General features: G+C 68.2%; 46 protein-coding genes (2 of these 46 cut by a window edge). 18 read left to right on the top strand and 28 right to left on the bottom strand.

Annotation, left to right across the window (positions count from 1 at the left end; all coding sequences use genetic code 11):
- Positions 1–930: the start of a sigma 54-interacting transcriptional regulator gene (locus tag K244_RS0107735; RefSeq protein ID WP_020185683.1), read on the bottom strand. 933 nt of this gene lie to the left of the window's left edge; 930 of the gene's 1,863 nt are visible here — the first part of the coding sequence; its start codon is at positions 928–930; its stop codon lies off the left edge, out of view.
- A gap of 161 nt (positions 931–1,091) precedes the next feature.
- Between K244_RS0107735 and K244_RS0107730 the strand changes: the two genes are divergently transcribed.
- From K244_RS0107730 to K244_RS0107705, 5 genes are all read left to right on the top strand, one after another.
- Positions 1,092–2,450, top strand: coding sequence for a CmpA/NrtA family ABC transporter substrate-binding protein (locus K244_RS0107730; protein ID WP_020185682.1), 1,359 nt, complete (start codon positions 1,092–1,094; stop codon positions 2,448–2,450).
- Positions 2,451–2,631: 181 nt separating this feature from the next.
- Entirely contained in the window at positions 2,632–3,480 is an 849-nt protein-coding gene (gene ntrB, locus K244_RS0107720) for a nitrate ABC transporter permease (protein WP_020185680.1), read from the top strand.
- A gap of 5 nt (positions 3,481–3,485) precedes the next feature.
- Complete coding sequence (locus tag K244_RS0107715) at positions 3,486–4,376, top strand: ABC transporter ATP-binding protein (RefSeq protein WP_020185679.1); 891 nt, start codon at positions 3,486–3,488, stop codon at positions 4,374–4,376.
- Positions 4,377–4,422: 46 nt separating this feature from the next.
- A complete protein-coding gene (cynS, locus tag K244_RS0107710) occupies positions 4,423–4,872 on the top strand; it encodes a cyanase (RefSeq protein WP_020185678.1) in 450 nt (149 codons plus the stop codon).
- Positions 4,873–5,007: 135 nt separating this feature from the next.
- Positions 5,008–5,793: a GGDEF domain-containing protein gene (locus tag K244_RS0107705; protein ID WP_081761447.1), complete on the top strand. Its 786-nt coding sequence runs from the start codon at positions 5,008–5,010 to the stop codon at positions 5,791–5,793.
- A 59-nt stretch (positions 5,794–5,852) separates the two neighbouring features.
- Here K244_RS0107705 and K244_RS0107700 read toward each other — a convergent pair whose 3' ends face one another.
- The 7 genes from K244_RS0107700 to K244_RS0107670 all read right to left on the bottom strand — a co-directional run bounded on the left by K244_RS0107700 (position 5,853) and on the right by K244_RS0107670 (position 14,557).
- Complete coding sequence (locus K244_RS0107700; protein ID WP_020185676.1) at positions 5,853–7,442, bottom strand: gamma-glutamyltransferase family protein; 1,590 nt, start codon at positions 7,440–7,442, stop codon at positions 5,853–5,855.
- 85 nt (positions 7,443–7,527) lie between these two features.
- Positions 7,528–8,523, bottom strand: a complete 996-nt coding sequence (locus tag K244_RS0107695) for an ABC transporter ATP-binding protein (RefSeq protein WP_020185675.1) — start codon at positions 8,521–8,523, stop codon at positions 7,528–7,530.
- Positions 8,520–9,530, bottom strand: a complete 1,011-nt coding sequence (locus K244_RS0107690) for an ABC transporter ATP-binding protein (protein WP_020185674.1) — start codon at positions 9,528–9,530, stop codon at positions 8,520–8,522. Before K244_RS0107690 ends, K244_RS0107695 begins: the two co-directional genes overlap by 4 nt.
- Before the next feature lie 2 nt (positions 9,531–9,532).
- Positions 9,533–10,420 carry an ABC transporter permease gene (locus K244_RS0107685; RefSeq protein WP_020185673.1) on the bottom strand — a complete coding sequence of 296 codons (888 nt, stop codon included), beginning with the start codon at positions 10,418–10,420 and terminating at the stop codon, positions 9,533–9,535.
- Positions 10,420–11,367, bottom strand: coding sequence for an ABC transporter permease (locus tag K244_RS0107680; protein WP_020185672.1), 948 nt, complete (start codon positions 11,365–11,367; stop codon positions 10,420–10,422). The genes K244_RS0107685 and K244_RS0107680 overlap by 1 nt, the downstream gene beginning before the upstream one ends.
- Positions 11,368–11,516: 149 nt before the next feature.
- The gene (locus K244_RS0107675; protein WP_020185671.1) at positions 11,517–13,112 is read right to left on the bottom strand and encodes an ABC transporter substrate-binding protein; all 1,596 of its coding nucleotides are present in this window, start codon (positions 13,110–13,112) and stop codon (positions 11,517–11,519) included.
- Positions 13,113–13,333: 221 nt separating this feature from the next.
- Positions 13,334–14,557, bottom strand: coding sequence for an allantoate amidohydrolase (locus tag K244_RS0107670; protein WP_024816379.1), 1,224 nt, complete (start codon positions 14,555–14,557; stop codon positions 13,334–13,336).
- A gap of 43 nt (positions 14,558–14,600) precedes the next feature.
- Between K244_RS0107670 and K244_RS21610 the strand changes: the two genes are divergently transcribed.
- Positions 14,601–15,290, top strand: coding sequence for an aspartate/glutamate racemase family protein (locus tag K244_RS21610; protein ID WP_197027152.1), 690 nt, complete (start codon positions 14,601–14,603; stop codon positions 15,288–15,290).
- A gap of 17 nt (positions 15,291–15,307) precedes the next feature.
- Here the strand turns inward: K244_RS21610 and K244_RS0107660 are convergent, their stop codons facing one another.
- From K244_RS0107660 to K244_RS0107640, 5 genes are all read right to left on the bottom strand, one after another.
- Positions 15,308–16,309 carry an ABC transporter ATP-binding protein gene (locus K244_RS0107660; protein WP_020185668.1) on the bottom strand — a complete coding sequence of 334 codons (1,002 nt, stop codon included), beginning with the start codon at positions 16,307–16,309 and terminating at the stop codon, positions 15,308–15,310.
- A complete protein-coding gene (locus tag K244_RS0107655; RefSeq protein ID WP_036306384.1) occupies positions 16,306–17,355 on the bottom strand; it encodes an oligopeptide/dipeptide ABC transporter ATP-binding protein in 1,050 nt (349 codons plus the stop codon). The genes K244_RS0107660 and K244_RS0107655 overlap by 4 nt, the downstream gene beginning before the upstream one ends.
- Before the next feature lie 2 nt (positions 17,356–17,357).
- On the bottom strand, positions 17,358–18,248 hold the full coding sequence (locus K244_RS0107650) for an ABC transporter permease (protein WP_020185666.1): 891 nt from the start codon (positions 18,246–18,248) through the stop codon (positions 17,358–17,360).
- A 4-nt stretch (positions 18,249–18,252) separates the two neighbouring features.
- A complete protein-coding gene (locus tag K244_RS0107645) occupies positions 18,253–19,206 on the bottom strand; it encodes an ABC transporter permease (protein ID WP_020185665.1) in 954 nt (317 codons plus the stop codon).
- A gap of 100 nt (positions 19,207–19,306) precedes the next feature.
- Positions 19,307–20,917 (bottom strand): ABC transporter substrate-binding protein, encoded by a 1,611-nt coding sequence (locus tag K244_RS0107640; RefSeq protein WP_245259747.1) that lies wholly within the window; start codon positions 20,915–20,917, stop codon positions 19,307–19,309.
- A gap of 126 nt (positions 20,918–21,043) precedes the next feature.
- On the opposite strand from K244_RS0107640, the gene K244_RS0107635 reads away from it, so the two are divergent.
- From K244_RS0107635 to htpG, 3 genes are all read left to right on the top strand, one after another.
- Positions 21,044–21,577, top strand: a complete 534-nt coding sequence (locus tag K244_RS0107635) for an ureidoglycolate lyase (protein ID WP_081761445.1) — start codon at positions 21,044–21,046, stop codon at positions 21,575–21,577.
- A 165-nt stretch (positions 21,578–21,742) separates the two neighbouring features.
- The gene (locus tag K244_RS0107625) at positions 21,743–22,954 is read left to right on the top strand and encodes a DegT/DnrJ/EryC1/StrS family aminotransferase (protein ID WP_020185661.1); all 1,212 of its coding nucleotides are present in this window, start codon (positions 21,743–21,745) and stop codon (positions 22,952–22,954) included.
- A gap of 94 nt (positions 22,955–23,048) precedes the next feature.
- A complete protein-coding gene (gene htpG, locus K244_RS0107620; protein WP_020185660.1) occupies positions 23,049–24,950 on the top strand; it encodes a molecular chaperone HtpG in 1,902 nt (633 codons plus the stop codon).
- Between the two features lie 72 nt (positions 24,951–25,022).
- Here htpG and K244_RS0107615 read toward each other — a convergent pair whose 3' ends face one another.
- Positions 25,023–26,108 (bottom strand): polysaccharide pyruvyl transferase family protein, encoded by a 1,086-nt coding sequence (locus tag K244_RS0107615; protein WP_020185659.1) that lies wholly within the window; start codon positions 26,106–26,108, stop codon positions 25,023–25,025.
- Between the two features lie 773 nt (positions 26,109–26,881).
- On the opposite strand from K244_RS0107615, the gene K244_RS0107610 reads away from it, so the two are divergent.
- Positions 26,882–27,859 carry a polysaccharide biosynthesis/export family protein gene (locus K244_RS0107610; RefSeq protein WP_197027151.1) on the top strand — a complete coding sequence of 326 codons (978 nt, stop codon included), beginning with the start codon at positions 26,882–26,884 and terminating at the stop codon, positions 27,857–27,859.
- A gap of 219 nt (positions 27,860–28,078) precedes the next feature.
- Here the strand turns inward: K244_RS0107610 and K244_RS0107605 are convergent, their stop codons facing one another.
- From K244_RS0107605 to K244_RS0107570, 8 genes are all read right to left on the bottom strand, one after another.
- Positions 28,079–29,299 carry a DUF1501 domain-containing protein gene (locus tag K244_RS0107605; protein ID WP_020185657.1) on the bottom strand — a complete coding sequence of 407 codons (1,221 nt, stop codon included), beginning with the start codon at positions 29,297–29,299 and terminating at the stop codon, positions 28,079–28,081.
- A gap of 3 nt (positions 29,300–29,302) precedes the next feature.
- Positions 29,303–30,823: a DUF1800 family protein gene (locus K244_RS0107600; RefSeq protein WP_020185656.1), complete on the bottom strand. Its 1,521-nt coding sequence runs from the start codon at positions 30,821–30,823 to the stop codon at positions 29,303–29,305.
- A 142-nt stretch (positions 30,824–30,965) separates the two neighbouring features.
- The gene (locus tag K244_RS22595; RefSeq protein ID WP_197027150.1) at positions 30,966–32,327 is read right to left on the bottom strand and encodes a glycosyltransferase 61 family protein; all 1,362 of its coding nucleotides are present in this window, start codon (positions 32,325–32,327) and stop codon (positions 30,966–30,968) included.
- A 280-nt stretch (positions 32,328–32,607) separates the two neighbouring features.
- Positions 32,608–33,945: a hypothetical protein gene (locus K244_RS0107590; RefSeq protein ID WP_020185654.1), complete on the bottom strand. Its 1,338-nt coding sequence runs from the start codon at positions 33,943–33,945 to the stop codon at positions 32,608–32,610.
- Between the two features lie 13 nt (positions 33,946–33,958).
- On the bottom strand, positions 33,959–34,738 hold the full coding sequence (locus tag K244_RS0107585; protein ID WP_020185653.1) for an ATP-binding cassette domain-containing protein: 780 nt from the start codon (positions 34,736–34,738) through the stop codon (positions 33,959–33,961).
- Entirely contained in the window at positions 34,735–35,592 is an 858-nt protein-coding gene (locus K244_RS0107580) for an ABC transporter permease (RefSeq protein ID WP_020185652.1), read from the bottom strand. Before K244_RS0107580 ends, K244_RS0107585 begins: the two co-directional genes overlap by 4 nt.
- A complete protein-coding gene (locus K244_RS0107575) occupies positions 35,589–36,695 on the bottom strand; it encodes a polysaccharide pyruvyl transferase family protein (protein WP_020185651.1) in 1,107 nt (368 codons plus the stop codon). The genes K244_RS0107580 and K244_RS0107575 overlap by 4 nt, the downstream gene beginning before the upstream one ends.
- A gap of 176 nt (positions 36,696–36,871) precedes the next feature.
- Positions 36,872–37,852 carry a polysaccharide pyruvyl transferase family protein gene (locus tag K244_RS0107570; RefSeq protein ID WP_020185650.1) on the bottom strand — a complete coding sequence of 327 codons (981 nt, stop codon included), beginning with the start codon at positions 37,850–37,852 and terminating at the stop codon, positions 36,872–36,874.
- A gap of 357 nt (positions 37,853–38,209) precedes the next feature.
- On the opposite strand from K244_RS0107570, the gene K244_RS0107565 reads away from it, so the two are divergent.
- The gene (locus K244_RS0107565; RefSeq protein ID WP_020185649.1) at positions 38,210–39,544 is read left to right on the top strand and encodes a glycosyltransferase family 1 protein; all 1,335 of its coding nucleotides are present in this window, start codon (positions 38,210–38,212) and stop codon (positions 39,542–39,544) included.
- Positions 39,545–39,678: 134 nt separating this feature from the next.
- On the opposite strand, the gene K244_RS0107560 is transcribed toward K244_RS0107565, so the two are convergent.
- The 3 genes from K244_RS0107560 to K244_RS0107550 all read right to left on the bottom strand — a co-directional run bounded on the left by K244_RS0107560 (position 39,679) and on the right by K244_RS0107550 (position 44,522).
- The gene (locus K244_RS0107560) at positions 39,679–41,097 is read right to left on the bottom strand and encodes a glycosyltransferase family 1 protein (protein ID WP_020185648.1); all 1,419 of its coding nucleotides are present in this window, start codon (positions 41,095–41,097) and stop codon (positions 39,679–39,681) included.
- A 228-nt stretch (positions 41,098–41,325) separates the two neighbouring features.
- Complete coding sequence (locus tag K244_RS0107555; protein WP_051460009.1) at positions 41,326–42,801, bottom strand: mannose-1-phosphate guanylyltransferase/mannose-6-phosphate isomerase; 1,476 nt, start codon at positions 42,799–42,801, stop codon at positions 41,326–41,328.
- Positions 42,802–43,022: 221 nt separating this feature from the next.
- The gene (locus K244_RS0107550; RefSeq protein ID WP_024816376.1) at positions 43,023–44,522 is read right to left on the bottom strand and encodes a phosphomannomutase/phosphoglucomutase; all 1,500 of its coding nucleotides are present in this window, start codon (positions 44,520–44,522) and stop codon (positions 43,023–43,025) included.
- 408 nt (positions 44,523–44,930) lie between these two features.
- On the opposite strand from K244_RS0107550, the gene K244_RS0107545 reads away from it, so the two are divergent.
- Together K244_RS0107545 and eutC are read left to right on the top strand one after the other, a co-directional pair.
- On the top strand, positions 44,931–46,328 hold the full coding sequence (locus tag K244_RS0107545; RefSeq protein ID WP_020185645.1) for an ethanolamine ammonia-lyase subunit EutB: 1,398 nt from the start codon (positions 44,931–44,933) through the stop codon (positions 46,326–46,328).
- A gap of 26 nt (positions 46,329–46,354) precedes the next feature.
- Positions 46,355–47,125, top strand: coding sequence for an ethanolamine ammonia-lyase subunit EutC (eutC, locus tag K244_RS0107540; protein WP_020185644.1), 771 nt, complete (start codon positions 46,355–46,357; stop codon positions 47,123–47,125).
- Positions 47,126–47,250: 125 nt separating this feature from the next.
- Here the strand turns inward: eutC and K244_RS0107535 are convergent, their stop codons facing one another.
- A complete protein-coding gene (locus K244_RS0107535) occupies positions 47,251–49,749 on the bottom strand; it encodes a TonB-dependent receptor (protein WP_036305590.1) in 2,499 nt (832 codons plus the stop codon).
- Between the two features lie 178 nt (positions 49,750–49,927).
- Complete coding sequence (locus K244_RS0107530) at positions 49,928–50,653, bottom strand: adenosylcobinamide amidohydrolase (RefSeq protein ID WP_020185642.1); 726 nt, start codon at positions 50,651–50,653, stop codon at positions 49,928–49,930.
- A gap of 148 nt (positions 50,654–50,801) precedes the next feature.
- Here K244_RS0107530 and K244_RS0107525 point away from each other — a divergent pair, with 148 nt between their 5' ends.
- The 5 genes from K244_RS0107525 (at position 50,802) to murJ (ending at position 56,414) form a co-directional block, all read left to right on the top strand.
- A complete protein-coding gene (locus K244_RS0107525) occupies positions 50,802–51,824 on the top strand; it encodes a sulfate ABC transporter substrate-binding protein (RefSeq protein ID WP_020185641.1) in 1,023 nt (340 codons plus the stop codon).
- Positions 51,825–52,004: 180 nt separating this feature from the next.
- A complete protein-coding gene (cysT, locus tag K244_RS0107520) occupies positions 52,005–52,838 on the top strand; it encodes a sulfate ABC transporter permease subunit CysT (RefSeq protein WP_036305587.1) in 834 nt (277 codons plus the stop codon).
- Positions 52,828–53,715: a sulfate ABC transporter permease subunit CysW gene (cysW, locus tag K244_RS0107515; protein WP_020185639.1), complete on the top strand. Its 888-nt coding sequence runs from the start codon at positions 52,828–52,830 to the stop codon at positions 53,713–53,715. Before cysT ends, cysW begins: the two co-directional genes overlap by 11 nt.
- Before the next feature lie 19 nt (positions 53,716–53,734).
- Complete coding sequence (locus K244_RS0107510; RefSeq protein WP_020185638.1) at positions 53,735–54,802, top strand: sulfate ABC transporter ATP-binding protein; 1,068 nt, start codon at positions 53,735–53,737, stop codon at positions 54,800–54,802.
- 76 nt (positions 54,803–54,878) lie between these two features.
- Positions 54,879–56,414, top strand: a complete 1,536-nt coding sequence (murJ, locus tag K244_RS0107505) for a murein biosynthesis integral membrane protein MurJ (RefSeq protein WP_020185637.1) — start codon at positions 54,879–54,881, stop codon at positions 56,412–56,414.
- A gap of 173 nt (positions 56,415–56,587) precedes the next feature.
- Here murJ and K244_RS0107500 read toward each other — a convergent pair whose 3' ends face one another.
- Positions 56,588–57,413 carry the 3' end of a nitrate reductase gene (locus tag K244_RS0107500; protein ID WP_036306369.1) on the bottom strand. The gene runs 1,844 nt beyond the window's last position, so the window shows 826 of its 2,670 coding nt (coding positions 1,845–2,670); its start codon lies off the right edge, out of view — the gene reads right to left on this strand; its stop codon occupies positions 56,588–56,590.

Below are 57,413 nucleotides of genomic sequence, written 5' to 3'. Positions count from 1 at the left end.
GGCGCTTGTGCCGATGATGCCGTGGTGGCGGCCTTCGAGACGAATCTCCTCCTGCAGATAGGCGTTCTCCAGCTCCAGCCGCTCGCGCAGGCTCTCGACCTCGGCGAGGGCCGCCTTGAGCTTGGCCTCGGCCTCCCGGCGCTGGCCGATGTCACGGAACACCACGACCGCGCCGACCACGGCGCCCCGGTCGCGGATCGGCGTCGAGGTGTACTCGACCCAGAGCGGGGCGCCGTCCTTCCGCCAGAACACCTCATCCGCCACCTGATGCACCGCGCCGTCGCGGAAGGCGGCGTAGATCGGGCAGTCGTGGTGCGGGTAATGCGCGCCGTCGGGATGCTTGTGGTGCACGGTCGCGTGCATGTTGCGCCCGACCAGCTCCTCCGCCGTCCACCCCAGCATCCGTTCGGCCGCCGGGTTGAGGAAGGTGGTGATCCCGTCGGCGTTGACCCCGTAGACGCCTTCGCCGGCCGCGCGGAGGATGAGCTGGTTCTCCCGCTCCACGTCCTGGAAGAAGCGCTCCACCCGGCGCCATTCGGCGATGCCGTCGCGAATGTAGCGGTCGGCCTCGGCGTTCGCGTCGCGACGGCGGCGTTCGTCGAGATCCGAGAGGGTGACGAGGATCTGGTCGCCCTCGGGAAGCCGGACGCCGACGTATTCGACGTCGCGAGGTCCGTCCGACGCGAGCCGCGGCTTGAGCGAGCGCGTCCAGTGTCGGCCGAGCGTGAGCACGGCCTGGGTGAAGACGACGAGGGCGGGGCGCTGCCCGGGATGAAGCGCCGCGAAGGACTGGCCCTCCAGTGACCCGCCATCCCCGGCGAACAGTCGGCGCGCCACGGCGTTCGCGGCGATGATCGCGTCCTGGTGCGGGTCTACGATCAGAGCGGCGTCGGGGGTCGTCTCGAAGGCGAGCGCGCCAGGTGAAGTCACGAGATCTCGTCCTTCTCGCACGAAAAGTCGCGACTGACGATATTTCGTGAATCCACGGACGGTGCAAGTTCGTTCGGATCTCAGGCCCTTGTGCGTGACGACGCGCTTGGCACGGCGCCTGCTATGGATCCGGCACGACCGTTCACCCGGAGCCCGCGCCGATGACCACCTTCAAAGACCCGTTCGACGCCCGCTATCGCCTCAACAGCCGCGGCTGCTCGTGCGGCCAGCACGGCAGCGAGACCGAGCACGCCGAGGCGCAGGCCTCCGACGACGCGCGGACGGGCCGCGTCGTTGAGGGCGCGGTGATGCGCGCGCTGTTTCCGCACGACGCCACCCGACGCGCCTTCCTGAGCGCGGTCGGCGCCGGGACGGCCTTCGCGGCGGTGAACGCGCTGTTCCCGCTGGCCTCCGCCACCGAGGTCTTCGCCCAAGGGGCGAAGCCCGAGAAGACCGACCTCAAGGTCGGCTTCATCCCCATCACCTGCGCGACGCCGATCATTATGGCGAAGCCGATGGGCTTCTATGAGAAGCAGGGTCTGAACGTCGAGGTTGTGAAGACCGCGGGCTGGGCGGTGATCCGCGACAAGGCGATCAACAAGGAATACGACGCCGCGCACATGCTCTCCCCGATGCCGCTGGCGATCTCCATGGGCGTCGGCTCGAACCCGATCCCCTGGACCATGCCGGCGGTCGAGAACGTCAACGGCCAGGCGATCACGCTCGCGGTCAAGCACAAGGACAAGCGCGACCCGAAGGAATGGAAGGGCATGAAGTTCGCCGTGCCCTTCGACTACTCCATGCACAACTACCTGCTGCGCTACTACCTCGCGGAAGCCGGGATCGACCCCGACCGCGACGTGCAGATCCGCGCCGTGCCGCCGCCCGAGATGGTCGCGAACCTGCGGGCCGACAACATCGACGGCTTTCTGGCGCCGGACCCCGTGAACCAGCGCGCGGTCTACGACGGCGTCGGCTTCATCCATATGCTGTCGAAGGAGATCTGGGACGGCCACCCCTGCTGCGCCTTCTCGGCCTCGAAGCAGTTCGTGACCGAGATGCCGGGAACCTACCAGGCGCTGCTGAAGGCGATCATCGAAGCCACGGCCTTCGCGCAGAAGGCGCAGAACCGCAAGGAGATCGCGGCTGCGATTGCGCCGACGAACTACCTCAACCAGCCGCAGACGGTGGTGGAGCAGGTGCTCACCGGGACCTACGCGGACGGCCTCGGCGGCGTGAAGAAGGACCCGAACCGCATCGCCTTCGATCCCTTCCCGTGGGAGAGCTTCGCGGTCTGGATCCTCACCCAGATGAAGCGCTGGGGCCAGATCAAGGGCGACGTCGACTACGCCAAGGTTGCGAACGACGTGTTCCTCGCGACGGACGCCAAGAAGTTGATGGCGGAGGCCGGCCTCACGCCGCCCGAGACGACCACCAAGACCTTCTCTGTCATGGGCAAGCCGTTCGACCCTACAAAGCCGGACGAGTACGTCGCCTCCTTTGCGATCAAGCGGGGCTGAGGACGATGGACCGCAGCCGTCATCCCGAACGCGGCGACGCCGCGAGCCGGGATCGCCACCCGATCGAGGCGCTGATCTTTGCTTTTTCCTCGGAGAAGAGAGGCGAGGGCGCGCGCCGTACTCCGGTGACGATCCCGGCTCTCCGCTTCGCTTCGGCCGGGATGACGACACGGGGCTCGCGATGACCTCGTCGCTCACCCTGCGCGCGGGGCTGCTGTCGCTGCTGATCTTCGCGGCGTTCATAGGGGCCTGGCAGTGGGCGACGCTGCCCGGCGCGGGCCCGGGCGGCGGCGCCGTCGACCCGGAGTACGCGGCGCTCGTCTCGGGGGCTGCGGCGCAAGGGGCGAAGAGCGCGTTCCCGACCCCCGCGGACGTCGCCGCGACGCTCTGGGGGCACCTGAAGGACCCGTTCTACGTCCGCGGCGCCAACGATCAGGGCGTCGGGATCCAGCTCGCCTATTCGCTCGGCCGGGTTCTGATCGGCTATCTGCTCGCGGCCGCCGTCGCGATCCCGCTGGGCTTCCTGATCGGCATGTCGCCGCTGACCTACCGCGCGCTCGACCCGTTCATCCAGATCCTGAAGCCGATCTCGCCTTTGGCCTGGATGCCGCTCGCGCTCTACACGATCAAGGACAGCGGGATCTCCGCGATCTTCGTGATCTTCATCTGCTCGCTCTGGCCAATGCTGATCAACACCGCCTTCGGCGTCGCGAGCGTCCGCAAGGAGTGGCTGAACGTCGCCGCCACGCTCGAGGTGGGCGCCTTCCGAAAGGCGTTCCTCGTGATCCTGCCGGCCGCGGCCCCCACCATCATGACGGGCATGCGGATCTCGATCGGTATCGCCTGGCTCGTCATCGTGGCGGCCGAGATGCTCGTGGGCGGCACCGGCATCGGCTACTTCGTCTGGAACGAGTGGAACAACCTCTCGATCGGCAACATCATCACCGCGATCCTGCTGATCGGCCTCGTCGGCATGGCGCTCGACCTCGCGCTCGCCCGCGCCGCGCGCCTCGTGGCCTACCGGGAGTGAGCGGGATGACGGACAAGCCCCTCATCTCCATCGAAGCGCTGGCCCGCCGCTATCCCAAGCGCGGCGGCGGCGAGACCACGGTGTTCGAGGACCTGTGGCTGCCGATCCAGAAGGGCGAGTTCGTCTGCCTGATCGGCCATTCCGGCTGCGGCAAGACCACCATCCTCAACGTGCTCGCGGGTCTCGACCAGCCCTCCTCGGGCTCCGTCATCGTCGACGGCCGCGAGATCTCCGGTCCCAGCCTCGACCGCGCAGTGATCTTCCAGGGTCATTCGCTGCTGCCCTGGATGACGGTGTTGGGCAACATCGCCTTCGCGGTGTCGTCCCGACGCCCGGAGTGGTCGCGCGAGACGATCCGGGCGCACTGCCAGCGCTACGTCGACCTCGTCCACCTCTCGGGCTCGGAGCACAAGAAGCCCTCGGAGCTGTCCGGCGGCATGAAGCAGCGCGTGGGCATCGCCCGGGCGCTCGCGATCGAGCCCAAGATGCTGCTGATGGACGAGCCGTTCTCGGCGCTGGACGCGCTGACCCGCGGCTCGCTGCAGGAGGAGGCGCGTCGCATCTGCCGCGAGACCGGGCAGACCGTGTTCATGATCACCCACGACATCGACGAGGCCATGCTGTTGGCCGACCGGATCGTGCTCATGACCAACGGGCCGCAGGCGAAGATCGCCGAGATTGTCGAGAACCCGCTGCCGCGCGACCGGCTGGCGGCCTCGATGCACCGGCACGCCGACTACTACCCGCTGCGGAACCACCTGCTGGAGTTTTTGGTGACCCGCTCGAAGAGCTTCGCGAGCGAGATCGAGGGCCGACCCTACGATCCACGCAAGCCGACTGTGGTGCGTCCGCGCGCCGCGGCCGAAGACCCGCTGCCGGCTGCCGCCTCCGTCTGAGGCGGCAGCGCTCGACCCCAACGCCATCCCTGAAGGAGGAAGCGCCATGACCCGCGCCGAAGTGACCGAACTTGTGCTGTCCGCCAAGCGGATGAAGGGCCTGACCTGGAAGCAGATCCACGAGAAGGTGTCGATCTCGACCTCGCAGATCGTGATCACCGCCGCAATGCTCGGGCAGATGCGGCTGGAGCCGAACGAGGCCGCCAAGGCCGCCGAACTGCTCGATTTGCCCAAGGAGGCCGAGATCCTGCTGACCGAGATCCCGTATCGCGGATCGTTGCCCGAAGTGCCGCCGACGGATCCGGTGATCTACCGGTTCTATGAGCTCATCCAGGTCTATGGCACGACGTGGAAGGAGCTGATCCACGAGGAGTTCGGCGACGGCATCATGTCGGCGATCGACTTCGACATGACGCTGGAGCGCCAGCCCGACCAGAAGGGCGACCGCGTCAAGATCGGCATGTCCGGCAAGTTCCTGAGCTACAAGCGGTATTGATCGGTTGGGGGAGCGGCGTCGCGCACGGGCCTCATGCCGCGGCGTCGCGGGCGCTCCGCCGCTCCACAACCGTGACCTAACGCGCTAAGGGATCGCTGACCGCCGGGGCGCCGTCGGGATGGGGCGGGGGATACCATGGCAGCGATGCGGCGGGTGCTGTTGCGGTCGACCGGCGTCGCCATCCTCTCGGTCGCGCTCTCGCTCGGCCTCGCGGTGACCCTCGTTCCGGCCCTCGGCGGCGTCGTCGACGGCAACGCCTGGCTGATGTGCGTTCTGTGCCCCCTCCTGATCGCCTGGCCCGCCAGCGCGTGGCAGTTCTGGCAGCATGAGCAACTGCGCGCCGCGCGCGCCGCGCTCGTGGCGGCGCATGAGGAGCTTCAGCGGGCGCATGACGCGCTGGCCGAGACCGCGCGCCGCGACGGCCTTACCGGTTTGCTCAACCGCGAGAGCCTGCTGGCCGTCGTGGAGCAGGCGCGCTCGTCGCCTGAGGCGGCGTGGCTGCTCGTCGCGGACCTCGACCACTTCAAGGCGATCAACGACCGCTACGGCCATGCGGCCGGCGACGACGTGCTGACGCAGGTGGCGTCCCGGTTGTCGTCTGGACTTGGCGAGGGCGACGCAGTTGGTCGGCTCGGCGGCGAAGAGTTTGCAGTGGTCCTGGCGTCCGCGGACGAAGACCATGCGGCGGACGCGGCGGAGCGTCTGCGCGCGGCGGTCGCCCAGACGCCGATCCTGGTCGAGGGCGACGTCAGATTGAACGTCACGATCAGCGTCGGCGGCGCGGCGATCGATCCGGCGCTGCCGGTCCGCGACGCCTACACCTCCGCCGACGCGCGGCTCTACGAGGCGAAGAGGGCGGGGCGCAACCGCGTCGTTCTGGCCGCCGCCGAGAAGGTCGACGCGCTCGCGGCGTCGTCCTGAACGCGCTCCCGACGTCACGCCGGACTGCGCCAGCGTAACGTCGAAGATCACGATCGCCTTCAAAACCCGAGCGCGCAGCCGTCCTTGCGGGGGTCGGAACCGGCCAGCAACAGGCCGTTGGCGCGGTCGATCCATATCGCCTGGGCGCCGCCGATCGGCGAATCCGCCACCTGGATGCGATGGCCGAGGGCGCCGAGACGTTCCAGCACGATCGGATCGATCGTCGGCTCCACCTCGAGCAGGCCGTCGAAGGCGAAGGAGCGAGGCGCGTCGATCGCCTCCTGCACGCCCAGCCCGCGGTCGAGCAAGCCCGACAGCAACGCCGCCTGACCCGCCGCCTGATAGTGCCCGCCCATGACGCCGAAGGGCGCGACGGTCTGGCCGTCCTTGCGCAGCATGCCGGGGATGATGGTGTGCATCGGGCGCTTGCGCGGGCCGATCGCGTTGGGGTGGCCCTCGATCAGGCGGAACGACGCCCCGCGGTTGTGCAGCAGGATGCCGGTTTCGGGGTCAAGCCGGGTCGAGCCGAACGAGTTGAAGATCGAGTTTATGAAGGAGATTGCGTTGCCGTCGCGGTCGACCACCGAGAGGTAGACGGTGTCCTTGTGCTCGGGCTCGGTCCAGAGCGTCGCCGGGCGCGCCGTCTCGCGCGAGACGCGCTTGCGCAGGGCCGCGGTTGTCTCGTCCGAGAGCAGCGTCTCGGTCGGATGGGGGAGGTGGTCGTGGTCCGCGATCAGATGGTCGCGGTGGTGATAGGCGAGCTTCGTCGCCTCGGCGTGCAGATGGATGCGCTCCGCCATCGGCACGTCCGGGCCGAGATCGAAGCCGCCGAGCACGTTCAGGATCATCAACGCGGCCACGCCCTGGCCGTTCGGCGGGCACTCGTAGACGTCGTAGCCGCGGTAGTTCGAATGGATCGGGGTGACGTAGTCCGCCACCGTCATGCCCGCGGCGAAATCGTCCATCGTGTGCAGGCCGCCGAGGGCGTTGAGCCGCTTCACCAGGCTCTCGGCCACCGCGCCGGTGTAGAACGCGGCCGCGCCGTCCTTGGCGATCTCGCGCAGGCGCGCGCCGATCTTCGGCTGCGCGTGGCGCTCGCCGGCGCGGGGCGCGCGGCCGCCGTCCACCAGCATCACTTCGGCCGCGCCTTCGTCGAGCGCGAGCAGCGGAACCGCGCGGGCCCAGTCGAACGCCACGCGCTGCGTCACGGGGTAGCCGTTCTCGGCGTAGGCGATCGCGTCCCGGAACAGGCGGTCCAGCGGCAGCGAGCCGTAGTCGCCGTGCAGTTTCATCCACGCCGAGATCGCGCCGGGAACGGTGACGGCGAGGGCGCTGGTCGGCGGGATGTCGGAGAGCCCGAGCGCCTTCAGCGCCTCGACGGTGGCGGCCGCCGGCGCCCGTCCGCTGCCGTTGAGCGCGATCACCTCGCCGCCGGCCGGCGCGTAGAGCACGAAGCAGTCGCCCGCGATGCCCGTCATGTGCGGCTCGACCACGCACTGCACCGAGACGGCCGCAAGCGCCGCGTCCACGGCGTTGCCGCCCTCGCGCAGCACGGCGAGGCCGGCCGCGGTCGACAGCGGGTGGGACGTCGCGATCGCGGCGTTCGGGGCGAGCAGCGTGCTGCGGCCGGGGCGGAACAGGTCTCTCATTTCGAAGTCCTTGAGCGTCGGTCAGTGTGGCGGCGGCGCGGCGCGCGCTTCGGGACGCGACCTTACAGGCCGGCCGCCCTGTCTATCAGGCCAATGCGGGTTCGCCGATCAGCGGGTGGAGGCAGGCGAATTCGCGGTTCGGCGCGCCGGCCACAAGCTCCGGGTCGCGGGCCCGGCAATCGTCGCGCGCCTCGGGGCAGCGGCCGGCGAAACGGCACCCGGGCGGCAGGTCGATCGGGCTCGGGATCTCGCCGCCGAGCGGCTCCGCGATCGGCTCGAAGAACTTCGGGGCGGCGTTAAGCAGGGCGCGGGTGTAGGGGTGCGCCGGGGCCGAGAGCACGTCCTTGGTCAGGCCGGTCTCGACGATGCGACCGAGGTACATCACTGCGATCCGCTCGCAGAGATAGGCCGCGACGCCGAGGTCGTGGGTGATGAACAGCAGGCTCACCCCCATTTCGCGCTGCAGGTCGCGCAGCAGCTTGAGGAGCTGAGCTTGGGTCGAGACGTCGAGGCCGGATACGGCTTCGTCCGCGACCAGGACGGCGGGCGCGGAGGCGAGCGCCCGGGCGATCGCGACGCGGCGCACCTGCCCGCCGGACAGCGCGGAGGTGTAGCGCTCCATCATCTCCGGCGGCAGGCCCACGCGCGACAGCAGCGCCGCCACCCGCTCCCGCCGTTCCGAGGCCGCGCACAGACCATGGTGGTCGAGCGGCTCGGCAACGAGGTCAAGGATGCTCATCCGCGGGTTCAGCGAGCCGCGGGCGTCCTGGTAGATCATCGCGACTTCGCGGCAGAAGCGGTCGCGGTCGTCGCCCTGGAGCAGGGTGATGTCCTTCTCCCGGTACAGCGCGCGCCCGTCCGTGGGCGAGGTGAGGCCAAGCAGCACCCGCAGCAGCGTGGTCTTGCCCGAACCGCTTTCGCCGACGATCGCGACGCTCTCGCCGGCCTTCAGCGACAGCCGCACGCCGTCGAGCGCGGCCAGCCGCCGCCGCGGGCCGGAGGCGAACAGGCCGCCCTTGCGGCCGACATCGTAGGCCTTTTCTACGTCGAGCAGGCGAAACAGTTCGGGCGGCGTGCTCATGCGGCGGGGTTCCAGCAGGCGAGCTTGCGGCCGCGCACGGTTTCGAGCGGCGGCTTCTCGTCGACGCATTTCGCCAGGGCGTTGCCGCAACGGGGCGCGAAGCGGCAGCCGGGCGTCCTCGAGGCGAACGACGGCGCCCCGCTCGGGAGCGGCGTCAGCTCCTCGGTGTCGAGCTCCAGCACGCAGGCCTTGAGGCCGAGCGTGTAGGGGTGGAGCGGCTCGGCCAGCAGCACGTCGCTCGGGCCCGCCTCCATCACCTGCCCGCCATAGAGCACCACGATCTCGTCGCAGGCCTGGCTGGCCAGCGCGAGGTCGTGCAGCACGAAAATGCAGCTCGCGCCGCGCTTCTGGGTCTCGTCGAGGATCAGCCGGACGATCTGCGCCTGGATGGTGACGTCGAGCGCGCTGGTCGGCTCGTCCGCGAGCAGCAGCTCCGGGTTGGTGGCGAGCGCGATGGCGATCATCACGCGCTGCTGCATGCCGCCGGAAAGCTGATGCGGGTAGGCGTCGAGGCGCGAGGCCGCGTCGTTCAGGCCGACGCTTTCCAGCAGCTCGATCGCCCGTGAGCGCGCGTCCTTCGTTGCCATGCCGAGCAGCCGGCGCAGCGGCGACATCAGCTGGCTGCCGACTGTGAAGCACGGGTTCAGCGCCGAAGAGGCGTCCTGGAAGATCATCGAGACCCGGCGGCCCCGCAGCTTCAGCCAGTCCTTCTCGGTCGCGTCGACCAGATTGGCGGAGCCATCGAGGGCCATGCGACCCTCAAGACCGACCTGAGGCTTCTGCAGCAAGCCTATGAGAGCCAATGCGATTGTGGATTTTCCGGCGCCGGACTCGCCGACGAGGCCAAGCGTGGCGCCGCGCTTCAGCGTGAACGACACCTCGTCGAGGATCAGCTTCTCGCCGCGGCTGAGCGAGAGGCGCTCGACGGTCAGAAGCGGCGCGGAAGCGGGCGCCTCACGCGGCGTTTCCGGTGGCGTGGAGGAGGTGCGGGCGAGAGCGAGCGCCATGGTCACCCCTCCTTCCTGAGCTTGGGATCGAACTGCTCGCGCACGCCGTCGCCGACGACGCTGAGCGCGATCAGCAGCACGGCGAGCGCCGCGCCCGGCACGCCGGCGATCCACGGCGCGAAGCTGACGAAGCTGCGCCCCTCCGCGATCATCAGGCCCCAGTCCGGCGTCGGCGGGGTCACGCCGATGCCGATGAAGGAGAGGCCGGAGGAGACGAGGATCGCGTAGCTCACGCGGATCGTCGCCTGCACCGCGAGCGGGAAGATCACGTTCGGGATGATGTGCCGCCAGACGATGGCGAGCGTGCCGACGCCCATGAGACGCGCGGCCTCTACGAAAGGCTGCGCCTTCACCTGCAGCACGTCGCCGCGCACGGTGCGCGAGAACGGCCCGATCAGCGCCACGCCGACCGCGAGCACCACCTTGTCGACGCCCTGGCCGAGGATCGAGATGAAGGCGATCGCCATGATCAGCGACGGCAGCGCCAGCAGCGAATCCACGAGGCGCATCAGCGCCCATTCCACGCGACCGCCGATCAAGCCGGCGGCGAGGCCGATCAGGAGGCCGCCGCCGGCGCCGATCGCGACCGCGCCGAGGCCGATCAGTAGCGCGTACCGCGCGCCGTAGATGGTGCGGGACAGCAAATCCTGACCGAAGCTGTCGGTGCCGAGCAGATGCGGGCCCCAAGCCGGCGGGGCCATGAAGCTCATCATGTCCTGCTCGGTCGGGGCGAAGGGCGCGACGAAGGGCGCGAAGGCCGCCGCGAAGACGTAGGCCCCGACGACGACGGCCGCGATCACGAACCAGACGTGGGTGCGCACATAGTCCCAGGCCATGGCGCCGCGGGAGGGCGCCGGGCGGGGCGGCGACGAGAGAACGACGTCCGCCATTAGCGTGGCCTCAGACGCGGATCGAGGAAGGGATAGGCGAGGTCGACCAGCAGGTTGGTCAGCACGAACAGGCAGGCGGTCATCATCACCCCGGCCTGCACCACGCCGTACTCGCGGTTCAGCACCGCGCTCGTCATCATCTGGCCGACGCCGGGCAGCGAAAACACGGTTTCGGTCAGCACCGCGCCCTGGAGCAACGCGCCGAGCTGAAGGCCGAGGATGGTGACGAGCGGCAGCATGACGTTGCGCAGGCCATGCACCCACACGACGCGCCAGCGCGGCTCGCCGCGGGCGCGTGCGGCGGCGACGTAGGGCTGCTCGAGCTGCTCGATCAGGTTCGCGCGGGTGAGGCGCACGATCATGGCGAGGAAGTAGGTGGAGAGCGTGATCGCAGGCAACGTCATGTGCACGATCCCGCCCCACAGGTCGTCCCATGGCGCGACGAAGCCGAGAGTCGGGAACCAGCCGAGCTGCACGCCGAACAGCCAGATCAGCAGGATGCCGAGGTAGAAGCTCGGGAACGAGGTGCCGGTCAGCGTAAGCGTCGCGACGGCCGCGTCCCAGCTGGTGTCCTTGCGAGTGGCGGACAGCACGCCGAGCGGCACGCCGATGACGATCGCGAGCCCGAGCGCGGAGGCGGCGAGCGTCAGCGTCACCGGCAGCGCCTCGAGGAAGGCGTAGCGGAAGATCGGCGCCTTGCTGACGAAGGAGGTCCCCCAGTCGCCGCTGAGGAAGCCCGCGAGCCAGCGGACGTACTGCTCGGCGATCGGCCGGTCGAGGCCGAGCTGCTTCACCAGCGAGGCGTGGGCCTCGGCGGAGTATTCGGAGCCCAGCATCAGCTGCACCGGGTCGCCCGGCGCGAACTTCAGCAGCGCGAAGCTCGCGATCGAGACGATCAGCAGAACCATCAGGGTCTGCAGGATTTTCTTGGAGACGAACCAGGCCATCAGGCGAAGCGGCCCTCATGCGGCGACGAGCCGATCGCGATGTCCGGCGGGACCGGACAGGCGGGCGGGAGGCGTCGGTGAAGTCATTGGGCGCCCGGACCCTTGGGTCCGGGCGCGTCGAGACGCCTGTCGCGAGACGGGCGTCGTTGTTACGACACCGTCACGGTGTGCAGGTTCAGGCTGTCGACCGGGATGTACTTGAAGCCCTGGACCTTCTTGGCGAAGATCTTGAACACCGGCATGTGCGAGGTGATCGCGATCGGCGCCTCGTCCATGATGATGTCGCTGGCCTCGGTGTAGAGCGCCTTGCGGGTCGGGATGTCGAGGCTGACCTGCGCCTGCTCCACGCATTCGTCGAAGCGCTTGTTCGACCAGCCGGGGTAGTTCCAGGCGGCGCCGGTGTGGAACTCCGGGAACAGCGTCTCGTCCGGGTCGAGGTCGGCCCACCAGTTGAAGTCCAGCATCTCGAAGTCGCCGGAGTTGCGGCGGCTGACCCAGGCGGCGCGCTCGACGAGCTCCAGCTTCGGCTTGATCCCGATCTCGGCCAGCATCGGCAGCACGGTCTGCGCGAGGCGCGAGCCGTAGGTGCCTTCCTCCGTCACCATGAACTTCGGCTCGATCACGTCCTGCACCTTGGCCTTGGCGCGGAACTCCTTGGCCTTGGCGAGGTCGAAGCGCTGGCCCCGGCCGGTCTTCGCCACGTTCGGATCGTAGAAGTCGGTCATCGGGGGCGAGATCGGCGTGTAGGCCGGGATGCCCTGGCCGAAGAACGCCTGCTTGATGATCTGCTCGCGGTTCAGCGCGAAGGCGACCGCGCGGCGCAGGTTGATGTCGTCGAACGGCGCCTTGCGGCAGTTCATGGCGATATAGACGTAGTTGCCCTCGATCTCGCCGAAGACCTGCAGGTTCGGGTTCGCCTTGAGCTGCGGGATGAACTGCACCGGGCTGTCGCTCATGCCGTCGACCTGGCCGGACATGACGGCGGCGATCGCGGAGGAGGCCTCCTTCATGATCAGGATGGTGATTTTGTCGAGCTTGGGCAGGCCGGCCTCGAAGTAGTCAGGGTTCTTCTCGAGGACGATCGAGTCGTTCTCCTTCCAGGAGACGAACTTGAACGGGCCGGTGCCGACCGGGTTGCGGCCGAAGCTCGCGCCGAACTTCTGCACGGCCGCCGGCGAGACGATCGTGCCCGCGCGGCCGGTCGAGCCGGTCAACGCCACGGGCAGGAACGCGTAGGGCTGTTTGAAGGTCAGCTTGACGGTGAGCGGATCGACGACCTCGACCTTTTCGAGCGACTTGAATTTCCAGCCGTGCGGCGACTTGGGCTCGCCCTTCCACACCCGCTCGACGTTCCACTTCACGGCTTCCGCGTCGCAAGGGGTGCCGTCGTGGAACTTGACGTTCGGGCGCAGCTTGAAGGTGTGGATCACGCCGTCCGTGATGTCCCAGGTCTCGGCGAGGTCGGGGACGAAGGCGACCTTCTGCCCGTCGTAGGTGACCTTGAGCAAGCCGTTGTAGATGTTGTTGTGGACCTTCACGGCGCCGAGGAAGCCGGTGAAATGCGGGTCGAGCGTGTCGATGTGATCGACCCAGGCGAGCTTGATTTCGTTGCCGGCCGCCTGGGCGGGCCGGCTGAGGCCGCCGGCCGCCATCACCACGCCGCCGGCCGCGAGGCCCTTCATGAGATCGCGGCGGTTGAGGCCTCCGAGAAAACGTTCGGCCAGGATCGCCTTGTGGTCCGTCATGAGAGAAACGTCTCCGCTGTCCTGCGCGGCCCTGGAGGCGGGCGCTAAAAATGCGGGGTAAGCCCCGCGTTTCAGGATCGGAGGAGCAAGCGGTATGCCAAACGGCAGACGCCCTAAACCGAGGCGTTCGCTGCAGGGCTCGTTGACGAAGTGCCTACGACTTTTGGGCAATCCGGCGCATTGTTGAGCAGTTCGAGGTCACGTAGCCGTGAGGCGCGGCTTCAAAGCGGGGACGTTTCGAAGCTCTTGAGCACGTGCAGTAGCGCGCGCGCCCCGGCGTCCACGTCGCGGGGCTCGGCGTGTTCGTCCGGATGATGGCTGAGGCCGGCGCGGCAGCGGACGAAGATCATGCCGATTGGGGCGATCCGGCTCATCACCATGGCGTCGTGGCCGGCGCCGCTCGCGAGCCGCAGCGGCTCGTAGCGCTGGGCCTCGATTGCGGCGTCGATGCGGTCCTGCAGGGCCCGGTCGCAAAGCGCCGCCGGCTCCTCGTGGATGCGTTCGATCGAAACCCCGAGGCCGCGCGTCGAGGCGATCGCGACGATCGACTCCTCGATGCGCTTCAGCGTCGAGAAGCGCTGGTTGTCCTGCGGCGCGCGGACGTCGACGGTAAAGGCCACGTGGCCGGGGATGACGTTCGCGCCGCCGGGCTCGACCATCAGCCGGCCGACGGTCGCCACCAGCCCTCGGGTCGCGGTCGCGGCCTGCTCGACGGCGAGGACTGCCGCCGCCGCGCCCACGAGCGCGTCGGCGCGCTGGTTCATGGGCACGGTGCCGGCGTGGCCCGCGGCGCCGGTGAGCGTCACGGCAAGCCGCGTCGCGCCGCAGATGGCGCTGACGCAGCCGATCGGCAGCTTGCAGTTCTCCAGCACCGGGCCTTGTTCGATGTGGACCTCGAGATAGGCCGCGATCTCGGACGGATCGCGCCTCGCCTCGCCGATCCGCTCCGGGTCGAGCCCGTAGGCCCGGATCGCGTCGGCCATGGCGACGCCGTTCCCGTCGCGCAGCTTCAGCAAGGCCGGATCGAAGGCCCCCGCGAGCGCCTTGCTTCCCAGCATTGTGGCGCCGAACCGCGCGCCCTCCTCGTCGGAAAAGCCGACGACCTCGATCGCATGGGGCAGGCGCAGGCCCTCGCGCGCCAGCGCGGCGACGCACTCGATGCCCGTCACCACGCCGAGGATGCCGTCCCAGCGTCCGGCGTTGCGCACCGTGTCGAGGTGCGAGGCCACGAGGATCGCCGGGGCTCCGGGCGTCGCGCCTTCGTAGCGGCCGACGACGTTGCCGATCGCGTCGACGCGGGCGTCCATGCCCGCCTCCGTCATCCAGCCGAGAACCAGTTCGCTCGCGCGCTTCTGCTCGGGGCTCATGAAGACGCGCGTGATCGCGCCCTTCTCGGCGGAAATCGCCGCGAGGGCGTCCACCCGCTCGCAGATGCGGGCGCCCATGGGGGCCAAGGCGCCGGGGGAGGTCGAAGTCGTGCTAGGAGGCGTGAGCATCTCAGGATCGAAGGCAGACGTCGTGGCGGGCGAAACGCGCATCTTACTGATCAATCCCAACACTGCAGAATCCGTTACGGCCCTGCTTGCGGCCGAAGCGCGCCGCGCGGCGGGGCCCAGGGCGGAGATCGTCGCCGTGACGGCGGCCTTCGGCGCGCCGGGCATCCAGACGGTGGAGGAGGCGAAGGCCGCCGTCCGCGCCGTCGTCGACGCCCTGCGCGCGAACGCCGGATGCGACGCGGCTATCACGGCCGCGTTCCTCGATCCAGGATTTGAAGAGGCGACGGCGCTCGGGATCATGCCCGTGGTGGGCTTCGGCCGCGCCGGCCTGCGCGCCGCAGGCGCCGGCGGGCGACGTTTCGCGCTGGTCACCGCCGGCGCGGCGATGGAGGACGCGGTGCGCGCGCGCATCGACGACCTCGGCTTGTCGCGGCAGCTCGTGGGCCTTCGTCTCGTTCGCGCCGGGGTGCGGGATCTGATTTCCGACCGCGCGGCTCATCGCGCGGAGGTTCTGGCGGCCGTGCGCGCCTGCGTGGAGCAGGACGGCGCCGAGGCGGTGCTGCTGGGCGGCGCGCCTTTCGCGGGTTTTGCGGAGGAGATCGCGGCGGAGGCCGGCGCGCTGGTGCTCGACGGCGTGGCGGCTGCGGTCGAGGCGGCCCTGGACGCGCGGCGCGGGAGCTGAACGCCGCGCCGCCCGGGTCATGCGACCACGGCTTCGTAAGCCTCGGCCGTCGTCCGGGTGCGGATGCAGCGCGCGAAGTGGGCGGCGCCGACCGAGACCGCTTCGGGCTGGACCTCCGCGCAATCGTCGATGGCGTGCCCGCAGCGCGGGCGGAAGGAACAGCCCGGCGGCAGGTCGGCGAGGTCCGGCGGCGCGCCGGGGATCGCGGCCAACCGGGCCCCGGGGGTCGGCGCATGGCTCGCGCGCGAGAGCAGGAGCCCTTGCGTGTAAGGGTGGCGCGGCTCGCGGATCACGTCCCGCGCCGGGCCCATCTCGACGATGCGGCCGGCGTACATCACCGCGATCCGGTCCGCGACCTCGACCGCGACGCCGATGTCGTGGGTCACAAACACCACCGCAAGGCCAAGCTCCCGCTGCAGCTCGCGGAGCAGCAGCAGCACCTGGATTTGCACTGTGGCGTCGAGGGCCGTCGTCGGCTCGTCGGCGAGCAGCACCTTCGGACGGCAGGCGAGGGCGAGCGCGATCATCGCGCGCTGCCGCATGCCGCCGGACATCTCGTGGGGGTAGTTGTCGAGCCGCTTGTCGGGCGAGGGGATGCGCACCCGTTCGAACAACGCGAGCGCCCGCGCCCGCGCCTCGGCCTTCGAGAGTGTCTCATGGCGGCGGACGGCTTCCATGATCTGGTCGCCGATGCGGTAGACCGGATCGAAGGCGAGCCCGGGATCCTGGAAGATCATGGAGACGATCGGCCCACGCAGGCCCGCGAGCTCCCGCGACGACAGCTTGAGCACGTCGCGGCCGTCCACCTCCACCTTGCCGCCGATCCTGGCGGAGGAGGGGTGGAGCCGCATCAGCGAGCGTAGCGTCACGCTCTTGCCCGAGCCGGATTCGCCCAGCAACGCGACGGTCTCGCCGCGCTTCAGGTGCAGGTCGACGCCGTCGACCGCGCGGATCGGGCCTTTCGGCCCTTTGAAGTCGACGGTCAGCCCGGCGACGTCGACCATCAGGGCGTCGCTCATGCCGCAAGCCTCGGGTGGCCGGAGGAGGGGTCGACGAGCCAGCACGCCGCGCGGTGATCGCCCTCGCCGGCCGCAAGCAGGGTCGGCTCCTGGTGCGCGCAGAGCGCCGCGCTCTTGGCGCAGCGGGGATTGAAGCGGCAGCCGGGCGGCGGGTTGATGGGGTTCGGCGGGTCGCCCGCCAGAGGCGCCACCTCGGTGCGGGCGTCCGGATCCATCGACGGCATCGAGGCCAGCAGCGCGCCGGTGTAGGGGTGGCGCGGGGTCTCGAACAGCGCTTCGGACGGGCCGAACTCGGCGACCTTGCCGAGGTACATCACCATCACGCGGTTCGACATGAAGCGCACGACGTTGAGGTCGTGGCTGATGAACATGTAGGTCAGGCCGAACTCGTCCTTGAGGTCGAGCAGCAGGTTCAGCACCTGCGCCTCCACCGACTTGTCGAGCGCCGACACCGCCTCGTCGAGGATCAGCAGCCGCGGGTCGAGCGCCAGCGCGCGGGCGATGTTCACGCGCTGGCGCTGGCCGCCGGAAAGCTCGTGGGGGTAGCGCCCGGCGAAGCGTGCGGGCTCGAGGCCGACGCGGTGGAGCAGGTCGTGGGCCCGGGTCGCCGCCGCGCGCCGTGTCGCGCCGTGCACGCGCGGCCCGAAGGCGATGGTGTCCTCGACCGTGAGCCGCGGGTTGAGCGAGGCGTAGCTGTCCTGGAACACCATCTGCACCTGACGGCGGAAGGCGTTCAGCTCCAGCGCCCGGGAGCCGACCGCCTCGCCGTCGAACAGGATCTCGCCGGCGTCCGGCCGGATGATCTGCATGACGAGGCGCGCCGTGGTGGACTTGCCGCAGCCGCTCTCGCCGACGATGCCGAGCGTCTCGCCCTTGGCGACGTCGAAGTCGACGCCGTCGACGGCGCGCACCACCGGGCCGGCTTTGGTGAGGAAGCCCTTCTTCTGGCCGAAGTGCTTGATGAGGCCTTTGACCGACAGCAGGGGCTGGCCGGGCCCGCCGCGGTCGCGGGTCGGGCCGCCGGGGGGCGGGGCGGGTTCGCCGATGATCACTGGCGGACCTCCATGGCCGAGCGCAGGCCGTCCGAGAACAGGTTGAACGAGATCGAGGTCAGGAAGATCATCGCCCCGGGGAGCGCGGCCACCAGCGGCTGGTTGTAGATCGCGGTGCGGAGCGTGTTTAGCATCAGGCCCCATTCCGGCTCCGGCGGGCGCACGCCGAGGCCGAGGAACGAGAGGCCGGAGGCCAGGATCATCGACACGCTGATGAGGCTGGTCGCGTAGACGAAGATCGGCCCGAGAACGTTGCCGAGCACATGCACGCGGACGATCGTGAAGCCGCTGGCGCCGGAGATGCGGGCGGCCTCCACATAGTCGCGGGTGCGGATCTGCGTCGTCACGCTCTCCGCCACGCGGGCGATCTGCGGCACGAACACCACGGTGAGCGAGACGATCGAGTTCAGGATGCCGGCGCCCAGCGCCCCCGACAGCGCGATCGCCAGCAGCACGGAGGGGAAGGCGAAGAACACGTCGATGGTGCGCATCGTCACCGTGTTGATCCAGCCGCCGAGGTAGCCGGCGACGATGCCGATCGCCGAGCCGATACCGAAGGCGAGGATAACGGGCGTGATGCCGAGGAACAGAGACAGCCGGCCTCCCCAGAGCAGGCGGCTCAGCATGTCGCGGCCGAGCTCGTCGGAGCCGAGCAGGTAGCCGGGCGTGCCGACCGGCCTCAGGCGGCGGATCATCGAGCCCTTGAACGGGTCCGCGGGGGCGATCCAGGGCGCGAACACGGCGGCGAACACGATCAGCAGGATGACGCCGAGCGCGACCATCGCCACCGGGTCGCGCCGCAGGCGCTGGAGCACGCTGCCCCAGTAGCCTCGGCTCGGCTTCGTGGGGGCTGGTTCGAGGGCGACGCTGTCGGCGATGGCGGCCATGGCGTCAGGCCCTCTGGATGCGCGGATCGAGCGCCGTCTGGGCGACGTCCACGATCAGGTTGAGGCTCACGAAGAACATCGCCAGCACGAGGATCGTGCCCTGCAGCAGCGGCAGGTCGCGCTGGAAGATCGCGGCGTTGAGCAAAAAGCCCGCGCCGGGCCAGGCGAACACGGTCTCGATCAGGATCGAGCCGCCGAGCAGGTAGCCGAGCTGGAGGCCCATGACGGCGAGCGCGGTCGGGGCGGCGTTGGTGACGACGTGCTTGAACACGCCCCATTCGCCGAGGCCCTTCGCCCGCAAAGCCTGGACGAACTCCTGGCCGAGGATGTCGGCCACGAGCGCCCGCACGGTGCGCGCGATGATGCCCATGGGGATCACCGACATCGTGATCGCGGGCAGGATGATGTAGCGCAGGTGCTCGAGGTCCGGCCGCCAGTCCGCGGAGCCGCCTGGCCCGGCGCCGGTCGGCGGCAGCCAGTTGAGCTGGGCGGAGAAGATGATGACCATCACCATCCCGAGCCAGTAGTGCGGCACCGAGACGCCCAGCACCGAGATTGCGGAGGCGAGCCTGTCGAGCGGGCTGTTGCGGAAGTAGCCGGCGACGAAGCCGAAGAACGAGCCGAGCGCGAAGCCGATCAGCGTGGCGGCGCAGGCGAGGATCAGCGAGTTCTTCACCGCCCGCGCAACCTCGTCGAGAACGGGCCTTCCGGTCGCGATCGACTTGCCAAGATCGCCGGTCACGACCTTGCCGAACCAGAGCCCGAACTGCACCGGCAGGGGCCTGTCGAAGCCGTAGATCACGCGCATCTCCGCCTGCTGCTCGGCGGTCGCGTCCACCGGCATGATGGCGGTGAGCGGATCGCCGGGCGCGAGATGCACCAGCATGAAGCAGACCACGCTGACGCCGAGCGCGACCGGCGCGACGTAGAGAATCCGCTTCAGGATGTAGAGAAGCATCGGACAGACCCCCGATTGTCCGCTCGCCGTCCCTCATGAAGGGCGAGGCCTTCGCCTCTCCCCGGCGGGAAGAGGCGAAGCAGCGCCTGCGTCCGAGGCGTTACGGCTCCATCGTGATCGTGCCGAAGTCCTGGAACCAGTTCTGCGCCTGCACGAAGCCCTTCACCTTGGTGCTCATGGCGCGCGGGGCGACGTCGTGGGTCACGAACAGGAACAGCGCGTCGTTCACGAACTTCTCGTGCACCTTCTTCAGGATCTCGGTCTGGGCGACCGGGTCGAAGGTGGTCCGCACCTGATCGAACAGCTTGTCGGTCTCGGGGTCGCAGTAGTAGCCCCAGTTCACGCCGGAGGGCGCGGACAGGTTGCACTGCGTCTGCCGGATGAAGCCGCTGAACGGATCCTGGATGAAGTAGGAGTAGTTGATCGCGGTCGCGCCGCGGGACGAGGGATCCTTCGCGCCGGCGCGCCAGATGTTGATCATCTGGTTCCACTCGACGACCTCGTAGTCGACCTGGATGCCGACCTCGGCGAGGCTTTGCTGGATGAACTCGTTCATCGGCAGCGGCAGCATCTGGCCGGAGCCCGAGGGCGAGATCAGGATCCGGGTCTTGATCGGCTTGTCCGGCCCGTAGCCGGCCTCGGCCAGAAGCTTCTTCGCGGCCTCAGGATCGTAGGTCACCTTGAAGGTCGGCTGGCCGAACCACTGGTGCCCGGGCGGCAGCCAGCCCTGCGCCGGGATCATCATGCCCGACAGCAGCTCCTTCATGCCCTCGCGATCGATCGCGAGGTTCGCGGCCTTGCGCACGCGGATGTCGTTCCACGGCGAGCCTTCGACGCGCGAGAGGTGCCAGGTCCAGTTGTGGGGATAGGCGTTGGTGACGATCTGGAAGCCCGCGCCCTTCAGCGACTCGACCGCGTCGGGCGCCGGCGCCTCGATCCAGTCGACCTGGCCCGCGCGGAGCGCGGCCACGCGGGCGTTGGGCTCAGGCAGCGGCATCAGCACGAGCTTGTCGAGCTTGGGCACGCGGGTCTTGTCCCAATACTCCTTGTTCGGAGCCATCTCGGCGCGCTCGCGCGGGGCGAAGGCGGTGAGCTTCCACGGGCCGGTGCCGGACGGCGTCTTGGCGAAGGCCTCCCAGCTCTTGCCGAGCTTCTCCCACTGCGCGGGCGAGGACATCATGATCCAGGCGAGCTGGTAGGGCAGGGTGGCGTCCGGCGCCTTGGTGACGATCTCCAGCGTCATCGGGTCGACGACGCGGTAGGAGGCGACCGCGGGAATGCGCGACTTGCCCTGCGCGGACTGGCGCTGGTCGTACTGCGGCGCGTCGGTCTTCATCAGCTTGTCGAGGTTCCACACCACCGACTCCGCCGTGAAGTCCGATCCGTCGTGGAATTTCACGCCCGGCCGGATCTTGAACAGCCACTTGGTCTTGGTCTCGTCGCCGGGGGCGATGCCCCACTCGGTCGCAAGGCCGGGAATGACGACGGAGGGCTTGTCCGCGCTCGTCAGGTCCCAGTTGATGAGCGCGTCATAGACCGTGTAGCCCATGAAGCGCATGCCTTCACCGCCGTTGTCCGTCTGGCCGGTCGTCAGCGGAATGTCGGAGGCGGTCATGCCGATCCGGAGCGTGCCTTGCGCCGAGGCCGCGCCGTGCGCGCCGAGGATCAGGGACGCCGCAAGGGCTGCGCGCGTCAGGGTCGTTCGAAACATCATGCTCTCCCCGCGGTCCGGCGCCATCGCGCCGTTGAGTGCGGCGCAGCAAACGTCGTGCCATCCGCTAGAGCCGTGGTTTCGCGCGGGCCGGCGTCATGCGACGAAAGTCGAAGGAGGTAGTGAATGGCTAATAAATGGGCGGGCGCCGCTCCAGGAGGCGTGCTCGACGCCCGTCCGTTTACGCAGGAGGCCTTCGCCGCGTTCGGGGACGTAGTCGCCCCAGGAGATCAGAGCCGGCGGGTCAACGACGGCCGCGCGCTGCGCTACGACGGCGTGGCGCGATTGGAGCACGACGCCTGCGCCGCGGACCCCGTCCTGGCGCTCTATGCGGTGTCGGCGTCGCCCAAGCCGTTCGCGATCGACCTGCTGGAGCGCCACCCGCTCGCGTCGCAGACCTTCGTCCCCATCCGGCTCGCGGAGCCCTACCTCGTCGTCGTGGCGCCGTCGGGGGCCGACGGCGAGCCGTCGGTCGACCGCGCCGAAGCTTTCGCGGCGCCGCCGGACGTCGGCGTGCACTACGCGCCGGGCGTCTGGCACATGCCGATGGCGGCGTTCGGCGCTGACGCCTTGTTCGCCATGTGGATGTGGGAGGCGGGGGACGGCCGCGACACGGAGGAGCGCCGCCTTCCCGTCGCTCTTCGGGTGCGGGGGTGGTGACGCGCGCGCCGGTCGCTTGCGTCGATCCGGTGGACTACGTAGGTTCCGCGCGCTCATGCGCCTGAGGTCTTGATGTTCGCTCCCCCGTCCCCGCGGCGCTCCCGTTTCGCGGCCTTCACCGACGCCATCCGGCGCTCAGGCGTCGGCGCGCCGACGCGCGCCTGAATGTCCGTTTTTCCGACATTGCGGAAGGAAGCGGCGCCGAGCGCCGGCCTGCCTCTCGTCGCAAGCGACCTGCTCGGCTGGGGCGACCTGGCGGCGGCGGCGGCGCGCCACATCGGCGTCCAGCGGCTGCAGCTGGAAAGCTCGGCGGCCGCGGCGTTCATCGTCGCGCTGAAGACCCTGCATCGGTTGAGCGGCCGTCGGGCCGTGGTCGTTCCGGCCTACACCTCGCCGCAGATCGCGATCGCCGTGGCCCAGTGCGGGCTGGAGCTGCGCATCTGCGATCTGGCGGCCGACAGCCTCGACCTCGACCTGACGCAGCTCGCGAGCCTCTGCGATTCCGACACGCTCGCGGTGGTGCCGACCCATCTCGCCGGCCGCGTCACCGCGGTCGCACCGACGATCGCGGTCGCCCGCTCTGTTGGGGCCTTCGTCATCGAGGACGCCTCGCACGCCTTCGGCGCGGTCTCCGCCGCAGGTGCCGTGGGCGCGATCGGCGATCTCGGCTTCTTCAGCCTGGGGGTCGGCGACGGACTGTCGATCTTCGACGGCGGCCTGCTCTGGGCCCACGACGACGCCCTCCGCAAGGAGCTGGCGCTGACCTCGGCGCAAACCATCGCGCCGGACGCCGAGGCCGAACGGCGCGCGGCGCTGCAATTGCTGTTCTACTGGGCGCTCTACAACCCGCGCGGGCTCGGGCGGGTCTACGGGTCTCCGCGACGCCGCGCGCTCGCGGCCGGCGACGTCGCTTCCGCGGTGGGCGACGTCTTTCCTCTTCGCATCCCCATGCACCGCGTGGGCCGCTGGCGGAGCGGCGTCGGCGCGCGCGCGATCTCGCGGCTGGCGACGTTCCAGGCGGACGCCGCCGAGCGCGCGCGGGTGCGCCTCAGCGCGCTCGCCGCGATCCCCGGCGCGACGGTGTTCTACGACCGGCCGCAGGAGGCCGGCGTCTGGCCGTTCTTCCTGGTGCTTGCGCCCCACGCCTCGGCCTGCGAGACGGCGCTCGCCCGTCTGTGGCCGAGCGGGTTCGGGGTGAGCCGTCTCTACCGCTTCGCGCTGCCGGACTACGACTACCTCAAGACGATCGTTCCGCCGGCGAACGCGCCCAATGCGCAGGCGCTGGCCGCGCGCGCACTGACGGTGACCAACAGCGACATGCTGGACGACGCCGGCTTCGCGCGGGTCGTCGCGGTGCTGAAGCGCAGCTTCGCCTGAACTCGCCAATCGCCCTGCGCCGGGGCTCTTGATCTTCGCCGGCTCGCCAGCCATCTCACGCGCCGAAACGCGCTGGACGAACCGGAGACCGCCCATGACCGTCGACGCCCCCGCCTCGCAGCCGACGAGCCCCCAGAGCCGCCCCTTCGAGGCGGACGTCGCCAAGCTGCTGCACCTGATGGTGCACTCGGTCTACTCAGACAAGGACGTCTTTCTCCGCGAGCTGGTCTCGAACGCCGCCGACGCCTGCGAGAAGCTCCGCTTCGAGGCGATCTCCCGGCCCGAACTGCTCGCCGACGATCCGAAACCGCGGATCACCCTGACGGCGGACGGCGCCAACCGCCGCTTGTCGATCGAGGATAACGGCGTCGGCATGAGCGGCGAGGAGATGATCGAGGCGCTCGGCACCATCGCGCGCTCCGGCACCAAGGCCTTTATCGAGCGGGTGGAGGCGGCGCAGGGCAAGGAGGGCGCGCACCTCATCGGGCAGTTCGGCGTCGGGTTCTATTCGGCCTTCATGGTCGCGGAGCGGGTCGAGGTCGTGTCGCGCCGGGCCGGAGCGGACGAGGCGTCGGTCTGGTCGTCGGACGGGCAGGGCGCGTTCACGATCGCGGCCGCCGATCTCGAGGAGGCACCCGCCCGCGGCACGCGCGTGACGCTTCACCTGCTTGAGGACGCGGCCTCCTACGCCGAGGCCTGGACGCTGGAGCGCGCGGTCAAGGCGCAGTCGGGCCACGTGCCGGCGCCCGTCTATCTGGTCGAAAGCCCCGGCGCGGAGCCCCGCGCGCTCTCCGACGGCGCCGCGCTCTGGCTGAAGCCCAAAGCCGAGATCTCGAAGGACGACTACGCCGAGTTCTACCGCGGCCTCGGCGCCTTCGACGAGCCGGCCGTGACCACCCATTTCCGCGCCGAGGGCCGCCACGAATACGTCGCGCTCGCCTTTACCCCCTCGGCCCCGCCCTACGACCTGTTCGACGCCGAGCGCGCGGGCCGGATGAAGCTCTACGTCAAGCGCGTCTTCATCACCGACGACGCGGAGTTGCTGCCTCGCTACCTGCGCTTCGTGCGCGGCCTTGTCGATTCCTCCGACCTGCCGCTGAACGTCTCGCGCGAGATGATCCAGGAAAGCCCGGTCCTCGCCGCGATCCGCAAGGGCGTGACCAACCGCGTGCTCAGCGATCTGGAGAAGCTGGCGGACAACGACGCCGAAAGCTTCGCGAAGATCTGGGAGGCCTTCGGCGCGGTCGTGAAGGAAGGGATCTACGAGGATTTCGAGCGCCGCGACCAGCTGCTGGGGCTCGCCCGCTTCCGCACCACGGCCTCGGGCGAGGGCTTCCGGACGCTGAAGCAGTATCTCGCCGACCTCAAGGACAACCAGACCGCGATCTACTACCTCGCCGGCGCCGAGCCGGAGCGGCTGAAGGCGTCGCCGCATCTCGAAGGCTTCCGCGCGAGAGGCGTCGAGGTGCTGCTGCTGTCGGACGCGATCGACAGCTTCTGGACCTCTTCCGTCCAAGGTTTCGAGGGCAAGCCGTTCAAGTCGGTGACGCAGGGCGCGGCCGACCTGTCGCTGATCGCGAAGCCAGAGGCCGCCGAGGACGCCTCCGTCGCGGAGACGACGCCCGCCGTGACCGCCTTCATCAATTTCGCGAAGGCGACGCTCGGCGAGAAGGTGTCGGACGTGCGCGCGTCCGAGCGGCTGACCGAGAGCCCCGTCTGTCTGGTCGCGCCGGACCATGGGCCCGATCGCCAGCTCGAGAAGATCCTTGCCGGCGCCGGGCGGGCCGGCTCCGCCGCCAAGCCCGTGCTCGAGATCAACCCGTCGCACGCGCTCGTCGCGGCTCTGGCGGCGCGCGCGGACGTCGACGCGGCGTTCAAGGAGGACGCCGTCGGCCTGCTGTTCGACGAAGCCCGGATCCTCGACGGAGAGCGGCCGGACGACGCCGCGGGCTTCTCGGCGCGGCTGGCGCGCGTGCTGCAGAAGGCGCTGTCCTGAATGCAAGAAGGGCGCGGCCATGGCCGCGCCCTTCTTTTTCCGGGTCCGTACGGGCGATCTCGGGGCGAAGGCCTAGCGCGCCGCGGCCGCCATTTTCTTTCGCCACAGGGTGCGCAGCAAGTCGCGCGCCGGGCTCGGCTGGCCATGGCGCAGCGGGACGGCTTTGATCGCGGGATGGTCAAAGATGGTCTTGCCCGGCTCGGCGGAGATCGGAGCGTAGGGCAGGGGGAAGGCCTCGAGCAGCGGGTCGAGGTCGAAGTCGATCGGCTCCCAGGCCGTGTCGATCGCGGCCATCAGCTTCGCCCAGTCGGTCTTCTGGCGCCGCGCCTGATGGTAGATCGGAATGCTCTTTCGCCCGACGCCCAGGTACAGGTCGGTGATCCGAAGATCGTAGCCGTCGTCAGGGTCCATCGGACGCGTCTGGAGACCCTTCCCTTCCGCCCCGCGCGGTGCGAAGTAGAGGCAGGGAATGCCGTAGCTCTCGGCGAAGACAAGGCCGTGGAGGCTGGTCGACACCAAGCGCCGGCAGGACAGGATTTCGTCGAGCCGGTCCTTCATCGCCGTGAGCGAGACGTCCGTCACGGTGTTGATGATCTTGATCCGACCCTTGAATTCGTCGGAAATCTCGTAACGCAGCATCTCGGGTTTCGGCTGCGCCGTGAGGCTGCGGTCGACCAGATCCGAGAGGTGTACGATCACGCCGAGGTCGTACTTCTTTTCGATCTTGGGAGCGTAGAACCGCGGGAGCGCCCACACCGGATCGCCGAAGGCCGCCGGTCCGACCGCGTTTTCCTCCTTGAGGATCGCCCGCGTCACCGGCCCGCGGGTGGCATAGACCTTGTAGGCCGTGTCGGCGTTCGGAACGAACGGGATCTTATCGCCGTGGTGCAGCGGATTGCGGTTCGCGGAGGTGCCCGTTCCCCAGACCGAGACCGAACCCTTCTCGAAGCTGTGGGCGATGGTCCCGACGGCCGCGAGCCGCGGCAGGTCGGAGCGGTGGGCCTCGTGGAAGACCGGGAGACCCGACAGCATCGCAACCATGAGGGGACTCAATGCGTCGCCAAGGTTGAGATAGGTCTGGTCCTGAGTCGCCGCCACCCAGCTCACGGGCGCTGCGCCGATGGACGCCGCGACTTCGGCGATCTCAGTCGAATGCAAAAAGGAACTCCTCGTCTCGTCAGCGGGCGCCGGGGGCGAGGTCGCCCGACCCGCAACTGACATGCGCTCTGCATGGCCCAATTCGCGCCCGGGCTCAACACCTTGATGCCGCGCAGCAATAGATCGCAGCCATGAACACCGCTGCGCCGGCTTCTTTGGCCACAAAGTCGCCTGATTCCGAAAACTGTTGCCGCCTCTCAACACCTGACCAGAAAGACTTGTGGACGACCGGGCCTTTGCTGGCACGGTTCGTAAGGCCTCATTTACGCTCAATTAAAGGGTTCAAGACCGTTATCGGGGCAATGATTGACGGGGGAGCTTGCGGCCTTGGCGTATCGGACGTCTTTCCAGCGGACCGGCCTTCGATCGGCATGCGTCGTCGTGGCGGATGCGGTCGGACGTCGATCTGGCGTCGGGTGTTCGGAATGGGCTCGCGATCTTCGGTGGCGTTTCGCCGACCGCCTGCGTTTGTGGCTCTTGCCGCAGCCGCGCGGATGAGCAATGTGAGCGCGCGCGAAACTGAGAAGGCGAACTGAATGTATGCGTTCAAGCGTCGTGCTTACTGGCGTCCGAGTTCTCGGCAGGCGTCGGTCGCCTGCCTCGGCGTCGCTCTCGCGGCGGCTCCGCTCGCCGGCTGCACCTCGCTGCCATCCAGCGGGCCGCAGGCAAGCGCTGTCGAGCGTGAAGCCCAATCTCCGAAGACACTGCCTTTTCGCCTTGTGAAGTACTCCGCCCAGGCCAGCAGCATCCTGTCGGCCTACGGCGAAGTTGGGATGTCCACCGACGGGTTCTTCCGCGGCGGCGGGGGCGGCGGGGCGCTCGGCGCCGGCGACGCGATCTCCGTCACGGTGATCGAACCGACTTCGGGCGGCCTCTTCACGGGCATCAGCAGCGCCAGCGCCGGCGGCGAAGGCTCCAAGATCGTCACCCTGCCGGACATCCAGATCGACGGCGGCGGGATGATCGTCTTCCCCTTCGTCGGGCGCGTGAAGGCGGCGGGCAAGACGCCGACCCAGCTCGGACTCGAGATCGAATCGAAGCTCAAGGAGAACGCGGTTCAGCCGCAGGTCCTCGTGCGCCTGTCGGCCAATCTCGCGAATCGCGTGGTCGTCGGCGGCGACGTGAAGTCGCCGGGCGAGTTCGACATCACGCCGGCCGGCGAGACGCTTCTCCAGCTCGTGACGCGCGCCGGCGGCCCGGCCGCCCGACCGAGCGACACGGTGGTGTCGCTGACCCGCGGCTCGACCACGCGTTCCGTGCGTCTGCACGCGCTGCTGCAGAGCCCGAGCTCGGACATCCGCGTACAGAAAGGCGACTTCATCAACGTCTCGACGGTGGCGCGCACCTACCTGATGCTCGGCGCTTCCGGCACCTCCGCGGAGTTCCCTCTGCCGGCGGAGCCCCTGAGCCTCGCCGGAGCGCTGGGGCGCGCTGGCGGCCTCAACGACGCGCGCGCCGACGCGAAGGGCATCTTCGTGCTGCGCTACGAGCCGCGGGCGATCGCGGACCAGCTTGCGCCAGGCGGCCCGGGCGGCGGCGCTTTCGTGCCGGTCGTCTACCAGTTCGACATGGGCAGCGCGGGCGGCTTCTTCCTGACCGACCGCTTCAACCTGCGCCAGAAGGACATCGTCTATCTCTCGAACGCCGGCTCCGTGGAGCTGTCGAAGATGCTCGACCTGTTCCGGATGACGGTGAGCCCTGTGCTCACAGGCGCGACGATCGCCAAGACCGGCCAGACCTTCGGCCAATAAGGCCGCTCTGGATCACGCATGCAAAAAGGGGCGCTCTGCGGCGCCCCTTTTTGTTTGGGCACGATCAGCTCGGATGAATCACGCCGTCGCGCCCACGCTGGCGTTCCCCTACGTCGGGGCGGGTGTCGATCTCGACGCCGCGGGCATCCGCGAGCTCGGTCACGGACGATCGCGTTCCAAGTGCGCCTGGACCAGACGCCTTCGTCCAGCCGCGTCGCGTCAGGCGCGGATCAAGCCCTGCATCGGCCGAACCTGCTCGCTGCCGGGAAAGATCGTGCTACCGAGCGTCTTCTCGTCGATGTCGAGCTGGTCGGCCAGGAGCCCTTTGAGCACCGCCCGCATGTCCGTTGTGGGCGCCAGATCGCGGTCCTCGAACAGGGCCCTCTCGCTGAGCCCCGGCCAATCGGCGATCACGCGACCGCCGTTCACCCGGCCGCCCACCAGGAACGCGACGCCGCCGTTGCCGTGGTCGGTGCCCTTCGTACCGTTGACGCGCGCGGTCCGGCCGAACTCCGTGACGATCAGGACGCTGGTGTCCGCCCAGACCGGACCCATGCCGGTGCGAAGCGCCGTCACGCCTTCGTCCAGCGCGACGAGGTTCTTCGCCAGCCGGCCGTCGTAGGGGCCTTCGGCCGTGTGGGTGTCCCACCCGTCGAAGTTCATCACCGCGATCCTGGGGCCGTCCGGCGCCGCCATCAGGCGCGCGGCGGCGTTGGCGGCGAGCGCGAAGCCCTTCGAGGAGGCCGGCGCCTCCTGCTGCAGGCGCTTCATCGAGGGTTCGTCGCCCAGGAACAGGTCGACCCGGGCGCCTTCACGCAGCGCCGCGGCCAGCTTGAGGTCGCGCGCGTCGTAGAGCGCTTCCAGCCGCTGGAGCGTGTCGGCGCGGGCGTAGTTCATGGCCTGCGGCTGCCAGCTCTCGACCGGCGCCGCGCCGCGCAGAATGAGCGGCGTCGTCGCCGCGACGGCGAGACCGCGTTTCGGGGAGAGCCGGACGCCTTTCTCGGGCTGCATCGCGGCGAGCGCGCGGTTGAGCCAACCGCTGTCCTCGCCGGTGCCCGACTTGGGCATCCCGTTCTCCAAAACCTCCTGGCCGTCGAAATGCGAGCGCGCCCGGTAGGGCGTGGCGACCGCGTGGAAGATCAGGGCTTCCTTGCGATCGTAGAGGTTCGCGAGCGCCGGCATGCTCGGGTTGAGCGCGAACATGGCGTCGAGCCTGTGCGCCTCGCCCAGCTTCGGGCTTTGGAAATCCGCGCGCAGCGCGGCGAAATCCGGATCGCCGACCGGCATCACCGCGCCGAGGCCGTCGAGTCCGCCCCGCAGGATGACGACGAGCAGCCGCGGATCGCGGCTCCCAGCGGCCCAGGCCTTGGGGATGAAGGGCGAGGCGAACAGGGCCGCGCTGGTGGCCGCCAGGAAGTGGCGGCGGGTGGTGCCGGTCATCGCCTATCTCCTCTGGAAGTCGGGGCTCAGCAGCAGAAGCGTGAGCGCCTGTTCCTGGCTTTCGCCGCGCAGCACGGCGGTGCGGGTTTCATCGGACAGCAGGCCGGCGAGCTGCGTGTCGACCAGCTGCTTCATGTTCAGGCGATCGGCGTGGCGCGCGGACAGATCCTGCGCCCAGTCCAGCCGGGTCTTGATGCCGTCCGAGGTCGCCCAGGCGTCGTCATCGTCCGACCAGCCCTTGGGGGAGGGCGCGGTCAGGTAGGGTTGGCCCATGGCGACGAGCGCCACATAAGGGACCGGCGGCCGCGGCGTCGCGCCGAGCAGGCGGGCGACGCTGGCGACGAACTCGATCGGCGGCCGTAGCTTCGCCGGCGGCGCCGTCCAGGCCTCGTCGTGGCGCGCCAGCGTGCGGGCGAGCGCCTTCAAGTCTCCGTTCGTGTCCCTGAAGCTGCGCTCGAGCGCCGTGAGCAGCGCAGGCGACGCGTCGTCGGCCACGAAGGCGCGCGCGAAGCGGCGCGACACGTGCCGCGCGGTCGAGGGATGCTCCGCCAGGTCCTTCAAGACGGCGCGGAGCTGGCCCTCGCCGTCGTCGGCGTAGCGCTTGCCCAGAATCGTCTTCGCGCCGGGTTCGTGCCACGCCTCCTTGAACACGGTCGTGCCGCAGGCGTCGCTCTCCGGGTCGAGATCGACCGTCCAGCCGCTCAGAACCTTGGCGAACGAGGCGACGTCGGCCTGGGTGTAGCCGCCGTCGGCGCCGAGCGTATGCAGCTCGAGCACCTCGCGCGCGAGGTTCTCGTTGACGCCGCGCTTGCCGCGCTGGCCGACCTTGGACGCCGGGCCGATTGAGCGCTCGTTGTCGAGATAGAAGATCATCGAGGGGTGCGTGGTCGAGGCTACCAGCATGTTGTGGAACGAGCCGACGACGTTCGGCCGCACGACCTCGCGCTGGAACGTGCCGACCGTGATCGCCACCTTGCCTTTCACCGCCGCGACCGTGAAATGATTGCCCCAGTGAAGGGCCAATCGTTCCTGGTACGGGCAAGGGCTGTCGCGCACCGACTCGAGCCAGGCGTGGAAGTCCTCGGCGCGGTTGTTCGCCTTTGCGATCCCCGTCAGATCGATGTCGAATTCGCCCCGCCGCTTGTCCCGCTTCTGGCGGCGGGCCATGCCGTCGTCCATGGCCATGTCGCCGTCGCCGTCCATGCCGCCGGACGCCATCTCGTTCGCGGCCGCAGCAGCCATATCGCCGCCGGCTGTTCCAGCCGCAGCGGCGTCGTTTCCGGCCTTGCGTTGGGCGTCGCGGTTCGCCGCGACCTGCTCGTTGATCTTCTCGCGCTGGTACCGCCGGCGCTCGACCATGGTGCGAAGCTGGCCGGGGGTGTCGCGCAGGTCGCCCTGATACGACGGGAGCGCGACGTCGAGCTGCCGGTCGACATGGGCGCGCGGATCGGACGGCGGGCCGTCTTTCGACGCCCCGAGGCCAAAGCGTCCCACGGCGAGGAGCGACGGATGCGTCGGTTCCATGAACCCTCCATCCTGAAGAGACCGCGGGCGGCGGCCCTCTGCATGCCTTCTACGGCGTGCTGCACCGCACCCTTCGCTCCGGGAATGGAGAAATTATGGTCGCCGGGTCAGCCGGCCATCACAGAACCGGCATTGCGGGGCGTCAGGCGAGCGCCTGATCCAGGAAAGGTAGAAATTGAGGCAACTCCGTCGTCCACTTGTCGGTGCCGGCCCGCTGGTGTTCGAGCCACGCGCTGTAGTCATGGCCGAGCGCAGTGCACAGTCTCGCGTAGTTGAAGCGCAGAGCGTATGCGCCATCCATGATCGGCAGAATTTCAACGATCTTGGCCCCGCGCTCGGCGAACAAAACGTGCGCGAGTCCAGCGCCATGCGGACCCGCGATGACCTTGGCGCCAGCCGCGGCGGCGATCTGGTCCGCGATCGGAAGATCGGCCATCCGCAGCACGTTAAATCCCCGTTCGTTCATTTCCTTTTCGACGGTCTCTTCGTTGACCATCGGCCGCCTCTTGGCGTCCCGCCGGGAGATATAGATCTTCTCGCCGTAAGACTTCTTCTTCGCCGCCTTCAGCGCTTCAGATTTTAGCGCGTCGAACACGCCCTGGGTCGCATCGGGATACATAAGGCCCGCGAAGCCTACCCGAGGCATCAACAGGCGGCTCACGAAAACCGGCTCGTCGACCTCAGCGTACTGTACGCCGAGCGAACGCTTCAGAAGCTCCAACGTCTCGCGCTCGAAGCGCGGTGATCCCGCGGCGATTACTACGGGGACAGGCCGTGCGGCAGGATCGAGATACATTCCAAACCGCGGCGATTGGTCGACGAGCCAATGGTAGATGCCGCGGGTCCCCATGATCGCGTGGCAGGCGGCGTCGAGGCGTCGGACGTCGGTGGCGACCCGGTCCGGGATCGGCCGTCCGTTGGTCTGGATGATCTCGCCGCCCTCACGCCAGATCTGCCCAAACCGGTCGACGAAGACATCGTTGAATTCCACGACCTTGGGCGCCGTCGGCGAACGGAGCCGGGTCTGCAGGAGAAGCATTTCGCTTTCAAAACCCGCGAGATGGCGTGGCGGCACCTCCGCGCTCGCCGCGGCATGCGCCGTGCCCAGCCGCGCAGTGGGACGATCGACGCCGAGGAACGCGATCGCCGAGGGCGCCGGCTTTGCGGAGAGACCGCCGCCGGTCGCCTCGGTCAGCCGACCGTGGATCTCGCGCTTGACGCCGGCGTCCTTGACTGCGCCGTAGAGCCTTTTGGCCTGGCGGATAAACCCCGCGTCCTTAAGGGTCTCAGGATCAATCGAGAGCAAGCGCCAAGCATCTTCCGGCCGCCCGGCCTTCGCGAATTTGCGCACGAGGCCGAACCGCTCGCGGACCTGCCACGGGTTCGCGAGAGCCATGGCGGCTGCGGCGTCAAGCGTCCGCGCACCTTTCAGCTCTTGACCGGCAAGAATGTAGATTTGAAGAATTCGGACATTCTTGGCCAATGTAGGATCTGCATCGACCATCTTGATGACGCCGTCCCAGTCTCCTACGAGGGCGGATTCCTTAGCTTTTCTTAATGACAACATCTGTTTTATCACAATAGCCGGAGACCGGCGTCGGGGCGGCTCCGAAAGCGTAGGAACGGCTTCTTTAGACTTAGACGCCAGACGGAAAAGAAAGGACTTCAACATTTCATGGTCGCCGCGTGGACTACTGGGGCGAAGGTGTAGCAACAAATTGCGTGGGGACCACGTCTACGATCATTGACGCCCCGTCAGCCGACGCCGACGGGGCGCAAGCGTCCTACACCCGGTGGTCGCGGATCGAGGCCAGCGTCAGCCGTGCGATGATCCAGGCGATGATCGTGCCGGCGATGACCCACATCAGGCTCTTCGGCTTGTTCGGCAGGATCGGATCGACGGGAACCCGGGGCGACACGATGTTGACGATGTAGAGCTTCTTCATCTCCGCCTGCACGAGCGAGCTCTGCAGCATCGCCACGGCGGAGGAGTACTTCTGCTGGGCGAGACCCTGATCCACGCTGAGCATCTTGTAAGAGCCGATCAGCGGCGCGAGAGCGTCGGTCTTGCCGGTCAGGCGCTGCTGCTCGGAGGTGAGCTGCACCTCCAGCGCGTCGAGCATGTTGCGGATTTCCGACGTCCGGGGCGAGGTGGGCGTCGAGGTCTTCGACAACGCCGTCATCTCGGCGCGTTTGCTCGCGATCTGGTCCCGCAGGGTCTGGATGATGGTGCCGTACGACGTGGTCTCCATCGTCGGATCGATCATGCCGTTCGCGAGCTGGAAGTCCGTGATCGCCTGGTTGGTCCGGCGCATCTCGTTGGCCGCCTCGGAGACCTGCTCCTGCGCCAGCTTGATCATGTCCGCGCGGGCGCGCTCGTTGAACTGGTTGACCAGCTGCTCGCTCATGCGCGAGAGCTCGGCGCCGATCTTGAAGGCGGTGTCGGCGTCGTAGCCGTAGGTCGTCAGGCTGATCTGGCCCTGCAGGTCGTCATAGGAGACTTCGATCTGGGAGAGATAGTGCTGGTACTGCCGTTCGTGGCGCGCCTCGGGCGAAAGCCGGCCGAACCAGTCGATCGAGGTTTCCTGCATCCGCGGCGTCAGGTTGATCCGCTTGTTGAGCTCGTCGAACGCTTCGCGCGACTTGATGTAGTTGACGACCGCGTAGGATTCGTCGATCGCGCGCTCGGCCTGGCTCGGCACCGGCTGCCCGACCTGGCCGACCATCGACCCGGGCACGCCCGAAACGCCGCTGGCCGGGTTGCGGATGGCGATGACGCTCTCCGCGACGTAACGGTTGGAGGCGATCCCGAACAGGTAGACGCAGGCGACGAGGAGCGGGACCGCGAGGAAGAGCGCGTTGAAGAGGCGCATCTTCTTGCGCCAGGCGTCGCGCGAGGAGGGGCGCTCGAAGCTCTCGACGTCGTCGATGCGGCCGCGCCGCAGAGGCGGGGGCGAGGGACGCCGGGTGTCGACGAAATCCTCGGCGGGCGTCGCCACTGCGGTCGACGGCGCCGCAGGGGCGGCGGCGGTGGGCGTCCGCAGCGCGAGCGCCTCAGCGCCTGCGCCGGGACGCTGGGGCCGGCGCCGGGCGCCGATGGGATTCATGTTTGCGATCTTCATTGGACCTCCGCCATCACTCGCTGAGCGGGTCGGAGAGATCTTGCCCGTTGGTCGCCCCACGGAACGCCAAGATCGCTTCCCCCTTACTGTCGAATTTCCGCAACTTCCGATCGATGATCACATAGCACTCGTCGCACATTTCGCGAATGGTCTGCGCCGTCCGGGTGACCACGATGAGGCTGCAGTCGCTCTTCATCTCAAGAAGCTTTTCTTGCACCAAGTCGCGAAACGGTTTGTTGCCCAAAGCAACCCGCTCATCGACAACGTAACAATCGAAAGAAAGCGCCAAGCACAGACTGATCGTCGCTCGAGTGTTCAGTTCGTCCGGTAACTGGTCGAGCGCGATGTCGAGATCTTGCCTCTTGATCTTACCGAGATCAATCACCGCGTCAAGCATATCAGGAGGCCAGGCGTTGTAGATCGCCGAGACGAACCGCACGTTCTGGCGGATGCTGAAACGTTTGCTGAAAATCGTGCGCGACGCCAGCGGCCATGACACCGTCATGCCGCAATCGACCCGTCCTTCGGTCGGCGACTGGTTGCCGTTCAGCAAGTTGACCAGCGTCGTCTTGCCGGAGCTCGCCCCCCCGAGAACGCCGATCGACACGCCCCGGCGGAACTCCGCCTCCGCGCGGTCGAACACCAGGGTTTGCTTCCGCCCGGAGCCGAGAACCTTCGTCACGCCGCGCAGACGGATCGTATCGCTGGGCCCGCCGCCGATTTCGGCGAAGCCGGCCGGATTGTCCTTCAGCGCCGCGCCGGCGCCGCCGCCTCTGAGCAAGCGCGCGATCATAGGCCGTCCAGCGCGAAGGGATCTTCGCTTTCCGTGGCGCGGCGGCGGTCGCGTTCGTAGAAGGGGCGGCAGAGCCGCTCGCACATCAAGCCGATCGCGAGCGTCGAGACCACCCAGACTGCGACGAAAAGGCTGCTCGCCACAGGCGATTCATAGGCCACGAAATAGCCGCCGCGGATGAACTCGCACAGATGGAACAGCGGGTTTTCGATGATGATCCATCGAAACATATACGGCACTTCCGGCCAGATGAAGTGAACGCCGCTGGTGAACATCAGGACGCGCATCAAGACGTGCTGCACGGTGCGGAAAAACGGCGCGAACGTATTGATCGCGCCGAAAACCATGCCGACGCCGAAGCCGAACACCGAGGCGACCACCAGCACGGCGATGACCACGAACGGCTGCTCGATCCAGTCGGAAAGGCCGATAAAGAAAAACGCCGTGAAGGCGCCCATCGCGAGGCAGAGGTAGAACAGCGTGTTCACGATCGATCGCGCGATCAGCACGTCGAGCTGCGTCACGCGCGGCATGAACTCGTAGCGCGACTTAGCGGAGGCGAAGCTCGAAGCCTGGGACAGGGTCGTCTTGAACGTCCAGAATATGAAGACGCCGCACGTCAGGAACGGCACCATCGGCATGCCGTGATGCGTCCTCGACCCGGTGAAGTAGCGCAGGGCGGCGAGGCCCGCGACCATGATCGCGAGGCCGCCGATTTCCTCGACGACGCCGAAAGTCTTGCGCGCGAACCGGGCGGACGACTCGGTGCCGACCAGCGCGATCACCGTGCGGATCTGGTTCCGCGCAGCGGCGACGAACCAGCCTTCATGGCGGTCGTTCGCCCAGATCGTCATTTCGCCGCTCCGACGGGCGCTTGCGCAGCCGATGCGGGCGTCTTCAAAGCCGCCGCCTTGGACGCCGCCTTGTCAGCGCGGCGCAGTTCGGTGACGTCGTGCTGCAGCGTCAAGCCGGTCAGTACGGGGTGCTCCCAAATGGTCTCGCCCGGGTGGGCCGCGATCGGCGCCACGTCGACCGGCAGGGCCTCGAGCAGGGCGTCCCCGTCGAGAAGATCGACCGGCGTCCAGTTGGCGTCGACCGCCCGCATCAGCGCGTCCCAATCCGTTCGTGCGGCGCGGCTCTGTCCATAGGCGCGCCGCGTCTTAAGGCCCAGGCCCGTGTAGAGGTCGACGATCCGAAGGTCCGTGCCGCCGTCGGGATCGAGATCGAGGTCGAGCGGCCCGGCGCCGTTGGGCGAGAAGTACAAGCAGGGAATGCCGTAGCTTTCGGCGACGACCATGCCGTGCAGGCTGGTCGACACGATCCGTTCGCACGCGAGAATTTCGTCGATCTTGTCCTGCAGCGACCCGATCGAGATCGGCGTCACCGTGGTGATCAGCCGGACGTCGTCCGCAAACTCCGGCTCGACCACGCACCGCACGATGTGGTCGCGGGGGTGCGCTTCATAGGTCCGGTCGGCGAGTTCGGAGAGGTGGAGAATGACCCCGATCTTCCACTTCTTCTCGATTTTCGGGGCGTAAAACCGCGGCAGCAGCCAGACCGGATCGCCATACACGCCCGTGCCCTGGCCGCCGCCGTTCAGAAGGCGCTCCGAGACAGGCCCGCGGGTCGCCGAAACCTTGAAGACGGAGTCGGCGGAGGGGACAAACGGCAGATGTTCCGCGGCCGGCGCCGAGGGATTGGCCCAATTCGAACTGCCGGTGCCCCAGAACCACGTCTCGCCGCCGGAAAATCCATGGCCGATGGTTCCGACCGCCGCCATGCGAAGCGTCGCGGATTTGAAGGGCACGCGCCGAACGGGGAGCCCGCATCCGAGGGCGACCATCACCGGGCTTAGCGCGTCGCCGAAATTCAGATAGTCCATCTGCATGGTCGAGCCGGCCCACCCAAGGGGGACGACGCCATTGCTTCGCGCGTAGTCGGCCAGACTTCCCCGCATGCCGTCTCCTGCTGTCCCCCGGACGCCCGTCCGAGCGGACGGGCCGCTCGGCAAGACGCCTGCAGCGCGCCCGGATTGCGGCGGCGCTGATGAAGCATCAACTCTTTAAGTGACCATTTTATGGTCACACGCTGCGGTGCAGCAAGAGCTTTCGATACGGGGGAGCGCTTATCGTGTCAGAACGGAATCTTGGCGATCACGGCCGACGGCGTGTTCCACACGCTTGATCCTGCCGAGACCGCGAGCGGCAGAGGGAAGGCCTCGATAAGCGGCCGGTCGTCGTACGACAGCGGCCGCCAGCTTTCATCGACCCAGCGCATGACCGCCTCCCAATCCGTCAGGCGCGCGCGGTCGAGCAGGAAGGCCGACAGGCGGTCCCGGCCGGCGCCGGAGTAGAAGTCGCGCATGCGGTGATCGATATGCGCGCCGGGGTCGTTCAGATCCAGCATGGCGCCGTAGCTGTCGCCGTAGGTCCCGAACCAGGCGCAGGGAATTCCGTAGGTCTCGGAGATCACCAGGCCATGCAGGCTGGTCGAGACGACGCGCCGGCACGACACGATCTCGGCGATCTTCGCCCGCATCGCCTCGGGCGTGGCCGGGCAATAGGTGTTGATCAGGCGGATGCGGTCCTGGAGATGCGGCGGGATGTAGTAGCGTTTGAGGATCGCTTTGGCGGTGGCCTCCGGATCCGCGCTCTCGAGTTCGGAGATGTGCAGGATGACGCCGAGATCGTGCGTTTTCTCCACCTCCGTCATCGGCCAGATCCGCGGGAGGACCCACACCGGGTCGCCATAGACGTCGGGAACGGAAATGCCCTGGCTGCGGAACGTCGCGGCGCTCCGGGGACCGCGCAGCGCATAGACGTTGAACTCGGTGTCCGGGGGGCGGATGTAGCCGCGATGCGCCGGATCGACCGGATTGCGCTCGGCGTCGACGCCGGTTCCCCAGAAATGCAGCACGCCGTTGCGCTGGTTGTGGCCGATGGTCCCGACCGCCACCATCCGCTCCGCCGCCTGGTCGAATCCGGCGCGCCGAACCGGCAGGCCTGCCATGACCGCGACGACGAAGGCGCTCAAGGCGTCGCCCACGTTGGCGTGAGGATGCTCCCGGGTCGTCGCGACCCACGAAAGGGGCACCGAGAGGACGCCGGGGTTCATGCGCACCAGCGTGGCCGCGGGGGATAATGAGGGCTGCGGCCGATCCTGCGGAGAAAGCTCAGGAAGCGGCGAACTGACGGTCTCGGGGAGCATGGAGCCTTGGGATATGAGAAGGGCCTCTAGGGCGACCCTACATGTAAGATCATAGGATTGAATCGGTCAAAGCAGGCGGCGAACCTATGGCGCCGGACCGCTAATGGAAAGCGCGACCGTCGCGGCAGCGCCTTTTGGCGCCCGTGACACGCTTTCCCTTGCCTACGTTGCGGCCCGTGGTTCAGATCGTGCGCGTTCGTCGGCGGGTCGCAAGGCCTCGCCTTCGTTGCGGACTTTGGGTGTGCGGAAAAGAGGTGTTCTCGTATGGCGAACCGCCGATCGATCATGCTCGATGGCTACAACCTGGCCCTCGAGAAGGGGACCGGAGTGGCGACCTACGCCCGAAACCTGAGCTTCGAGTGCGGGGAACTCGGCTACAACACGGAAATCCTTTACGGCTCCCGGGCGTCCCCGAGCGCGGACAGACTGATGCGGGAGATCGCGTTTTTCGATCCTCACGCCGGCGCGCCATCGAAGTTGCTTCAAGCCTTTCGCTGGATGACGGAGTCGGCGTCGGCTCCTCTTGGCGTTCAGGCGCACAAGGTTCCGATCACAGGGAAGGTTGTCACGCGCGGCTTCGAATCCCGGATGCCGCACTTCGACCAGATCTGGAACGTTCCGGACCTGTTCCACAAATCCTACCGCAATTTTCGCACCTACAAGACGATGCTTCGCGTGAGCTCGATCACGAAGCCCGACGTCATGCACTGGACCTATCCGCTCCCGATCCGCATTCCGGGGGTAAAGAACATCTACACGCTGCACGACCTTGTGCCCTTGAAGCTGCCGTACACGACGCTCGACAACAAGAAATTCTACATGCGGATGATCAAGCGCGTTCTGAAGAACGCCGATCATATCGTCACCGTCTCGGAATGCTCGAAGCGCGACATCATCGAGCTGTTCGACTATCCCGAAGACAAGATCACCAACACCTACCAATCGGTCGACATTCCGAAGAAGTATCTCGACAAGCCCGAGGACGTGGTGAAGCGCGAGGTCGAGGGCGCGTTCGGCTTGGAGTACAAGGGGTATTTTCTCTACTTCGGCGCGGTCGAGCCGAAGAAGAACATCGGCCGCCTGATCGAGTCCTACCTCGCGAGCGACGTGAAGGAGCCGCTGGTGGTCCTCGGCAAGCCCGCCTGGAAGTCGGAGGAGGAGCTTCGCTTCCTGTCGGAGTCCACCAACCGCTACCTTGAGCAGATCGAGAACTTCACCTTCCAGCGCGACCGTGTGCGCCGGTTCGACTACGCTCCCTTTCCTTTGCTGGTCAGTTTGATCCGCGGAGCGAAGGCCGTCGTCTTCCCGTCGCTCTACGAGGGATTCGGGCTGCCGGTGCTCGAGAGCATGCTGTGCGGCACGCCGGTCATCAGCTCCGATCAGTCGTCGATCCCCGAGATCGCGGGCGACGCGGCGCTGCTGGTCGACCCCTACGACACCCGTGCGATCGCCGAGGCGATCCGGACGCTCAGCACGAACGGCGAGTTGCGGGCGGAGCTTTCGGCGAAGGGCAAGGCGCAAGCCGCCCTGTACTCGCGCGAGCGCTATCGGGACGCTCTAAAGGGCGTTTATGACAAGATGGCCGGCGGGCCGGGCTGATCTTGCGGGCGCCTAAAGCGCGGTCGTTTCTGACGGCGTGATCGATCTGAACCGCTCACGCTCCGGCCGACGCGGCGCCTGGTTGGTCCCCGCCTGAAAGGCTGGGACGCCGCCGGGGCGCCCGTCCCGCCGCCTCAGGCGGCGTCTTCGCTCGCGATCAGGTCCGCGATGTTCTTGCGCATACGCGCGGCCACGGCGCTGCCAGGGACCGGAGACGGCGTCCGGTACTTGCCGGGGCGGATCGCGGTGGCGGAGCGTTGGGAGGTGCTGTGCACGAGCTCGATCAGGTGATCGAGCGCCGCGAAATGCTTCTCCCAGGTCGGCGGCTTGAAATGCGCCAGGCGCTCGATCTGCGCGGCCCGGCGCTCCGAGTCCGGCTTGGCGTAATCGACGATCGAGCGCATCCACTCGGCGCCGTCGATCGGGCTGATGTAGTCCGGCGCGTCGTGCGCGATCTCGCGAAACACCGAGAGGTCGGAACAGATCGCAGGCGCGCCCATCGTCAGCGCTTCGGCGAGCGGCAGGCCGTAGCCTTCCGCGAAGGACGGCATGAGCACCGCCCGCGCGTTCGCCATGAGGTGGCGCAGCAGCTGGTCGGGCAGCCGGTTGCACTCGATCACATGCGGCGAGAGCGCGTCGCAGCGCTCCATGATGTCGATGACGTTCTCGTTCTCCCACCCGCGCCGGCCGATCACGATCAGCTTGGGCACGACTGGAGACGTCTCCGCGAGATGGCGCCAGAGGTGCAGGATGGTCAGGTGGTTCTTGCGCGGTTCGATCGTTCCGATCATCACGAAGTACGGCGTGTCGATCGGCGGGAGATCCACCGGGTCGTGGAACTTCTGCTCGACGCCGAGCGGGCTGACCACGGTCGGCGCGAGATTGAGCCCGTGCAGGGTCGCGAACTCGGACAGCATCTGGCTGGTGTGCTCCGAATTCGTCAGCGTCGCGACGGCCGAGTTCAGCACCGTGCGCATGCGCGCCTCGTGCTTCTCGCGGTCGCCGGGCCGAGCGTATTCCGGATGCGAGATCGGAATGAGGTCGTGGACCAGATAGATCGGCAGCAGGTTGCGGACTTCGACCAGCCGGCTCACGTCGCGCCGTGCGATCAGGCCTTCGTGCGACACGTTGAGATATACTGCGCCCTTGTTGAAGCGGCGGCAGGCGCGATCGGGCCACAGGCTGAGCGGGGACAGCAGCACCGGCAGCGACGGCGCGAGCGCAGGGATCGAGCTCCGGCGGACGGGCTCCTCCATGCCGGCCGCGAGGGCGTTCGGCAGGATCTCGAGGAAGGTCTCCAGCCTGCCGATCTCGCTGCGCGAGGCCAGCTCGTTGCTCATCTCCCAGCGGGTCGTCAGGGTCTCGATGAAGCTGTGGCAGGCGTCTGGATTGAGCCGCCATGGCCGCGAGCGCAAACGGCCGATGAAGTGCGCCTCGTCAGGGTAGTGCTCGCGCAGGTGCCGCGCATAGGCCAACTCGACGCGGTCGATCCCGGTCGGCGTAAACGCCGACGACCGCCGCAACAGCCGCGTGATATCGAAGATGATGTTCAAGCTTCAACCCGTTATTACACAGACAGAGATGTATTTAAAAAGGTCGTCAATCAGCGATTGAAATTGGGGGAATGAGCCGGCAGCTTAAACGACCGCCGCACGCATGGCAAAGGTCGTCGATCGTCGGCCCGGAATGCATGTTCCGTCAAGCCTGGACGGCCGCCGCAGGGCGACCGATACCCTTGAAGCCGACGCTGTCGCTCCGGGTCGGGATGGCCGGCCGCGGGGTCAGAGCGGCGTGTCGGCCGCGTCCTTCACCCGCGCGTACATGTCCTCGTAGCGAACGATGTCGTCCTCGCCGAGATAGGAGCCGGACTGAACCTCGATCAGGTTCAGCGGCACCTTTCCGGGGTTCTCGAGCCGGTGGACGCAGCCGAGCGGCAGGAAAACGGACTCGTTTTCGCGCAGGAGCACCTGTTCCCCGTCGCGGGTCACCAGAGCGGTGCCGTTCACCACGACCCAGTGCTCGGCGCGGTGGAAGTGCTTCTGTAACGAGAGCTTCGCGCCGGGCTTGACGGTGATGCGCTTGACCTGGAAGCGGTCGCCGGTGTGGATCGATTGGAAGAAGCCCCACGGCCGATGGTTCCGCAGGGTTTCGGTGGCGGAGGCGTGGCCCGCGGCGCGAACCTGGTTGACCAGCGTCTTGACGTCCTGGTCGCGGTCTTTGGTCGTGACCATCACGACGTCGGGCGTCGCCACGATCACGAGGTTCTCCACGCCGAGCGCCGCCACCAGCTGGCCCTCGCCGCGGATGTAGCAGCCCTTGGCGTCCTCGATGACGGTTTCGCCCGCGACCACGTTGCCGCTGCGGTCCTTGGCGCCGATGTCCCACAGCGACGACCAGCTGCCGGCGTCGGTCCAGGCGAAGTCGGCGGGCACCACGACGGCGCGGTCCGTCTTCTCCATGACGGCGTAGTCAATCGAGATCGACGGGGCGTCGCGGAAGGCCTCCTCGCCCAGGCGGACGAAGTCGAGGTCGCGCCCGGCGCTGTCGAGCGAGCGTCTCGCCGCCGCAAGCACGCTGGGATCGAGCTTCTGGAACTCGTCGATCAGCGCCTGCGCCGGCAGCAGGAAGATGCCGCTGTTCCACAGGTAGGTTCCGGCGCCGAGGTAGCCCTCCGCGGTCGCCCGGTCCGGCTTCTCCACGAAGCGCTTGACGGAGTAGCTGCCGGGGGCGGTCGCGTGGACGTCGCCCTGTTCGATGTAGCCGAATCCCGTCGCAGGCTCGGTCGGCCTGAGACCGAACAGCACCAGCCGGCCCTCGTGCGCCGCGACGAGGCCGCGTTCGACGGCGGCGCGGAAGGCCGCGGGGTCGCGCACGACATGGTCGGCGGGCATCAACAGAAGGATGGCGTTGGGGTCGCTCGCGACGGCGACCAGCGCGGCGACCGCGGCGGCCGGCGCCGTGTTGCGGCCGAACGGCTCGAGGACGATCGTGGTGTCGTCGAGGCCAAGGGCTCGCATCTGTTCGGCGATGATGAAGCGATGCTCATGGTTGGCCACAACCATAGGCTTCGTGAACAGCTTGGGGTCGCTGACGCGGCTTGCGGTGTCCTGGAGCATCGTGCGATCGCCCGCGAGGGCGAGGAGCTGCTTCGGATAGGCTTCGCGCGACAGTGGCCACAGCCGTGTGCCCGTGCCGCCGGACAGGATCACCGGCGTGACCTTGGACGGCCCCGCCGTACGTCTTACGTCGCCACTCATCGTCTTGGACTCCCCGCTGAATCTAAAGCCGACAGACCGGTCGGCCATCAGGCGTCGGCCTGACGGCCAATGTGTGCGCTGCAACAAAATTGACTTTGCAGGTGCAAAATAGCGCGATCTGAGGCCGCTTTGTCAATTGCCCGGTTTCAGATCACAACCTGTCGTTGCGCCAAAACCCGCCGGCGCGGGGGACCGCCGGCGGAAAATAGAAGGCTTTCCGCTCAGATCGTCTGGTTGTACGCGCCCACCTCCGGGCGCCGTCGGAGAATGCCGTCGACCGCCTTGAACATCTCATGGAGCCGCGCTTCCGACACCGGGCTTTCGATCACGACGACAAGTTCGGGCTTGTTCGACGAGGCGCGGACGAGGCCCCATGTGCCGTCCTCGGCCGTGATACGAACGCCGTTCACGGTGACGAGATCGACGATCTTCTGGCCGCCGACGGGCTCGCCTTCGGCCTTCATCCGCTCGAAGGTCGCGGTGGTCTCGGCCACGACGTCGTACTTCACGTCGTCGGCGCAGTGCGGCGACATGGTCGGCGAGCCCCAGGTCTTGGGCAGCGCGCGGTTGAGGTCCGCCATCGACTTGTCGGGGTTGCGGTCGAGCATGTCGCAGATCGCGAGCGCGGAGATCAGCCCGTCGTCGTAACCGTAGCCGATCGGCTTGTTGAAGAAGTAGTGGCCAGATTTCTCGAAGCCGACGAGCGCGTTGAGCTCGTTCACGCGGCGTTTGATGTAGGAGTGGCCGGTCTTCCAGTAGTCGGTCTTCGCGCCTTGGGCGATCAGGACCGGGTCGGTCATGAACAGGCCGGTCGATTTCACGTCGACCACGAACTGGGCGTTGGGGTGGATGGCGGAGAGGTCGCGCGCGAGCATGACGCCGACCTTGTCCGCGAAGATCTCGTCGCCCTCGTTGTCCACCACGCCGCAGCGGTCGCCGTCGCCGTCGAAGCCGAGGCCGACGTCCGCGCCGTGCTCCAGCACCGCGTCGCGGATCGCATGCAGCATCTGCATGTCTTCGGGGTTCGGGTTGTACTTCGGGAAAGTGTGGTCGAGCTCGGCGTCGAGCGGGATCACCTCGCAGCCGAGCCGCTCCAGCGCTTCGGGGGCGAAGGCGCCGGCGGTGCCGTTGCCGCAGGCCGCGACGACCTTGAGCTTGCGGGTGATCTTCGGACGATCCAGCAGCTTGGCGAGGTAGCGCGCGGGGAAGTTCTCCTCGAAGGCGTAGGCGCCGCCGCCCGGCAGTTTGAACGCCGCCGCGAGCACGATCTCCTTGAGCCGCGTCATCTCTTCGGGGCCGAAGGTCATCGGGCGCTGCACGCCCATCTTCACGCCGGTCCAGCCGTTGTCGTTGTGCGAGGCCGTGACCATCGCCACGCAGGGGCAGTCCAGCTCGAACTGCGCGAAATAGGCCATCGGCGAAAGCGCGAGCCCGATGTCCCGGACCTTGATCCCCGCGGCCATGAGGCCGTTGGCGAGCGCGATCTTGATCGAGGCGGAGTAGCTGCGGAAGTCGTGGCCGACGACGATCTCCGGCCGGATGCCGAGTTCGTGGATCAGCGTGCCGAGCCCCATCCCCAGCGCCTGCACCCCCATGAGGTTGATCTCGTCGGGAAACAGCCAGCGCGCGTCGTATTCCCGGAAGCCGGTCGCCTTCACCATCGGCGACGATTCAAACTCATACGTGTTGGGCTTGAGGAAAGGCTTGGGCGTCGGGAACATGCGCGCGAAGATCTCCGTGGTCGGCAAAACCGCTCCAAAAGGAGCCGCTTCAGCCATGATGCGGCGCAATGGAGCACGAAGGACCGGACACGGCAATCGGTAGCGCTACGGCGCCTGCGAAACGGAAGGCGCAAAGCGGCGTCGCGTCGCAGCACGCCCCAGGATGAGACCGAAGCCCACGGGATGGTCCGCGCCGAAGCGGCGCCGGCGTCGCCGCGGAGCGGAATTTTCCCGGGCGATGCGCTAATCTCGCTCGCCGTGTGCCGCGGAAAGCGTCATGCCTTGAAACGAGCCAGACGCTGCCGCCGTCATTTTGCTGCGGTCGGATGGCGTGGACGAGATGGTCCGTTTCTCGCTTGCGGAGGGATCGCCGCAGCGCGATCGGCGCGATGTGGGAAGGAGAGCGGGATGATCCTGCGGTGCGATCTGGGCGGACAACGCTATGCGTTCTCCGATCTGAAGCGGCTGATGGCGGCGGCCTCGCCGCGCCGGTCCGGCGACGAACTCGCGGGGCTCGCCGCGGACACCGACGCCGAGCGCGTCGCGGCGCGGATCGTTCTCGCCGACCTGCCGCTGGACACCTTTCTCAGCGAAGCGCTGGTGCCCTACGAGGACGACGAGGTGACGCGCCTGATCGTCGACGGCCACGACGCCGAAGCCTTTGCGGTCGTGTCCCATCTCACCGTCGGCGGGTTCCGCGACTGGCTGCTGTCCCACGAGGCGGACTCGGACGCGCTGTCGAAGCTCGCGCCCGGCCTGACGCCCGAGATGGTGGCGGCCGTCTCCAAGCTCATGCGCAATCAGGACCTCATCGCGGTCGCGCGGAAGTGCGGGGTGATCACCGCCTTCCGCACCACGCTGGGGCTTCCCGGCCGGCTCGGAACCCGCCTGCAGCCGAACCACCCGACTGACGACCTGCGCGGGGTCGCGGTCTCCGTGCTCGACGGCCTGCTCTACGGCGTGGGCGACGCCGTGATCGGCATCAACCCGGCGACCGACAACGTGCCGAACGCGATCGCGCTGATGGAGATGCTCGACGGGCTCCGTCAGCAGTACGACATCCCCGCGCAGACCTGCGTGCTCACCCACGTCACCAACGCCATCGAGATCATGAACCGGCGGGCGCCGGTGGACCTCGTGTTCCAGTCCGTCGCGGGCTCCGAGGCCGCGAACCGCGGCTTCGGCGTCGATCTCGCCGTCCTCAAGGAGGCCTATGACGCCGCGCTGGCGCTGAGGCGCGGAACCGTCGGCCAGAACGTGATGTATTTCGAGACGGGGCAGGGCGCGGCGCTGTCCGCCGACGCCCACCACGGCGTCGACCAGCAGACCATGGAGACGCGCGCCTACGCCGTCGCGCGCGCCTTTAAGCCGATGATCGTGAACACCGTCGTCGGCTTCATCGGGCCGGAGTACCTCTACGACGGCAAGCAGATCATCCGCGCCGGCCTCGAGGACCACTTCTGCGGCAAGCTGCTCGGCCTGCCGATGGGCTGCGACGTCTGCTACACCAACCACGCCGAGGCCGACCAGGACGACATGGATGGCCTGATGACGCTGCTGACGACAGCGGGCTGCACCTTTCTCATCTGTGTGCCGGGCGCCGACGACGTGATGCTGAACTACCAGAGCCTGTCGTTCCACGACGTGCTCTATCTGCGCTCGACGCTCGGCGTGAAGGCCGCGCCCGAGTTCGAGGCATGGCTGGAGCGCATGGGCATGGTGGCGCCCGACGGCCGCATCCGCGAGCTCGAGCTCAAGGACCCGCGGATCTCGCACATGCTCGCGCAGGCCTCGCTCGTCGCGTGACCGAAGGTCCGAAGGAAAACCCGCCCATGGACGACGTCGCTCGCCCCGCCGACCCCTGGAGCGCGCTCCGCGCCTCGACCAACGCCCGCATCGGCCTCGGGCGCAGCGGCGACGCCATGCCGCTCAAGGCGGTGCTGGAGTTCCAGGCGGCGCACGCCACGGCGCGGGACGCGGTCCACACGCCCCTCGACCTCGACGCCGTCGAAGCCGCGCTTCAGCCGCTCTCGACGCTGCGTGTGAAAAGCTCCGCGCCGGACCGGCCGACCTACCTTCGTCGGCCTGACCTCGGCCGCCGGCTGGACGACGAACCAAGCCCGGACCTCGAGGCCGCGGGCAAGGGCGCGGACGTCGTGTTCGTCGTCGCGGACGGGCTTTCGGCCACGGCTGTGCAGATGCACGCCGCGCCCTTGGTGCATGCTTGCGCCGAGCGGCTCAAGGGCTTCAAGATCGCGCCGGTGGTGCTGGCGAGCCAGGCGCGCGTGGCGCTCGGGGACGACGTCGGCGAGCGCCTCGGAGCGGCGCTGGTCGCGGTGCTGATCGGCGAGCGGCCTGGCCTGTCGGTCGCGGAGAGCCTCGGCGTCTATCTCACCTACGAGCCCCGCCGCGGCCGGCGCGACAGCGAGCGCAACTGCATCTCGAACATCCATGGCAAGGGCGGCCTGTCCTACGCCCTCGCGGCCGACAAGCTCGTGTGGCTGGTCCGCGAGGCGACCCGGCTCAAGCTGACCGGCGTGAAGCTCAAGGACGACGTCGACGCGCTGGCGCCGGCGCCGGGCGGGGCTCTGCCCGGAGCCTGAGCCGTCGGCTTCGCCGTCCGGAACGGCGCGCCTACGCCAGCGGACGGAACGAAAAAGGCCCGCGACGGCGACGTCGCGGGCCTTTTCGTCATGTCGCGCTCCGGCGGAAGGCTGGAGGCGCAGGCTTAGTATTTGGTGACGAGCACCGGGTCGGCCTTGGCGCCGAACTTCATGTTCAGGCCGACATAGACCTGCAGCGGACGAGCCGGGGTGATCGAGCGCGGATCTTCCAGGCCGAGGAAGCCGATGTCGTCGGTTTCGAAGAAGGTCGCGTTGTTGGAGTATTTCTTGTTGAAGAGGTTCTTCACGCCGCCGAACAGCCGGAGTTGCTCGGTCACCTGATAGGAGGTGTTGACGTTGAAGATCGCGTAACCCGGCAGCTTCTTGTTCTGGTTGGACTCGTCGCCGAGGTAGTACTGGGCGCTCATAACCTGGGCGTCGCCGCCCACCGTCCAGGCCGGCGTGACGCGGTAGGCGGCGCCGAACTTGAACTGGTGATCCGGGATGCCGGTCAGGCGATCGCCCTTGCGCACGTGGATCGTGCCGGCGTTGTCGTCATCGTCGGCGGCTGCGACGATATCGTCGTCGTCATCATCCTCGCCGTAGCCTTCGGACGCCGGATTGTTGGGCGAAGCGAGACGGAGCGATTTGCGGAACGTGGCGTCGATGTAGGAGTAATTGGCGTAGACCGCCCACTTCTCGGCCATGTACTGCGCGGAGAGTTCGAGACCCTGGCGCCGCGTGTCGCCGGCGTTCAGGAAGTAGCCGCGGCCCGTGATCTCGCTCGGAACGTTTAAAATGTCATTCGAGTTGTTCGCCCGGTAGATGCTTGCGCTCCAGTTGAGCGCGCCGCCGAGGAAGCTGTCGAAGCTGCCGCGGAAGCCAAGTTCGCCGGTGCGGGTCACAACCTGATCCAGCGGGGGATCGGAGACCAGCGTGGATTCAAGCGGGCAAGGAATGTCGGGGTTCGAACAGCCGAGTTCGAGCGCCGTCGGGGCGCGGTTCGATTCAGAATAGGAAACGAAGCCGGTGACGTTCGGGGCGATCTTGTAGGTCAGGCCCGCCATCGGATTGAAGCGGTCGAAGCTGTGCTTGCCGTCGAGGTTCGGACCAGCGGGAAGGCCCTCCTCGTTCAACGGCACGATCGTGCCCTTGTCGTTCAGGATCAGCCGCGCGTAGTTCCAGCGCGCGCCGATCGTGGCCGACAGTTTGTCGGTCAGGTCGAGCGTGTTGGTGGCGTAGAGGCCGAGATAGTGGTTCTTCGCTTCAAGATCGACGGGAATGATGCCGCCGGGGATCAGGGTGTGGTACTTCTGTCCGGTCCCGATGCACTGCAGATCTTCGGGGATAATGCACAGCTCGCTCTCCCCGCGGAAGTCGGTCTTGCCGAAGTCGTAAGCGGCGCCGACGACGAAGTGGTTTTTGCGGCCGAAGAACTCGGACTCGTTCGTCGCCTGGAGAGTGCCGCCCGCCGAGGTGGTGCGGATGTGCGAGCGCTCGATCGAGCCAGGCGTCGTGCCGGGGCCGTATTCTCCATCCTGGGGGTAGAAGGTGTTGGCGATCGGACGGCCCGTGACTGGATCACGGACCAGCAGCCGATCATCGCCTTCCTCCGCGCCGAAATCGTCGGCTTCCAAGCAGAGCAACGTGGGATCGTCCGGGCATGGGCGAACGTCGGTGTCGTTGCCGTCGACGCGGTCGGAGCGGTAACGCCGGTAATAAGCGTTCGCCTGCAGCGACCACGTGTCGGTCACCTGGAACTTGCCCTGCAAGTTCAGCATGCCCATTTCATTTTCGTTAATTTGATCGCCGGTGTAGACGTTGCGGCGACGCTGCTCGAGCAGCTCGAACGGCGTCGGGCCAACCACGCCAAGCTTCGAGTCAGCGTAGGTGAAGTTGAGGTGGATCTCGGAGGTGTCGGTCTTGTAGCCGACGTCGCCGAACACGCGCTTCACATGAGACGCCGAGAAGTCGCGCCAGCCGTCGTCGCGCGCGCCTTCGATCGCGAGGTAGCCGGCCCAGTTGCCGACCTGCGTGCCCCACTGGGCGCTGCCTTCGTAGCGGCCGAACGAGCCCATCTGGCTCTCAAGTTCGACGCCTTGGAAGGTGAAGCCGCTCTTGGTCTGGAAGCTTAGCGCGCCGCCGAGCGCGTTCAAGCCGAACACGGGATTGTTGGTCCAGATGTCGAGGCGTTCGATCGCGACGGTCGGAATGAACTCGTAGTTCACCGTGTCGCCGAAGGCTTCGTTGACGCGGACGCCGTTCTGGTAGACGGCCAGGCCCTGCGGCGCTCCGTTCTGCTGCGACGACTGGAAGCCGCGGAAGAAGATTTCCTTGTTGAACGGATTGCCGGTGACGTCCGAAATGTTCACGCTCGGAGCGTTCTGGAAGAGCCCTTCCTGCACAGTCGCGGAGCCGGACGTTCGGAGCTGATCACCCCCCACGCTGATGACGTTCGCCGGCACCTTGTCACGATCGAGGCCGTCGCCGCCGAGGGGCGTCGTGCCGATCACGTCGATCTCCTCCAGCGCGGTCGCATTTTGCGCAGTCGCCGGCGCGCAGGCGGCCGCCAGGGCCGCGAGCGAGGCGCCCACCAGCGCCGTTCTTCTTATTGTGAATTTCATTGAGGTGTCCCGTCCCCAGCGTCTGTGGCCGAACATGGCCAAACTGCGGCAGTTTAAGGCCGGAGATTCGGGGGAGGACAAGTGCAGCGGGTTAGAATCGGGAACTATTCGAAGAGCTGATGTTGGAAAACAACATTATAATAAGCCTCACATAATAATTCTTACGAAGGGTGGCGCCTCACAGGCGTTCTTCACCTGCGCTCTTGTGTGCTTTCGTATGAGCCATCCAGTCGCAGGCACCGCTCTTCACGGATTCATAGACGGCGCCCCCGATCGCGACGCCCACGTCTGTATGCAGCCCCGCGAAGCTGGCGGCCGGCCCGCCGAGCGGCGCCGCGACGACGACGCAATCCGTGCCGGTGCCCGTGGCGGCGCCGCCGTCGACGGCGCGGCCGCTCGCCATGATCGCCGCGGTGCGGGCCTCGACCGCGATCGACAGCGCCTCCACCAGTGCGGCGTCGGTCAATGGGACGGAGCATGCGACGAGCAGATTGACCGTGCCCCAGGCATCGCGCGGACGCGGGGAGGGCGCGCCGACACGGGCGGCGTTGCCGAGGCCGACGGTCGCGAGGCAGCCCGCGCTCGCTCCGCCGGACGCAGCCCCGGCGACGCACCGCCGGCGCACGTCACGGGAGGTCATCATCCCGACGGCGTCGCAAAACCCCGCCTCCCGCATGCGGGAGGCCAGCAGGGCGGCGGGATCAACGGTCACGGGCAGGTCGTCGTCCTCGACCTCGAGCCAGGCGACCTCGCTCGCGGTCTGAAAGCCCGGCCGCGCCAGCGCCCAGCTCAGCATGCGCTGCGGCCGAACAAAGCGCGCCGCCAGCCAGGGGCGGGCGCAGGACACGAGGAACAGCGCGTCGGCGTCGCCCGCCAGTTCGTCAGCGTCGTCGGCGGCGCTCATCTGAAGGTCGTCTCCCCATGCGGCCCCCGTCGCCACAGCACGGATCGGTGGCTTCGGTCCTTAATTCTACAAAGCTAGTGATTTTATGTATTGACATTGCCGGTTGGAAAAGTGGAATGAGCGCATCGCTTCCGGAGGCCTGACGCAGATGCACCGTCGCACTTTCACCCGCGCCCTGACCGCCCTCGCTCTGGCCGTCCCTCTGGCCGCGACCGCGCCGTGCGCCTTCGCCCAGACGACCCTCACCAACGTCTCGTATGACCCGACGCGGGAGCTCTACAAGGAGTTCAACGCGGCCTTCGCGAAGAGCTGGAAGGCCGAGACCGGCGAGGACATTCGGGTTCAGGTCAGCCATGGCGGCTCCGGCAAGCAGGCGCGGTCGGTGATCGACGGGCTGAACGCGGACGTCGTGACGCTCGCGCTCGCCGCCGACATCGACGCCATCGCGAAGGCCACGGGCAAGCTGCCGGCCGATTGGCAGAAGCGCCTGCCGAACAACTCCTCGCCCTACACCTCGACGATCGTCTTCCTGGTCCGCAAGGGCAACCCGAAGGGGATCAAGGACTGGAACGATCTGGTGAAGCCGGACGTCCAGGTCATCACGCCGAACCCCAAGACCTCGGGCGGCGCCCGCTGGAACTACCTCGCCGCCTGGGCCTACGGACGCGAGGCGAACGGCGGGGACGAGGCCAAAGCCAAGGCTTTCGTGGCGGAGCTCTTCAAGCGCGTCCCCGTGCTCGACACGGGCGCCCGCGGCTCGACCACCACCTTCGCCCAGCGCGGCCTCGGCGACGTGCTGCTCGCCTGGGAGAACGAAGCCTATCTCTCGCTGAAGGAGTTCGGCGAGGACAAGTTCGACATCGTGTTCCCGTCGATCTCGATCCTGGCCGAGCCGCCGGTCGCCATCGTGGACGCGAACGTCGACAAGAGCGGAACCCGAAAGGCGGCCGAGGCCTACCTCAAGCTGCTCTACGCCAAGGAAGGCCAGACCATCGCGGCGAAGAACTTCTATCGCCCGGTGTCGCCGGACCTCGCCGAGAAGGCGGACGTCGACCGCTTCCAGAAGCTGAAGCTGGTGACGATCGACAAGGACTTCGGCGGCTGGGGCAAGGCGCAGTCCGAGCACTTCGGCGACGGCGGCGCCTTCGACCAGATCTACAAGCCGAACTGAACCCGCCCTCGCATCCTCTCTCATGATCCTTTCGATCTGCGGCCGGACGTCGACGTCCGGCCGCAGGCTTGTCCGCCGTTCCCTCAGAGACGATCGAGCCCTAGAGTGACGTCCAGCCTCGACGCGACCTACGCGGCGCCGGCCGCGCCCGGCGCTCCGCCCTCTCGACTGAAAGCCCGCATGAGCGCCACGCCTTTCAGGACGCCAAGCGCCGTGCCGGGCTTCGGGCTCGCGCTCGGTTTCACCGTCCTCTACATGTCGTTGCTGATACTCATACCGCTGGGCGCGGTGGTGGCCTGGGCGGCCTCGCTCGGCCCGACCAGGCTGCTGACGATCCTGTCGCAGACCCAGACGCTGAACGCGCTGAAGATCAGCTTTGGAATCTCGCTCGCCGCGGCGGCGACGAACGCCGTGTTCGGGCTGCTGCTGGCCTGGGTGCTGACCCGTTACGATTTCCCCGGCCGACGCCTGGTGGACGCCGCGGTGGACCTGCCCTTCGCGCTGCCGACCGCGGTCGCCGGCATCGCGCTCGCCGCGATTTACGCGCCGAACGGCTGGGTCGGGTCGCTGCTGCCGTTCAAGGTCGCCTACACCCCGCTCGGCATCTTCGTCGCCATGACCTTCATCGGCCTGCCCTTCGTGGTGCGCACCGTTCAGCCGGTGCTGGCGGACGTCGACCGCGAGTTGGAGGAGGCGTCCGCCACCCTCGGCGCGGGACGCCTGACCACGGTGTTCCGGGTGGTGTTTCCGACGCTCATACCTGCGCTGCTCACGGGCTTCGCGCTCGCCTTCGCGCGCGCGGTCGGCGAATACGGCTCCATCATCTTCATCGCCGGCAACATCCCGAACGTCTCGGAGATCGCGCCCCTGCTGATCATCACCAAGCTGGAAAGCTTCGACTACGCCGGCGCGACGGCCATCGCGACGATCATGCTGGCGATGTCCTTCGTGATCCTGCTGGTGGTGAACCTGATCGAGGCCTGGTCACGACGGAGGCTCGGCCATGCCCGCTGATCCACGCCTGACGCTCCCCGCCCATCCGGTCGCCGCCGGCGCCAGCCCCACCACCGAGCCGGTCGCCGTCCGCGTGGCGCTGATCGTGGTCGCGCTAGCGTTTCTGGCGCTGTTCCTGGTGCTGCCGCTGGTCGCGGTGTTCGCCGAGGCCTTCCGGAACGGCGTCGACGCCTACTTCGCGTCCTTCGACGATCCCGACACCTGGTCGGCGGTGTGGCTGACGATCGGCGTCGCGGCGATCGCCGTCCCGCTCAACGTGGTCTTCGGCCTCGCCGCCTCCTGGGCGGTGGCGAAGCACGAGTTCCGCGGCAAGAGCCTGCTGGTGACGCTGATCGACCTGCCGTTCTCGGTCTCTCCGGTCGTGTCGGGCATGTGCTATGTGCTGCTGTTCGGCGCGCAGGGCTATTTCGGCCACTACCTGCAGAGCGTCGGCGTCCAGATCATCTTCGCGGTGCCCGGCCTGGTGCTCGCCACCATCTTCGTGACCTTCCCCTTCGTCGCGCGCGAGCTGATCCCGCTGATGCAGGAGCAGGGCGTCAGCGAGGAGGAGGCGGCGCTGTCGCTCGGCGCCGGCGGTTGGCGCACCTTCTGGTCGGTCACGCTGCCGAACGTGCGCTGGGCGCTGCTCTACGGCGTGCTGCTCTGCAACGCCCGCGCGATGGGCGAGTTCGGCGCCGTCTCGGTCGTCTCCGGGCACCTGCGCGGCCAGACCAACACGGTGCCGCTGCAGGTCGAGATCCTCTACAACGACTACAACTTCGTCGCCGCCTTCGCCGTCGCCTCGCTGCTCGCGGGGCTCGGCTTGGTGACGCTGGTGGTGAAGAGCGCTTTGGAATGGCGCTACGCCGACCAGCTCGCCTCCGGCCGCCGCCACTGACAACGGACTGAGAAGACCCATGGACCTCAAGATCCGCGACGTCCGCAAGGAATACGGCTCCTTCCCCGCGTTGAACGGCGTCAGCCTCGACATCCGCTCCGGCGAGCTCGTGGCGCTGCTCGGGCCCTCGGGCTCCGGCAAGACCACGCTGCTGCGGGCGATCGCCGGCCTCGAGATCCCAGACTCCGGCCGGATCCTGTTCGGGGACGAGGATGCGCTGGCCAAGCCAGTGCAGGAGCGCAACGTCGGCTTCGTGTTCCAGCATTACGCGCTGTTCCGGCACATGAAGGTGTTCGACAACATCGCCTTCGGCCTGCGCGTGCGCGGCCGGGCGCGCCGGCCCGCGGAAGCCGACATCCGCAAGAAGGTGCTGGAGCTGCTCGACCTCGTGCAACTCAAGGGCCTCGAGAACCGCTACCCGGCGCAGCTCTCCGGCGGACAGCGCCAGCGCGTGGCGCTCGCCCGCGCGCTCGCGATCGAGCCGCAGGTGCTGCTGCTGGACGAGCCCTTCGGCGCGCTCGACGCTCAGGTCCGCAAGGAGCTGCGCCGCTGGCTGCGCGAGATCCACAACGAGACTGGCCACACCACCGTGTTCGTCACGCACGACCAGGAAGAGGCGCTGGAGCTCGCCGACCGGGTCGCCATTCTGCACAAGGGCGACCTGCAGCAGGTTGGCACGCCCGACGCGATCTACGACGAGCCGGCGACGCCGTTCGTCTACGCCTTCATCGGCGACTCGAGTTCGTTGCCGATCCAGGTGCGCGGCGGCCAGGCGGCGCTCGACGGCAGGGCGCTCCCGCTCGGGCCCGTCGACGCGCCGGACGGTCCCGCGCGGCTGCACGTGCGCCCGCAGGACGTGACCTTCGTTGCGCCGGGCGAGGGGGTCGCCCTCGGCCGCATCGCCGCGCTGCGGCGGCTGGGCGCGTTCCGCCGCGCCGACGTCGAGGTCGGCGTTCGCCGGTCGCGGATCGAGGTGCGGCTGCCGCCGGAAGCCGTCTTCACTGAGGGCGAGGAGGTGGGCCTGGCGTTCGAGCGCTTTGCGGTGTTTCCGGCGGAAGGGGCGCCGGGCGTCGCCCGCGCGGCGTAAGCGTCGGCGCGCACTTACCCCGCCCCCCGCGCCCCTGTATCGTCCGCCGCCAACGGCGCGGCGGAGACGATGATTCATGTGGCGTAAGGCGGCCTCCGTCGGCGGACTGACGCTCGCCTCGCGCCTTTTCGGTTTCGTCCGCGACGTGATGATGGCGGCGCTCCTGGGCGCCGGCCCGCTCGCCGACGCCTTCATGATCGCGTTCCGGCTGCCCAACCACTTCCGCGCGATCTTCGCGGAAGGCGCGTTCAACGCCGCCTTCGTGCCGCGCTACGCCCGCGCGCTGACGCAGGACGGGGAGGGCGCGGCCCGCGCCTTCGCCGAGGACGTGCTGTCGATCACGGTGGTGGTCCACCTCGGCCTGCTGGCGCTCGCCATCGTCTTCGCGCCATACGTCGTCGCGGCGCTTGCGCCCGGCTTCGCCGAGGACCCCGGCCAGCTGGGGCTGACCGCGTCGCTCACCCGGATCACCTTTCCCTACCTGCTGCTGATCTCGATGATGACGCTGGTCTCCGGCGTGTTGAACGCGCACGACCGCTTCGCCGCCGCCGCGGCCACGCCCATCCTGCTCAACATCTGCATGATCGCCGCGCTGATGGCCTCGGGGCTGTTCCCCACCGTCGCCCACGCATTGGCCTGGGGCGTGCTGATCTCGGGCTTCGCGCAGCTCGCGCTGGTGTTGGCGGACCTGAGGCGCTCCGGCCTTTGGCTGAAGCTTCGCGTTCCCGCCTTCACGGCCCATGTGAAAACCTTCCTCAAAGGCTTTGGTCCTGCTGTGCTCGGCTCTGCGGGCGTCCAGATCGCGATGTTTGCGGACACGATCCTTGCCTCGTTCCTGCCGACGGGCTCGGTGTCCTACCTCTACTACGCCGATCGGCTCTACCAGCTGCCGCTGGCGGTGGTCGGCATCGCGATCGGCACGGTGCTGCTGCCGGAGCTGTCGCGGCGCCTCGCGCGCAACGACGTGCCCGGCGCGCGCGACCGGCTGAACCGCGCGCTCGAAGGCGCGCTGCTGATGACGCTGCCCTTCGTCGCGCTGTTCGCGGTGGCCGCCGCTCCGGTGGTGGCGGCGCTGTTCGGCCGCGGCGCCTTCGACCTGAAGGCGGTGGCGGGCTCCGCCGCCGCGCTCGAGGCCTACGCGGTAGGCCTGCCGGCCATCGTCGCGCTCCGCTGCGTCACGCCCGCCTTCCACGCCTCCGGCGACACCACGACGCCGGTGAAGGCATTGGCAGTCGCGACGCTGGTCAACCTCGGGCTCAAGCTCGTGCTGATCGGGCCTTACGCGCACGCGGGGCTCGCCTTCGCCACCTCCGTCGGAGCCTGGGTGAACCTCGGCCTCCTGGTGCTGCTGCTCAGGAATCGTGGGCGGTTCGAGCTGGACCGCCGGCTTGCGCTGAACCTCGCGGCGCTGGCGACCGCGACCGCGGCTGCGGCCGCCGCCATCTGGTTCGCGCTGGCGCCCGCCGGCGCCGTGAAGGGGCTGGTCCCGCAGATGCCGGACCTCGCGCCAGCGGCGCTGATCGGCCTCGCGGGGTTCGCGGCTTATGGGCTGGTCGCGGGGCCGGGAGTCTGGGTGGCGCGCAGGTTTGGGCGGGGTGAGCCGAGCGCTTGATCGCAGCGACGATCCCGTGCGTGCTTCGAGACGCGCCTCCGGCGCTCCTCGAGCCATGAGGAGGTCGAGAAAACTCAAGTCTTCCAGATCGAAAGCTCAGAACTCCTCATGCTGAGGAGCCCGCCTTAGCGGGCGTCTCGAAGCATGCACTCGGCCTCGATGCGTCACGTCCCTCACGCCGTCACGAGCGCCCGCGCCTCAACCAGCATGCGCCGGATCTCCGGCAGGCAGGAGCCGCAGTTGGTGCCGGCCTTGGTCGCCGCGCCCACCGCCGCGGCGTCCGGCGCGCCGGCGCGGATCGCGGTTTCGATGACGCCCTTCGGCACGCCATGGCAGGCGCAGACCAGCGGACCGCACGCGGCGCCGTCGCTGGCGCGGCCGGCGAGCAGGAGGCTGCGCACCTGGCCCTCGGACAGGCGCTCGCCGAGCTTCGCGCGCAGGAAGCTCCAGGCGTTCTCCTGTCGATCGGCGGCGACGAACAGGCAGGCGACCAGCGCGCCGTCGCGGAACACGGCCGAGCGCGCCACGCCGCGGCCGGCGTCGACATAGTCCACGATCTCGTCGCCCGGCTCGAGATCCGGAAAGATCTCGGACAGCGTCACGGCATGGTCGGTGGCGAACAGCAGGCCGAGCCCCTGCGGCACGGTCGCCTTGGCCCACCAGGTGGCGGGGTCGAGCGCGCCGAGCGCGCCTTGCGTCAGCGCGAAGCCCTGGCGGGCGAAGCGCACGGGCGCGACCGCGGCCCGCGTGGCCTTGGCGTCGGGCTGGCCTGAGAAGGGATCGACGACGGCGTGCACCAGCGCGCCCACGCGGCCGTGGGACGAGGTCTCGTCGTTCCAGTGGATCGGCGCGAACAGCGCCCCCCGGCGCTGGCCCGGCTCCATGCGCACGCGCAGCACCACGTCGCCATGGGCGGTCGTCACGCGGGCGAAGCCGCCGTCCTTAAGGCCCTCGGCCGCCGCGTCGCCCGGGTGGATCTCGAGGAACGGCTCGACCAGA

Source organism: Methylopila sp. 73B (assembly GCF_000526315.1).
Taxonomy (GTDB): domain Bacteria; phylum Pseudomonadota; class Alphaproteobacteria; order Rhizobiales; family Methylopilaceae; genus Methylopila.
This window is presented reverse-complemented; position numbering and strand designations above follow the sequence as displayed.

What these genes read in the sequence shown, in the direction of transcription:
- eutC (WP_020185644.1), top strand. Translation starts at nt 46,355, where the DNA reads ATGGACGACGTCGCTCGCCCCGCCGACCCCTGGAGCGCGCTCCGCGCC.
- K244_RS0107695 (WP_020185675.1), bottom strand. Translation starts at nt 8,523, where the DNA reads ATGAGCACGCCGCCCGAACTGTTTCGCCTGCTCGACGTAGAAAAGGCC.
- K244_RS0107535 (WP_036305590.1), bottom strand. Translation starts at nt 49,749, where the DNA reads ATGAAATTCACAATAAGAAGAACGGCGCTGGTGGGCGCCTCGCTCGCG.
- K244_RS0107625 (WP_020185661.1), top strand. Translation starts at nt 21,743, where the DNA reads ATGTCCGTTTTTCCGACATTGCGGAAGGAAGCGGCGCCGAGCGCCGGC.
- K244_RS0107645 (WP_020185665.1), bottom strand. Translation starts at nt 19,206, where the DNA reads ATGCTTCTCTACATCCTGAAGCGGATTCTCTACGTCGCGCCGGTCGCG.
- K244_RS0107580 (WP_020185652.1), bottom strand. Translation starts at nt 35,592, where the DNA reads ATGACGATCTGGGCGAACGACCGCCATGAAGGCTGGTTCGTCGCCGCT.
- K244_RS0107635 (WP_081761445.1), top strand. Translation starts at nt 21,044, where the DNA reads ATGGCTAATAAATGGGCGGGCGCCGCTCCAGGAGGCGTGCTCGACGCC.
- K244_RS22595 (WP_197027150.1), bottom strand. Translation starts at nt 32,327, where the DNA reads ATGGTCGATGCAGATCCTACATTGGCCAAGAATGTCCGAATTCTTCAA.
- K244_RS0107680 (WP_020185672.1), bottom strand. Translation starts at nt 11,367, where the DNA reads ATGGCCTGGTTCGTCTCCAAGAAAATCCTGCAGACCCTGATGGTTCTG.
- K244_RS0107575 (WP_020185651.1), bottom strand. Translation starts at nt 36,695, where the DNA reads ATGCGGGGAAGTCTGGCCGACTACGCGCGAAGCAATGGCGTCGTCCCC.
- K244_RS0107670 (WP_024816379.1), bottom strand. Translation starts at nt 14,557, where the DNA reads ATGGGCGCCCGCATCTGCGAGCGGGTGGACGCCCTCGCGGCGATTTCC.
- K244_RS0107640 (WP_245259747.1), bottom strand. Translation starts at nt 20,917, where the DNA reads ATGTTTCGAACGACCCTGACGCGCGCAGCCCTTGCGGCGTCCCTGATC.
- K244_RS0107605 (WP_020185657.1), bottom strand. Translation starts at nt 29,299, where the DNA reads ATGACCGGCACCACCCGCCGCCACTTCCTGGCGGCCACCAGCGCGGCC.
- cysW (WP_020185639.1), top strand. Translation starts at nt 52,828, where the DNA reads ATGCCCGCTGATCCACGCCTGACGCTCCCCGCCCATCCGGTCGCCGCC.
- K244_RS0107585 (WP_020185653.1), bottom strand. Translation starts at nt 34,738, where the DNA reads ATGATCGCGCGCTTGCTCAGAGGCGGCGGCGCCGGCGCGGCGCTGAAG.
- K244_RS0107700 (WP_020185676.1), bottom strand. Translation starts at nt 7,442, where the DNA reads ATGAGAGACCTGTTCCGCCCCGGCCGCAGCACGCTGCTCGCCCCGAAC.
- K244_RS0107660 (WP_020185668.1), bottom strand. Translation starts at nt 16,309, where the DNA reads ATGAGCGACGCCCTGATGGTCGACGTCGCCGGGCTGACCGTCGACTTC.
- K244_RS0107570 (WP_020185650.1), bottom strand. Translation starts at nt 37,852, where the DNA reads ATGAACCCCGGCGTCCTCTCGGTGCCCCTTTCGTGGGTCGCGACGACC.
- K244_RS0107690 (WP_020185674.1), bottom strand. Translation starts at nt 9,530, where the DNA reads ATGGCGCTCGCTCTCGCCCGCACCTCCTCCACGCCACCGGAAACGCCG.
- K244_RS0107715 (WP_020185679.1), top strand. Translation starts at nt 3,486, where the DNA reads ATGACGGACAAGCCCCTCATCTCCATCGAAGCGCTGGCCCGCCGCTAT.
- K244_RS0107530 (WP_020185642.1), bottom strand. Translation starts at nt 50,653, where the DNA reads ATGAGCGCCGCCGACGACGCTGACGAACTGGCGGGCGACGCCGACGCG.
- K244_RS0107525 (WP_020185641.1), top strand. Translation starts at nt 50,802, where the DNA reads ATGCACCGTCGCACTTTCACCCGCGCCCTGACCGCCCTCGCTCTGGCC.
- K244_RS0107685 (WP_020185673.1), bottom strand. Translation starts at nt 10,420, where the DNA reads ATGGCGGACGTCGTTCTCTCGTCGCCGCCCCGCCCGGCGCCCTCCCGC.
- K244_RS0107510 (WP_020185638.1), top strand. Translation starts at nt 53,735, where the DNA reads ATGGACCTCAAGATCCGCGACGTCCGCAAGGAATACGGCTCCTTCCCC.
- murJ (WP_020185637.1), top strand. Translation starts at nt 54,879, where the DNA reads ATGTGGCGTAAGGCGGCCTCCGTCGGCGGACTGACGCTCGCCTCGCGC.
- htpG (WP_020185660.1), top strand. Translation starts at nt 23,049, where the DNA reads ATGACCGTCGACGCCCCCGCCTCGCAGCCGACGAGCCCCCAGAGCCGC.
- K244_RS0107555 (WP_051460009.1), bottom strand. Translation starts at nt 42,801, where the DNA reads ATGAGTGGCGACGTAAGACGTACGGCGGGGCCGTCCAAGGTCACGCCG.
- cysT (WP_036305587.1), top strand. Translation starts at nt 52,005, where the DNA reads ATGAGCGCCACGCCTTTCAGGACGCCAAGCGCCGTGCCGGGCTTCGGG.
- K244_RS0107650 (WP_020185666.1), bottom strand. Translation starts at nt 18,248, where the DNA reads ATGGCCGCCATCGCCGACAGCGTCGCCCTCGAACCAGCCCCCACGAAG.
- K244_RS0107550 (WP_024816376.1), bottom strand. Translation starts at nt 44,522, where the DNA reads ATGTTCCCGACGCCCAAGCCTTTCCTCAAGCCCAACACGTATGAGTTT.
- K244_RS0107565 (WP_020185649.1), top strand. Translation starts at nt 38,210, where the DNA reads ATGGCGAACCGCCGATCGATCATGCTCGATGGCTACAACCTGGCCCTC.
- K244_RS0107610 (WP_197027151.1), top strand. Translation starts at nt 26,882, where the DNA reads ATGTCCACCGACGGGTTCTTCCGCGGCGGCGGGGGCGGCGGGGCGCTC.
- cynS (WP_020185678.1), top strand. Translation starts at nt 4,423, where the DNA reads ATGACCCGCGCCGAAGTGACCGAACTTGTGCTGTCCGCCAAGCGGATG.
- ntrB (WP_020185680.1), top strand. Translation starts at nt 2,632, where the DNA reads ATGACCTCGTCGCTCACCCTGCGCGCGGGGCTGCTGTCGCTGCTGATC.
- K244_RS0107545 (WP_020185645.1), top strand. Translation starts at nt 44,931, where the DNA reads ATGATCCTGCGGTGCGATCTGGGCGGACAACGCTATGCGTTCTCCGAT.
- K244_RS0107590 (WP_020185654.1), bottom strand. Translation starts at nt 33,945, where the DNA reads ATGAAGATCGCAAACATGAATCCCATCGGCGCCCGGCGCCGGCCCCAG.
- K244_RS0107600 (WP_020185656.1), bottom strand. Translation starts at nt 30,823, where the DNA reads ATGGAACCGACGCATCCGTCGCTCCTCGCCGTGGGACGCTTTGGCCTC.
- K244_RS0107675 (WP_020185671.1), bottom strand. Translation starts at nt 13,112, where the DNA reads ATGACGGACCACAAGGCGATCCTGGCCGAACGTTTTCTCGGAGGCCTC.
- K244_RS0107730 (WP_020185682.1), top strand. Translation starts at nt 1,092, where the DNA reads ATGACCACCTTCAAAGACCCGTTCGACGCCCGCTATCGCCTCAACAGC.
- K244_RS0107705 (WP_081761447.1), top strand. Translation starts at nt 5,008, where the DNA reads ATGGCAGCGATGCGGCGGGTGCTGTTGCGGTCGACCGGCGTCGCCATC.